49 protein-coding genes, 37 tRNA genes and 3 rRNA genes are annotated in these 57,671 nt (G+C 34.0%); 79 read left to right on the top strand and 10 right to left on the bottom strand.

Going from position 1 to position 57,671, the window contains the following annotated elements; genetic code table 11:
- Nucleotides 1-8: 8 nt before the first annotated feature.
- Entirely contained in the window at nt 9-1,250 is a 1,242-nt protein-coding gene (locus tag MHI13_RS17490) for an aminopeptidase (protein ID WP_064210685.1), read from the top strand.
- Between the two features lie 101 nt (nt 1,251-1,351).
- Entirely contained in the window at nt 1,352-1,882 is a 531-nt protein-coding gene (locus MHI13_RS17485; protein ID WP_002453596.1) for an acyl-CoA thioesterase, read from the top strand.
- 67 nt (nt 1,883-1,949) lie between these two features.
- Here MHI13_RS17485 and yfkAB read toward each other — a convergent pair whose 3' ends face one another.
- Nucleotides 1,950-3,086, bottom strand: coding sequence for a radical SAM/CxCxxxxC motif protein YfkAB (yfkAB, locus tag MHI13_RS17480; protein ID WP_165764342.1), 1,137 nt, complete (start codon nt 3,084-3,086; stop codon nt 1,950-1,952).
- 158 nt (nt 3,087-3,244) lie between these two features.
- On the opposite strand from yfkAB, the gene MHI13_RS17475 reads away from it, so the two are divergent.
- The 7 genes from MHI13_RS17475 to MHI13_RS17445 all read left to right on the top strand — a co-directional run bounded on the left by MHI13_RS17475 (nt 3,245) and on the right by MHI13_RS17445 (nt 8,870).
- Nucleotides 3,245-3,406 (top strand): SE1561 family protein, encoded by a 162-nt coding sequence (locus tag MHI13_RS17475; RefSeq protein WP_001830395.1) that lies wholly within the window; start codon nt 3,245-3,247, stop codon nt 3,404-3,406.
- 193 nt (nt 3,407-3,599) lie between these two features.
- Nucleotides 3,600-4,118 (top strand): type 1 glutamine amidotransferase domain-containing protein, encoded by a 519-nt coding sequence (locus MHI13_RS17470; RefSeq protein WP_064210684.1) that lies wholly within the window; start codon nt 3,600-3,602, stop codon nt 4,116-4,118.
- Nucleotides 4,119-4,344: 226 nt separating this feature from the next.
- Entirely contained in the window at nt 4,345-5,154 is an 810-nt protein-coding gene (gene sgtB / locus MHI13_RS17465; protein ID WP_002435910.1) for a monofunctional peptidoglycan glycosyltransferase SgtB, read from the top strand.
- Between the two features lie 170 nt (nt 5,155-5,324).
- The gene (recX, locus tag MHI13_RS17460; RefSeq protein ID WP_064210683.1) at nt 5,325-6,143 is read left to right on the top strand and encodes a recombination regulator RecX; all 819 of its coding nucleotides are present in this window, start codon (nt 5,325-5,327) and stop codon (nt 6,141-6,143) included.
- Complete coding sequence (locus MHI13_RS17455; protein ID WP_002445497.1) at nt 6,121-6,435, top strand: YfhH family protein; 315 nt, start codon at nt 6,121-6,123, stop codon at nt 6,433-6,435. Before recX ends, MHI13_RS17455 begins: the two co-directional genes overlap by 23 nt.
- Nucleotides 6,436-6,450: 15 nt before the next feature.
- Nucleotides 6,451-7,968, top strand: a complete 1,518-nt coding sequence (locus MHI13_RS17450; RefSeq protein WP_064210682.1) for an ATP-binding cassette domain-containing protein — start codon at nt 6,451-6,453, stop codon at nt 7,966-7,968.
- Nucleotides 7,969-7,976: 8 nt separating this feature from the next.
- Complete coding sequence (locus MHI13_RS17445) at nt 7,977-8,870, top strand: hypothetical protein (RefSeq protein WP_064210681.1); 894 nt, start codon at nt 7,977-7,979, stop codon at nt 8,868-8,870.
- A 92-nt stretch (nt 8,871-8,962) separates the two neighbouring features.
- On the opposite strand, the gene MHI13_RS17440 is transcribed toward MHI13_RS17445, so the two are convergent.
- Nucleotides 8,963-9,940, bottom strand: a complete 978-nt coding sequence (locus MHI13_RS17440; protein WP_064210680.1) for a metal-dependent hydrolase — start codon at nt 9,938-9,940, stop codon at nt 8,963-8,965.
- 149 nt (nt 9,941-10,089) lie between these two features.
- On the opposite strand from MHI13_RS17440, the gene mutY reads away from it, so the two are divergent.
- The 3 genes from mutY to MHI13_RS17425 all read left to right on the top strand — a co-directional run bounded on the left by mutY (nt 10,090) and on the right by MHI13_RS17425 (nt 13,794).
- Entirely contained in the window at nt 10,090-11,133 is a 1,044-nt protein-coding gene (mutY, locus tag MHI13_RS17435; RefSeq protein ID WP_064210710.1) for an A/G-specific adenine glycosylase, read from the top strand.
- A gap of 102 nt (nt 11,134-11,235) precedes the next feature.
- Nucleotides 11,236-11,778 carry a nucleoside tri-diphosphate phosphatase gene (gene ntdP, locus MHI13_RS17430; protein ID WP_002435932.1) on the top strand — a complete coding sequence of 181 codons (543 nt, stop codon included), beginning with the start codon at nt 11,236-11,238 and terminating at the stop codon, nt 11,776-11,778.
- Nucleotides 11,779-12,057: 279 nt separating this feature from the next.
- Nucleotides 12,058-13,794: an ABC transporter ATP-binding protein gene (locus MHI13_RS17425; RefSeq protein WP_002435897.1), complete on the top strand. Its 1,737-nt coding sequence runs from the start codon at nt 12,058-12,060 to the stop codon at nt 13,792-13,794.
- Between the two features lie 91 nt (nt 13,795-13,885).
- Here the strand turns inward: MHI13_RS17425 and MHI13_RS17420 are convergent, their stop codons facing one another.
- Together MHI13_RS17420 and MHI13_RS17415 are read right to left on the bottom strand one after the other, a co-directional pair.
- Entirely contained in the window at nt 13,886-14,980 is a 1,095-nt protein-coding gene (locus MHI13_RS17420; RefSeq protein WP_002435931.1) for an FUSC family protein, read from the bottom strand.
- Between the two features lie 174 nt (nt 14,981-15,154).
- Entirely contained in the window at nt 15,155-16,450 is a 1,296-nt protein-coding gene (locus MHI13_RS17415; RefSeq protein WP_064210679.1) for a glutamate-1-semialdehyde 2,1-aminomutase, read from the bottom strand.
- Nucleotides 16,451-16,530: 80 nt separating this feature from the next.
- Here MHI13_RS17415 and bcp point away from each other — a divergent pair, with 80 nt between their 5' ends.
- The 45 genes from bcp to fumC all read left to right on the top strand — a co-directional run bounded on the left by bcp (nt 16,531) and on the right by fumC (nt 35,290).
- Nucleotides 16,531-16,986, top strand: a complete 456-nt coding sequence (gene bcp / locus MHI13_RS17410; RefSeq protein WP_064210678.1) for a thioredoxin-dependent thiol peroxidase — start codon at nt 16,531-16,533, stop codon at nt 16,984-16,986.
- A gap of 5 nt (nt 16,987-16,991) precedes the next feature.
- The gene (locus tag MHI13_RS17405) at nt 16,992-17,942 is read left to right on the top strand and encodes a phosphoglycerate dehydrogenase (protein WP_064210677.1); all 951 of its coding nucleotides are present in this window, start codon (nt 16,992-16,994) and stop codon (nt 17,940-17,942) included.
- Between the two features lie 95 nt (nt 17,943-18,037).
- Entirely contained in the window at nt 18,038-18,493 is a 456-nt protein-coding gene (perR, locus tag MHI13_RS17400) for a peroxide-responsive transcriptional repressor PerR (RefSeq protein ID WP_002435887.1), read from the top strand.
- Between the two features lie 568 nt (nt 18,494-19,061).
- Nucleotides 19,062-20,612 (top strand): 16S ribosomal RNA (locus tag MHI13_RS17395).
- Between the two features lie 102 nt (nt 20,613-20,714).
- Nucleotides 20,715-20,791 (top strand) — tRNA-Ile (locus tag MHI13_RS17390).
- Between the two features lie 20 nt (nt 20,792-20,811).
- Nucleotides 20,812-20,887: transfer RNA gene (locus MHI13_RS17385), tRNA-Ala, on the top strand.
- A gap of 287 nt (nt 20,888-21,174) precedes the next feature.
- A 23S ribosomal RNA gene (locus MHI13_RS17380) occupies nt 21,175-24,096 on the top strand.
- A gap of 69 nt (nt 24,097-24,165) precedes the next feature.
- Nucleotides 24,166-24,280, top strand: a 5S ribosomal RNA gene (gene rrf / locus MHI13_RS17375).
- The 16S, 23S and 5S rRNA genes sit together here with 30 tRNA genes alongside, the layout of an rRNA operon.
- 11 nt (nt 24,281-24,291) lie before the next feature.
- Nucleotides 24,292-24,367: transfer RNA gene (locus tag MHI13_RS17370), tRNA-Val, on the top strand.
- A gap of 18 nt (nt 24,368-24,385) precedes the next feature.
- Nucleotides 24,386-24,461 (top strand) — tRNA-Thr (locus tag MHI13_RS17365).
- A 6-nt stretch (nt 24,462-24,467) separates the two neighbouring features.
- Nucleotides 24,468-24,543: transfer RNA gene (locus MHI13_RS17360), tRNA-Lys, on the top strand.
- 8 nt (nt 24,544-24,551) lie between these two features.
- Nucleotides 24,552-24,634, top strand: a tRNA-Leu gene (locus tag MHI13_RS17355).
- A 3-nt stretch (nt 24,635-24,637) separates the two neighbouring features.
- Nucleotides 24,638-24,712, top strand: a tRNA-Gly gene (locus tag MHI13_RS17350).
- 10 nt (nt 24,713-24,722) lie between these two features.
- A tRNA-Leu gene (locus tag MHI13_RS17345) sits at nt 24,723-24,811 on the top strand.
- Nucleotides 24,812-24,826: 15 nt separating this feature from the next.
- Nucleotides 24,827-24,900: transfer RNA gene (locus tag MHI13_RS17340), tRNA-Arg, on the top strand.
- Nucleotides 24,901-24,909: 9 nt separating this feature from the next.
- A tRNA-Pro gene (locus MHI13_RS17335) sits at nt 24,910-24,983 on the top strand.
- A 17-nt stretch (nt 24,984-25,000) separates the two neighbouring features.
- Nucleotides 25,001-25,076: transfer RNA gene (locus MHI13_RS17330), tRNA-Ala, on the top strand.
- Nucleotides 25,077-25,100: 24 nt separating this feature from the next.
- A tRNA-Met gene (locus MHI13_RS17325) sits at nt 25,101-25,174 on the top strand.
- 28 nt (nt 25,175-25,202) lie between these two features.
- A tRNA-Ile gene (locus MHI13_RS17320) sits at nt 25,203-25,276 on the top strand.
- A gap of 9 nt (nt 25,277-25,285) precedes the next feature.
- Nucleotides 25,286-25,375: transfer RNA gene (locus tag MHI13_RS17315), tRNA-Ser, on the top strand.
- A gap of 10 nt (nt 25,376-25,385) precedes the next feature.
- A tRNA-Asp gene (locus MHI13_RS17310) sits at nt 25,386-25,461 on the top strand.
- Between the two features lie 38 nt (nt 25,462-25,499).
- Nucleotides 25,500-25,592, top strand: a tRNA-Ser gene (locus tag MHI13_RS17305).
- Nucleotides 25,593-25,602: 10 nt separating this feature from the next.
- A tRNA-Met gene (locus MHI13_RS17300) sits at nt 25,603-25,676 on the top strand.
- Between the two features lie 13 nt (nt 25,677-25,689).
- Nucleotides 25,690-25,765 (top strand) — tRNA-Asp (locus tag MHI13_RS17295).
- Nucleotides 25,766-25,783: 18 nt separating this feature from the next.
- A tRNA-Phe gene (locus tag MHI13_RS17290) sits at nt 25,784-25,856 on the top strand.
- Between the two features lie 8 nt (nt 25,857-25,864).
- Nucleotides 25,865-25,940 (top strand) — tRNA-Thr (locus MHI13_RS17285).
- A 6-nt stretch (nt 25,941-25,946) separates the two neighbouring features.
- Nucleotides 25,947-26,030, top strand: a tRNA-Tyr gene (locus tag MHI13_RS17280).
- Nucleotides 26,031-26,037: 7 nt separating this feature from the next.
- A tRNA-Trp gene (locus tag MHI13_RS17275) sits at nt 26,038-26,111 on the top strand.
- A 2-nt stretch (nt 26,112-26,113) separates the two neighbouring features.
- Nucleotides 26,114-26,186, top strand: a tRNA-His gene (locus tag MHI13_RS17270).
- An 11-nt stretch (nt 26,187-26,197) separates the two neighbouring features.
- Nucleotides 26,198-26,269, top strand: a tRNA-Gln gene (locus MHI13_RS17265).
- Nucleotides 26,270-26,274: 5 nt separating this feature from the next.
- A tRNA-Cys gene (locus MHI13_RS17260) sits at nt 26,275-26,348 on the top strand.
- 7 nt (nt 26,349-26,355) lie between these two features.
- Nucleotides 26,356-26,430: transfer RNA gene (locus MHI13_RS17255), tRNA-Gly, on the top strand.
- Between the two features lie 14 nt (nt 26,431-26,444).
- A tRNA-Gly gene (locus MHI13_RS17250) sits at nt 26,445-26,519 on the top strand.
- Nucleotides 26,520-26,532: 13 nt separating this feature from the next.
- Nucleotides 26,533-26,607: transfer RNA gene (locus MHI13_RS17245), tRNA-Gly, on the top strand.
- Between the two features lie 16 nt (nt 26,608-26,623).
- Nucleotides 26,624-26,698, top strand: a tRNA-Gly gene (locus tag MHI13_RS17240).
- A 40-nt stretch (nt 26,699-26,738) separates the two neighbouring features.
- Nucleotides 26,739-26,821, top strand: a tRNA-Leu gene (locus MHI13_RS17235).
- Between the two features lie 247 nt (nt 26,822-27,068).
- Nucleotides 27,069-28,127, top strand: a complete 1,059-nt coding sequence (locus tag MHI13_RS17230) for a PTS transporter subunit IIC (RefSeq protein WP_002434721.1) — start codon at nt 27,069-27,071, stop codon at nt 28,125-28,127.
- Nucleotides 28,128-28,270: 143 nt separating this feature from the next.
- Nucleotides 28,271-29,728 carry an ABC transporter substrate-binding protein/permease gene (locus MHI13_RS17225; protein WP_340761666.1) on the top strand — a complete coding sequence of 486 codons (1,458 nt, stop codon included), beginning with the start codon at nt 28,271-28,273 and terminating at the stop codon, nt 29,726-29,728.
- Nucleotides 29,721-30,443 (top strand): amino acid ABC transporter ATP-binding protein, encoded by a 723-nt coding sequence (locus tag MHI13_RS17220; RefSeq protein WP_064210609.1) that lies wholly within the window; start codon nt 29,721-29,723, stop codon nt 30,441-30,443. Before MHI13_RS17225 ends, MHI13_RS17220 begins: the two co-directional genes overlap by 8 nt.
- 122 nt (nt 30,444-30,565) lie before the next feature.
- Nucleotides 30,566-31,729 carry a tRNA epoxyqueuosine(34) reductase QueG gene (gene queG, locus MHI13_RS17215; protein ID WP_103157074.1) on the top strand — a complete coding sequence of 388 codons (1,164 nt, stop codon included), beginning with the start codon at nt 30,566-30,568 and terminating at the stop codon, nt 31,727-31,729.
- Nucleotides 31,730-31,731: 2 nt separating this feature from the next.
- Nucleotides 31,732-32,202 (top strand): tRNA (uridine(34)/cytosine(34)/5-carboxymethylaminomethyluridine(34)-2'-O)-methyltransferase TrmL, encoded by a 471-nt coding sequence (gene trmL / locus MHI13_RS17210; RefSeq protein WP_047796440.1) that lies wholly within the window; start codon nt 31,732-31,734, stop codon nt 32,200-32,202.
- 179 nt (nt 32,203-32,381) lie between these two features.
- The gene (locus MHI13_RS17205) at nt 32,382-32,981 is read left to right on the top strand and encodes a 6-phosphogluconolactonase (protein ID WP_002453580.1); all 600 of its coding nucleotides are present in this window, start codon (nt 32,382-32,384) and stop codon (nt 32,979-32,981) included.
- Between the two features lie 27 nt (nt 32,982-33,008).
- Nucleotides 33,009-33,188, top strand: coding sequence for an SAS053 family DNA gyrase inhibitor (locus MHI13_RS17200; protein WP_002434789.1), 180 nt, complete (start codon nt 33,009-33,011; stop codon nt 33,186-33,188).
- A gap of 164 nt (nt 33,189-33,352) precedes the next feature.
- On the top strand, nt 33,353-33,751 hold the full coding sequence (locus MHI13_RS17195; RefSeq protein WP_002453579.1) for a hypothetical protein: 399 nt from the start codon (nt 33,353-33,355) through the stop codon (nt 33,749-33,751).
- Nucleotides 33,752-33,904: 153 nt separating this feature from the next.
- Nucleotides 33,905-35,290 (top strand): class II fumarate hydratase, encoded by a 1,386-nt coding sequence (fumC, locus tag MHI13_RS17190; RefSeq protein WP_023350047.1) that lies wholly within the window; start codon nt 33,905-33,907, stop codon nt 35,288-35,290.
- Between the two features lie 97 nt (nt 35,291-35,387).
- Here fumC and MHI13_RS17185 read toward each other — a convergent pair whose 3' ends face one another.
- On the bottom strand, nt 35,388-36,218 hold the full coding sequence (locus tag MHI13_RS17185; RefSeq protein ID WP_064210610.1) for an RluA family pseudouridine synthase: 831 nt from the start codon (nt 36,216-36,218) through the stop codon (nt 35,388-35,390).
- A 175-nt stretch (nt 36,219-36,393) separates the two neighbouring features.
- Between MHI13_RS17185 and MHI13_RS17180 the strand changes: the two genes are divergently transcribed.
- From MHI13_RS17180 to MHI13_RS17140, 9 genes are all read left to right on the top strand, one after another.
- Nucleotides 36,394-37,506, top strand: a complete 1,113-nt coding sequence (locus MHI13_RS17180) for a GAF domain-containing sensor histidine kinase (RefSeq protein ID WP_064210611.1) — start codon at nt 36,394-36,396, stop codon at nt 37,504-37,506.
- Nucleotides 37,507-37,525: 19 nt separating this feature from the next.
- Entirely contained in the window at nt 37,526-38,149 is a 624-nt protein-coding gene (locus tag MHI13_RS17175) for a response regulator (RefSeq protein ID WP_064210612.1), read from the top strand.
- Between the two features lie 248 nt (nt 38,150-38,397).
- Complete coding sequence (xdrA, locus tag MHI13_RS17170) at nt 38,398-38,862, top strand: XRE family transcriptional regulator XdrA (RefSeq protein ID WP_002434804.1); 465 nt, start codon at nt 38,398-38,400, stop codon at nt 38,860-38,862.
- 220 nt (nt 38,863-39,082) lie between these two features.
- Complete coding sequence (locus MHI13_RS17165; protein WP_064210613.1) at nt 39,083-40,213, top strand: DUF445 domain-containing protein; 1,131 nt, start codon at nt 39,083-39,085, stop codon at nt 40,211-40,213.
- A 71-nt stretch (nt 40,214-40,284) separates the two neighbouring features.
- Entirely contained in the window at nt 40,285-40,629 is a 345-nt protein-coding gene (locus MHI13_RS17160; protein ID WP_002434673.1) for a YlbF/YmcA family competence regulator, read from the top strand.
- 404 nt (nt 40,630-41,033) lie between these two features.
- Nucleotides 41,034-42,230, top strand: coding sequence for a metallophosphoesterase family protein (locus tag MHI13_RS17155; RefSeq protein WP_064210614.1), 1,197 nt, complete (start codon nt 41,034-41,036; stop codon nt 42,228-42,230).
- Complete coding sequence (locus tag MHI13_RS17150) at nt 42,220-45,159, top strand: ATP-binding protein (protein ID WP_064210615.1); 2,940 nt, start codon at nt 42,220-42,222, stop codon at nt 45,157-45,159. Before MHI13_RS17155 ends, MHI13_RS17150 begins: the two co-directional genes overlap by 11 nt.
- The gene (gene yhaM, locus MHI13_RS17145; protein ID WP_002434737.1) at nt 45,156-46,097 is read left to right on the top strand and encodes a 3'-5' exoribonuclease YhaM; all 942 of its coding nucleotides are present in this window, start codon (nt 45,156-45,158) and stop codon (nt 46,095-46,097) included. The genes MHI13_RS17150 and yhaM overlap by 4 nt, the downstream gene beginning before the upstream one ends.
- A 190-nt stretch (nt 46,098-46,287) precedes the next feature.
- Nucleotides 46,288-46,392: a type I toxin-antitoxin system Fst family toxin gene (locus MHI13_RS17140; protein ID WP_016898319.1), complete on the top strand. Its 105-nt coding sequence runs from the start codon at nt 46,288-46,290 to the stop codon at nt 46,390-46,392.
- 154 nt (nt 46,393-46,546) lie between these two features.
- Here MHI13_RS17140 and prsA read toward each other — a convergent pair whose 3' ends face one another.
- From prsA to MHI13_RS17120, 4 genes are all read right to left on the bottom strand, one after another.
- Nucleotides 46,547-47,548, bottom strand: coding sequence for a peptidylprolyl isomerase PrsA (gene prsA / locus MHI13_RS17135; protein ID WP_023350053.1), 1,002 nt, complete (start codon nt 47,546-47,548; stop codon nt 46,547-46,549).
- A gap of 200 nt (nt 47,549-47,748) precedes the next feature.
- Complete coding sequence (locus MHI13_RS17130; RefSeq protein ID WP_064210616.1) at nt 47,749-48,318, bottom strand: DUF3267 domain-containing protein; 570 nt, start codon at nt 48,316-48,318, stop codon at nt 47,749-47,751.
- A gap of 191 nt (nt 48,319-48,509) precedes the next feature.
- Nucleotides 48,510-48,881, bottom strand: coding sequence for a YtxH domain-containing protein (locus MHI13_RS17125; protein WP_002434824.1), 372 nt, complete (start codon nt 48,879-48,881; stop codon nt 48,510-48,512).
- Between the two features lie 77 nt (nt 48,882-48,958).
- A complete protein-coding gene (locus MHI13_RS17120) occupies nt 48,959-49,384 on the bottom strand; it encodes an HIT family protein (RefSeq protein WP_002434751.1) in 426 nt (141 codons plus the stop codon).
- A 132-nt stretch (nt 49,385-49,516) separates the two neighbouring features.
- Here MHI13_RS17120 and ecsA point away from each other — a divergent pair, with 132 nt between their 5' ends.
- Together ecsA and ecsB are read left to right on the top strand one after the other, a co-directional pair.
- The gene (gene ecsA / locus MHI13_RS17115) at nt 49,517-50,257 is read left to right on the top strand and encodes an ABC transporter ATP-binding protein EcsA (RefSeq protein WP_064210617.1); all 741 of its coding nucleotides are present in this window, start codon (nt 49,517-49,519) and stop codon (nt 50,255-50,257) included.
- Nucleotides 50,250-51,473: an ABC transporter permease EcsB gene (gene ecsB / locus MHI13_RS17110; protein ID WP_340761654.1), complete on the top strand. Its 1,224-nt coding sequence runs from the start codon at nt 50,250-50,252 to the stop codon at nt 51,471-51,473. The genes ecsA and ecsB overlap by 8 nt, the downstream gene beginning before the upstream one ends.
- Before the next feature lie 51 nt (nt 51,474-51,524).
- On the opposite strand, the gene traP is transcribed toward ecsB, so the two are convergent.
- On the bottom strand, nt 51,525-52,028 hold the full coding sequence (gene traP, locus MHI13_RS17105) for a signal transduction protein TRAP (protein WP_340761653.1): 504 nt from the start codon (nt 52,026-52,028) through the stop codon (nt 51,525-51,527).
- A gap of 339 nt (nt 52,029-52,367) precedes the next feature.
- On the opposite strand from traP, the gene hemE reads away from it, so the two are divergent.
- From hemE to MHI13_RS17050, 11 genes are all read left to right on the top strand, one after another.
- On the top strand, nt 52,368-53,402 hold the full coding sequence (gene hemE, locus MHI13_RS17100; protein WP_023350056.1) for a uroporphyrinogen decarboxylase: 1,035 nt from the start codon (nt 52,368-52,370) through the stop codon (nt 53,400-53,402).
- A 75-nt stretch (nt 53,403-53,477) separates the two neighbouring features.
- Nucleotides 53,478-54,401 carry a ferrochelatase gene (gene hemH / locus MHI13_RS17095; protein WP_064210620.1) on the top strand — a complete coding sequence of 308 codons (924 nt, stop codon included), beginning with the start codon at nt 53,478-53,480 and terminating at the stop codon, nt 54,399-54,401.
- A gap of 140 nt (nt 54,402-54,541) precedes the next feature.
- The gene (gene hemY / locus MHI13_RS17090) at nt 54,542-55,936 is read left to right on the top strand and encodes a protoporphyrinogen oxidase (RefSeq protein WP_064210621.1); all 1,395 of its coding nucleotides are present in this window, start codon (nt 54,542-54,544) and stop codon (nt 55,934-55,936) included.
- A gap of 148 nt (nt 55,937-56,084) precedes the next feature.
- Entirely contained in the window at nt 56,085-56,639 is a 555-nt protein-coding gene (locus MHI13_RS17085; protein WP_002434723.1) for an RBBP9/YdeN family alpha/beta hydrolase, read from the top strand.
- Nucleotides 56,640-56,953: 314 nt separating this feature from the next.
- Nucleotides 56,954-57,027: transfer RNA gene (locus MHI13_RS17080), tRNA-Met, on the top strand.
- A gap of 15 nt (nt 57,028-57,042) precedes the next feature.
- A tRNA-Asp gene (locus MHI13_RS17075) sits at nt 57,043-57,118 on the top strand.
- A gap of 10 nt (nt 57,119-57,128) precedes the next feature.
- A tRNA-Phe gene (locus tag MHI13_RS17070) sits at nt 57,129-57,201 on the top strand.
- A 13-nt stretch (nt 57,202-57,214) separates the two neighbouring features.
- A tRNA-His gene (locus MHI13_RS17065) sits at nt 57,215-57,290 on the top strand.
- Between the two features lie 17 nt (nt 57,291-57,307).
- Nucleotides 57,308-57,381 (top strand) — tRNA-Gly (locus MHI13_RS17060).
- A 9-nt stretch (nt 57,382-57,390) separates the two neighbouring features.
- Nucleotides 57,391-57,465 (top strand) — tRNA-Asn (locus MHI13_RS17055).
- A gap of 1 nt (nt 57,466) precedes the next feature.
- Nucleotides 57,467-57,538 (top strand) — tRNA-Glu (locus tag MHI13_RS17050).
- The last annotated feature ends 133 nt before the right edge of the window (nt 57,539-57,671 follow it).

Below are 57,671 nucleotides of genomic sequence, written 5' to 3'. Positions count from 1 at the left end.
GAATCATTATGGATAACTATAATGAAAAGTTAAGACAATATGCAGAATTACTTGTTAAAGTAGGGATGAATATTCAACAAAATCAACCTGTATTTATTCGTTCATCAGTTGAAGCGTTAGACTTAACGCATTTAATAGTTGAAGAGGCTTATAAAACTGGTGCCTCTGATGTTCGTGTGAAATATTCGGACTCAAAACTGAAGAGACTTAAATTTGAACATGAATCTGTAGAGTATTTTGAGAATAGTGATTTAAAACAGTATGATGTTGATGAAAGATTAGATTATGTTGAACGTGGAGCAGCTAACTTAGCACTCATCACGGAAGATCCTGACTTATTAAATGGTATCGATGGCAATAAATTAAAAGCTTTTCAAGCTCAATATTCAAAAGGGTTCAAACCATATATGGAAGCGAGTCAGAAGAATCAATTTCCATGGGTTGTGGCAGCCTTTCCTACTAAAGACTGGGCTCGCCGAGTTTACCCAGATATGGATGAAGAAAAAGCTTATGAAAAATTTATTGATGAAGTGTTTGATATTGTACGTGTAGATGGCAATGACCCAATTCAAAATTGGGACAAACATGTTAAATCTTTAAGTGTACATGCCGAAAGACTACAAAAGAAAAATTATAAGGCACTCCATTATATTTCTGAAGGTACAGACCTCACAGTCGGTTTACCGGAAGGACATTTATGGGAAGATGCAACGAGTTATGTCAACGGTGACGGCCAACCTTTTATCGCGAATATTCCTACAGAAGAAGTGTTCACAGCACCTGACAGAAATAATGTGAACGGTTATGTTACTAACAAGTTACCATTAAGTTATAATGGGAATATTATTGATGGTTTCACTTTAACGTTTAAAGATGGTGAAATTATAGATGTTAAAGCCGAAAAGGGTGAAGCGGTGCTCAAAGACTTAATTGAGACTGACGAAGGTTCTAGAAGACTTGGAGAAGTTGCATTAGTACCTGATGATTCACCAATTTCAAATCGCCGTACCATTTTTTATAACACGTTATTTGATGAAAATGCATCTTGTCATTTAGCAATTGGATCTGCATATGGTTTCAACGTCAAAGGTGGCACTGAAATGTCTACTGAAGAAAAGTTAGCCGCAGGTCTTAACGATTCAAATGTACATGAGGACTTTATGATAGGTAGTTCTGATTTAAAGATTTATGGTATCTTACATGATGGTACTAAAGAGTTAGTTTTTGAAAATGGAAATTGGGCAAAGTAAGTAACATTATTGTAGATTTTAACAAGTTTTAGATATAAAAAATAAGATATTAATTACTAGTAGTCTTTTTTCTGGTATATCAATATGGGGAGAAATTAAATATGTCTAACGAGAATAGAAAAATGAAAGCAATGTCGGAAGCGAAATGTATTAAAAATAGACAAGTGTTTCCACAAGATACCAATCATCATCATACGATGTTTGGTGGGTCATTAATGGCAAATATCGATGAAATTGCTGCCATTACTGCTATGAAACATGCTGGAGCGCAAGTCGTTACTGCTTCAACTGATTCTGTTGACTTCTTGAGACCTATCAAAACTGGAGATATTTTGTCTTATGAAGCAATGGTTTCTTATGCTGGCACAAGCTCTATGGAAATTTGTGTACAAATCATCATTGATGATGTTTTTAATAATGAGCGCCATTTAGCAGCATTAAGCTTTTTAACATTTGTTGCGCTTGATGAAGATGGTAAACCTACAGATGTTCCAGGCGTGTATCCTGAAACAGATGTAGAAAAATGGTTCCACGAAAGTGCACCACAGCGCGTAGAGAGACGCAAAGAACGTCGCACTGAAAGTAAGAAAACAATCGAATATTTATCTGAAGTCAGACATATTGAAAAATAATATTAATAAAGCCAAAAGAAGATGAACTCATCTTCTTTTGGCTTTTAGCATCTATAATGTGAATTTATTAAGAAAAAATATGACGCGCATGCATTTCTTTTTCTTTATGTTTGAAGTCGGTTTTAGGATAATACATATTTTTTACTAATACGTTAGGTCCAAGGCATTGATATTCAGGACAATGGCAATTGAGTGATTTTGCTAATTCTGAATCTAACCACTGGTCAAATACGTCTGTTAATTTATCTTTCTGTATATTTGAAATTGTACCGTTTTCATCACCGAAATCAGTAACAATTACATTACCAGTAAAAACGTTAACGTTTAATCTACTACGGCCGTCTGGATCGTTTCGCATTGTCACGTTTTTAGCATCTCTTAGTCTTTGCAATAATTTTTGATCATTTTCATCATTGATACATGGATAAATTGGTAAAGTTCCAAATAGCATCCATATATCTTCATCTCGAATATCAAGCAAGTGGTTAATAGCATCTTTCATTTCTTTTAAAGAAAGTACATTGAGTTGACTGGCAAAATCAGCAGGATACATCGGATGAACCTCATGACGGCTACATTTCATATCATTTACGATTTCATTATGAATTTTGTCTAAGTAAGGTAGCGTACTTTGATTAAGCATCGTTTCGGCAGAAACAAACATTCCTTGTTCAGATAAAGTGCGAGAGTTATCAAGCATTTGTTCATATAATTTAAGTTTAGCTTTTAATGGTGGTTGCTTCTTCATAGCCCCAAAGCCTACATCAGTAAATTCTTGAATTGTACCCCAGTTATGAGAAATATGCATGACATCGATATATTCAGCTATTTCAAGATATCTATCTTGAGGTAATGTTAAATTAGAATTCATTTGAACATAAATTCCACGATCAAATGCATATTTAAGTAAAGGTTTAACCACATTTTTAATTGATTTCTTAGAGAACATTGGCTCTCCACCAGTAATAGACATCGTTCTTAAATTTGGTATTTCATCAAGCCTACGATAAATTACATCCATTGGAAGAGGGTCTGGATCTTTAGTTTGAAGTGTATAACCAACTGCACAATGGCTACAACGCATATTACAAAGGTTAGTAGTGGTAAATTCGATGTTACTAAGTGTTAACTTTCCATGATCTATAATATCATTGTAAGCTTCCCATGGGTCGTTTTGGATAGAAATAGGTTTTTTGTTTGTCATCAACATTAATAATTACTCCTAAATATAAACTTTCCATCTACTTTGTTTATTATGTAAAAAGTACAGTAAACATTATTAAGATTATATCGCTTTTTGTCAAATTCGTGTTAGGATATGATTATCATAAAAAAATCTATACAAAGGAGCGCTTATTTTTAATGAGTGAACAACAAACTATTGATCAAATTAAGACACGTTTAAATAAATTTATTGAGGACATTGACCATGTAAACCCTGATGAAGTACGTGTAGAGGATATAGATGAGTGGATTGGTCTGTTAGATCAATTAGAAGAGAAGGTAAAACAAGTTTCAAAATAAGCCTCATATTTAATTATTGAGTTGGATTTAGCAAGTGTTTGATTATGATGAGCAATCAACACTTGCTTTTTTTACTTCATATTCAGAAGAAGAAGACTCTAAATATAAGTTAGTATCCTAATTTAATGTTTAAACTTGAGTGATCTTGTCTATATAATCACTAGAATTAATTAGAGAAAGGTGATTATTAATTATGACTAAAAAAGTAGCAATCATTCTTGCAGATGAATTTGAAGATATTGAATTAACTAGTCCAAAAGAAGCTATAGAAAATGCAGGATTTGAAACTGAAATTGTTGGAGATACTGCAAACCATGAAGTTGTAGGAAAACATGGCGAGAAAGCTACAGTACAAGTAAGTATTGCTGATGCTAAACCTGAAAATTATGATGCATTATTAATCCCTGGTGGTTTCTCACCTGACCATTTACGTGGAGATGCAGAAGGACGTTACGGCACATTTGCTAAATACTTCACTAAAAATGATGTTCCAACATTTGCAATTTGCCATGGTCCATTAGTATTAATTGATACTGATGATTTAAATGGTCGTACATTAACTGGAGTATTAAATGTACGTAAAGACTTATCTAACGCAGGTGCTCAAGTGGTTGATGAATCAGTTGTAGTTGATAACAATATTGTTACAAGTCGTACACCTGACGATTTAGATGATTTCAATAGAGAAATTGTTAAACAATTAGAAGCTTAATTCTTATTCTTATAAATATCGTATAAGATTTTATATGAGCTATCGGTAAAGTCATTCTTTATCGATAGCTTTTTTAATTATTTAAAAAAGTCTTAGAAATAGATATGCCATGTTGTTTAGAACTTGCTACACCTCGGGACTGATTTTTAACGTAAGCTATAGCTAAACCATACAACTACTGGTACACTCACTTTAAGAGGGTGAGTTTGAGAAAAGGAGTAAACGCATGAAAAGAACTGAAAAATATGCGGATTCTTATAATGAGCAACGTTCTGAATCACGTAGACCTCATTATAATACGTATTACCAACCAGTAGGTAAACCTCCGAAAAAGAAAAAAAGTAATAAGATTTTATTGAAAATACTAATTATAGTCATTGTACTCGTAGCAATATTTATGGGAGCAATGTATGTCTTATCTTCAAGAGCTAACGTGGATGATTTAAAATCAATTGAAAATAAAAGTAATTTCGTTTCTGCAGATAACATGCCTAATTATGTTAAAGGTGCCTTTATTTCAATGGAAGATGAACGTTTTTATAAACATCATGGATTTGATTTAAAAGGAACTACACGTGCATTGTTTTCAACAATTAGTGATCGTGATGTACAAGGAGGTAGCACGATTACTCAACAAGTAGTAAAAAATTATTATTATGATAATGAACGCTCTTTCACTAGAAAAATTAAAGAGTTATTTGTAGCCCACAAGGTTGAACAGCAGTATAACAAAAATGAGATTTTAAGTTTTTATGTTAATAATATTTATTATGGTGATGACCAATATACACTTGAAGGTGCTGCAAATCATTATTTTGGAACAACTGTTAATAAAAACAATCAAAGCATGCAACAGATTACTGTATTGCAAAGTGCTATATTAGCTAGTAAAGTCAATGCACCGAGTGTGTATGATGTTAATAATATGTCATCTAATTATACGAACCGTGTAAAAGCTAATTTGGAAAAAATGAAGCAACAAGATTTTATTACTGATGAGCAATATAAAGAAGCAATGTCACAATTAAGCAATTAATCTTTTATAAAGGTGTCTACTTTCATCATTCAAAAGTTGAAAGTAGACGCTTTTTTGTATTTTCAAAAGGTTTATTGTGAATGGTTATCTTATTTTTTAATTCGGAACAAATGTGCCATAATAATATTAATTGATATAGTGTCCATTTTCAGAAAAAGGTGGGATGAGATATGCCAAAGATAACGAAGCTTGAGGTTCAAAAGAAGAATAAAGAGCGATTCAATCTTTATCTCGATGGAGAGTTCGAAATGGGGATTGATATAGATACGCTTGTTAAATTCAACTTGAAGAAAGATCAAATGTTAGAGCCTCAAGATATGGAACAAATTCAAAAATATGACCACTATCGTCGTGGAGTAAATATGGCGATTCAGTATTTATCATTTAAAAAACGCACGGAAAAAGAAGTACGTCAATATTTGGAAAAAAATGATGTTTCACAAAATGCAATCGAACAGGTAATAGATTATTGTTATAGAGAAAAATTTATTGATCATGAAGATTATGCAGAAAGTTTAAAGAATACGATGATTCGAACGTCAGATAAAGGGCCTGAAATATATAAACAGAAATTATATCAATTGGGTATTGAGCCAAAGATTATCGATCATTATACGGCTTTATATGAAGAACAACAACCACTTGAAGATGTAATAAAAGTGGGGAACAAAGTCATGAAGACGAAAAAAGGTCCTATGGTTAAAGTAAAACAAAAGGTTTCACAAGCTTTAATGCAAAAAGGCTTCACGATTGAGACGATTCAAGCGACGATGAATGAATTGAATTTTTCGCAAGATGAAGAGACCTTAGATAATTTATTGCAACGTGATTTAGAGAAAGTCTATAATAAAAATTGTAGAAAATATGATGGTCAAAAATTGATGATGAAAACCATTGAAGCGCTTATGAGAAAAGGTTATAAGTATGATAAAATTAAATCAAAATTAGAAGAAAGTGGTATAACAGATGGTACAGAAGAAATTGAGTGAGATGTCTGAACAAGAATTAAGACATGAAATTCAAACATACAAAGAGAAAATGCGTAAAGCTGAAATGAATGGAATTATGAATGAATACGATGTGTACCAAAGTAAAGTCATCATTGCAGAAAGCTATCTGGTTGATCGTAATAAAGTTGAAATTGGAAAAATTTACAAATTGAACGATGGCAGCGAACAATACTTTAAAGTAGAGAGATTAAAAGGCGTCTTTGCTTGGGGCTTCAGAATAAAAAGTAGCGAACCAGAAGAAGGTCTACCATTAGCATTATTAAAAATTTAGAAGGATGTATAATCAATGGGAAGTTCAATTGTTTTAAGGTTACTAAAAGTAACGCATTATTATAGGAATAAACGAGCAAAGAAATGGTACCTACCTTTTGGTTATGGTGCAGAAGATATTAATTTAAATAATATTTCTTTACATATATATCAAGGTGAATCATTAGGAATAATTGGTGAGCCGGGTTCTTCTAAAACGCTAATAGGCAGAATCTTAAGTGGAACGGTTAAGCCTGATAAAGGTAAGGTTTCCCGAACAGAGAATCTGTTTTACGGTGATATGGAAGACCGGAAAGTAGCACACCAATCTGTACAAGAATATGTTGACGATATGGTGCAACTATTTCCCTACAAAGCGAGTAGTCATAAGGTTGAACAAATTATCCACTGGGCTCATTTAGCTGAGCAAGGTGAAAACAGTATTTCTAATCTAACAGAAGCTGAATATGCGCAATTACTTCTCAGTATCGCCCGTTCTTGTCAAAATAAAATTATTATATTGAGTCATGTACTCTCGCATTTAGATGATGTGTTTTTCAAAAGAGCGATTGAATTATCAGATGATTACATAAAGAAAAATAGTACACTCGTTTTAATAGATAACGATATTGATAAAATTAGCGAAACGACTAACTATATTACGTGGGTTTCTCACGGGCAAATTAGAAAGGAAGGCTCACTTAATCAAGTTTTACCTATTTTTAAAGAACATGAAAAAGACCGTAAAAGTTTAGATTCAAAATCGCAACAAGAAAATTTTGATTTAGATTGGAAAAAGAGTCGTACACGTATGCCTGAGATGACTTATAACTTTAAGAGAATAGAGCGCTATAATCACGCTAAACCACCAGTGTTTTTAGTGAGAATATTAACCCTGTTTGCAAGTTTCTTAATCGGACTTACGTTAATGGGCATATTGCTTTTCAATGATTTAGGAAGGGTTCATGTTTCTGAAAATTACACTCAAGCTTCAATTCAAAATCAAAATAAAGATCCATATGAAGATAAACTCACTTACGGTATTGCTTTAGATGGTTCAACCACATTGAGTGGTACACAAGATTCGACTCTACCTAAATATGGCGTGGCTACGATTACTGGTGAAAATAGTAAAAAATATAGAGTAGAAATGGATCATAAAATATATACAGTAGGCAAAAATGAATTATTCAATTTTAATCCTGCAGGTTTATATGAATCACATAGTTTTAAAACGTTAATGCCATACATTAAAACAAACTATAGTACATATTATGAATACTTCAATAGTCATTTACATCAAAAGCATAACAAAGTGACTAAAACATTGGTCCCAGAAAAAGATAATCGTTATGTAGTTTCTATTACACAACAACCACTAAATATGATTTTTGGAGACAATGATACGTTAACAGGCTTTGTAATTCCAATGGAACATAAAACTGACTTAAAGAAAAAATTTAACATTAAAAAAGATGTTTGGATTACGAAATCAGGTAGTGGCTATTTTATTGCTGATATGAAAGATGACAAATGGATATATATTGAATTGTAGGTGTGAAAATGATAGATAATATAATACTATACTTTAAAAACTTGCCACATCTTATCACTTATTGTGTTCGTAGGTTAAAGAAAATTTGGAAATGGTTTGCTGTGAGCCTTGTAATAGGGATTATCTTAGTATTAGGTTTAGAGGGCATTTTTGATATAAATCACAATACGGATATTGCTCAAGGAAGATGGTTATTTAGAGTGACATCGTTAATTGTATTTGGTCACATTATACTTTCTGTATACTTAAGTTATAAGTTTTATAGAAAAGATTATATGGTAATGAAATCATTCCATATTTCATCAGTAACGCCTACTATAGTAATTGCACTATTGGCATTTGTAGACATGTTGATTATTGGTTTAATTATTGCGTTCTTAAAGCCAATTAACTTTGAGACATCTTTATTGTCGCTAATTTATTATTTGATTATGACTAGTATCTTTATCGGTGTTATTGCTGTTACTTTTGGTTTATTGAAATTTATACTCAAACGTTTCGACACAATTTATTTTATAATGAGTGCGATTTGTTTCTTTATAGTTCCAATTTTATTCATTCCTAAAACGCACTTATCGATAGTAGATCATATTTTAATGTTAAATCCCGTTTATTATCTTGTTCATGGTAGTGCACAGTCTATTATATTCGGTGCAGTAAGTATGAATAACATTCCATATCATATTTACTTTATTCTCTTTTTAGCATTAATGTGTGTGATTAACTATGCATTAGTTCGCTATATCGCTTTTGATAAATATGATAGTTTAAATGACACTCACCTTGAAAATGATTTAACACATCTGAGTGATGATAATGGCAAGAAATTAGAACATGATGGTGTATTTAACAATAATGAAAATGCTAGTGAAGATAATGAAATGAATGGTAAAATTGAATAGCACTGTACTTAGTTATTGATATATAGTTAGATAAAGACCAAGGCACCCCTTATCATTAATTGGAGAAAGGGGTGCCTTGGTTTCTTTATATGTTATTGTGAAAATAGTTTGCGTTGTAGTTTGTCTTCGCTAAATACCCAACCGATGTAAGAGTGGTCGATTTCATTGTCGTGAGTTAAATGTGCAATTGCAACAAATGAATAACGTCCATTATTAAGGTATCTTAAATCCATTAATCGAATTTCTGTTGTACCATCTTCTAAAAGTGTGGTTTGCCAACGATAAATGGATGAAAAATTTAAAAAAGTAAATATATCTTTATTACCTTTGACCTTCCAAAGTAACGAATCAGGCGTCATAGCTTGACGTTTTACCTTATCAGTAAATTCTACATCTTTCCACCGAGCAGTTCCAACATAATCATGTTTATCGGTTTGAATTGCCACACGCCAAACATGAAATTTCATTGTCGGAGCTACAAACACTTTTACAGGATTATGAGAATTTTCAATTTGAGTTAACGCTTCTTTTTTTATTGATGATTGCATCATAAAACGTATTACATAATAAATCACTAGTATTGCTACGATAGGGAAGAATGCGAAATACGGATGTATGCCTAAAACCCAAAGTAATACACCAATACATAAAAGAGTGAAAATAATAGGGTCAAATGTACTAATGACACTTAACTGAATCCACTTATTGGTTATGGGTCTAAGTGCTTGGGTACCGTAAGAATTAAATATATCCACAAACACATGTAAAAATACTGCAAGTTGAGCCCATAGCCAAACATGTAGTGGATTAGTGTTGTTAAAAATAACGAATATTAAAAAGGTTATCAAAATTGGCCATAAAATAGTGAAAGGTATGGAATGGGTAATTCCTCTATGATGAGAAATATAGGTCGCATTATCTTTTAGTTTTAAAACAGTATCACCGTCAGGTATTAATGAACCAGCAACAAGAGTGGTTGCAGTTGCTGCAAATGAACCTGCCATGACGGGATCTTGTGTTGCTAATGCAGTGAGACCTACACCCATAACTATATGTGTGGCTGTATCCATAAATGCTCACTCTTTTCATCTTTATTTAATATATATTATAATCTAAAAGTCGCTATAACAAAATCAACTTACTTCAATTGACGAATCTTTTGAAAGTGGAGATTTATTTGAGATGCATCACAATCGAAAAAGTAGAAAGGACAAATGGCATGTATCAAGAGGAATCTTTTAAAAAGAGAATTGTGGAGTGGTTTAACAAAAATCAGCGTGAAATGCCTTGGCGAGAAACAACTAATCCATATTACATATGGCTTAGTGAAGTAATGTTGCAACAGACGCAAGTTAACACGGTTATTGACTATTATCATAGGTTTGTTAATCGATTTCCTACAATAGCAGCTTTAAGCGAAGCACATGAGGACGAAGTGCTTAAATATTGGGAAGGCCTAGGTTATTATAGTCGCGCTCGTAATTTTCATACAGCTGTTAAAGAAGTTGAATCTCAATATGGTGGAGAAGTCCCGTCTGATCCAGATCTTTTCAAAAAATTAAAAGGAGTGGGTCCTTATACACAAGCAGCAGTGATGAGTATAGCGTTTAACCAACCTTTAGCAACTGTTGATGGTAATGTTTTCCGAGTATGGTCTCGATTGAACAATGATTATCGTGATACGAAATTACAATCGACACGTAAAGCGTTTGAGGAAGAGTTAAATCCATATGTTCAAGATGATTCAGGGACATTTAATCAAGCTATGATGGAATTAGGTGCACTCATTTGTACACCGAAATCTCCTTTATGTTTATTTTGCCCAGTGCAAGATAATTGTAAGGCTTTTCATGAAGGGACGACTGAAGATCTTCCAATTAAAACTAAAAATATTAAAAAGAAAACAATTAATCAAAAAGTATTTCTTATTAGAAATAATAATGGACAATATCTACTTGAAAAACGACAAGAAAAATTGTTGAACGGAATGTGGCAATTTCCTATGAGGGAAGCAAGTGTAGCTGATAATTTATTAACTCAAGAATTAGGAGTTAAAGTCGAAACTATAGAAGAGCCCATCTTTGAAATACGTCATCAGTTTACCCATATGACTTGGAATATTAAAGTTTATAGTGTACCTACATCTATAAATCTCTCGGAGAATGAACTCCCCTCAAACATGATTTGGTTTAATTTAGATAACAGGGATAATCATACATTTCCTGTATCAATGGACAAAATATACCGTTTTATTATTGGATAAGAGCTTAATACAGCGCTTAATGTAGTACCTTTATTTATTAAGCAAGTGTATCAAAGTATGATATAATCTAAATGGCTAAAAATAATAAAGGTGGTGTGGAGTATGGTTAAAGAGTCCATACCTAAAGAAGGAGAAACGATTAAAATTCAAAGTTATAAACATGATGGCAATATACATCGTGTTTGGTCTGAAACGACAATTCTAAAAGGGACTGACCATGTGATTATAGGTGGGAATGATCATACGTTAGTAACTGAAAGTGACGGTCGCACATGGATTACAAGAGAACCAGCTATTGTCTATTTTCATTCGGAGTATTGGTTTAATGTTATTTGTATGTTTAGAGAAGATGGGATTTATTATTACTGTAATTTATCATCACCTTTCGTGTCCGATGAAGAAGCGCTAAAATATATCGATTATGATTTAGATATTAAAGTTTATCCTAATGGTAAGTATCACTTACTCGATGAAGATGAGTATGAACTACATATGAACCAAATGAACTATCCTCATGATATTGACGTTATTTTGAGAAGAAATGTCGACATCTTACAGCAATGGATTGAGCAGAAGAAAGGACCGTTCGCTCCAGATTTTATTAAAGTGTGGAAAGAGCGTTATAAAAAGATTAGAGATTATTAAGCAAAAAAGATGTAATACATGATTCTTTGCTTTATATTATTAAAAGTGTCGAATGATTATAAGAATCATGATTTAAATGTATTACAATCTTGTAGTTCAATGAGTTTAACATCTTTAAGATTTACAACATTATATTGAAGTCTCGTATTGTATTTTAATATCAGAGGTTGAAACATTATCATGACAGTGCTTATGAGTATAAAGTAAGCGAATGAAATGTATTCAACCTCTGTTCATTTTTTAAAAATAAATTGCGTTTATCACGGGGGGTAAAAGCGCATGATTAAACGATATTTAAAATTCGTCAAACCATATAGATATCGTATTATTGCAACTATTATCGTGGGTATTATTAAATTTGGTATACCTATGTTAATACCGTTATTGATTAAATACGCTATAGATGGAGTAATTAATAACCACTCACTATCAAATAGTGAAAAGTTTAGTCATCTTGCAATCGCAATTGGCATTGCTCTATTTATATTTGTAATAGTACGTCCGCCTATTGAATATATCAGACAATATTTAGCTCAATGGACAAGTAACAAAATTTTATATGATATCCGTAAACAACTATATAATCATTTACAAGCTTTAAGTGCACGTTTCTACGCAAATAACCAAGTTGGACAGGTGATTTCTCGCGTTATTAATGACGTAGAACAAACAAAAGACTTTATACTTACAGGGTTAATGAATATTTGGTTAGACTGCGTTACTATTATCATCGCTTTATCTATTATGTTCTTTTTAGATGTTAAATTAACTATTGCAGCTATTTTCATTTTCCCATTCTATATTTTAACGGTTTATTTCTTCTTCGGAAGATTGAGACAATTGACACGTGTACGTTCTCAAGCACTTGCTGAAGTTCAAGGTTTCTTGCATGAACGAGTTCAGGGTATGTCAGTGATTAAAAGTTTCGCTATAGAAGATAATGAAGCTCAAAATTTTGATCACCGTAATAGTCATTTTTTAAAGCGCGCCTTTCAACATACACGTTGGAATGCCTATTCATTTGCAGCAATAAACACTGTAACAGACTTAGGGCCAATTATTGTAATAGGCGTTGGCGCATACTTAGTTATTAATGGTGCTATTACTGTAGGTACACTTGCAGCATTTGTAGGGTACTTAGAACAATTATTTGGACCTTTAAGAAGACTTGTTTCTTCATTTACTACATTAACTCAAAGCTTTGCTTCGATGGACAGAGTTTTCCAACTTATGGATGAAGATTATGACATTAAGAATGGTATCGGTGCGCAACCTATTGAAATTAAAAAAGGGCAAATCGATTTGAAGAATGTCAGCTTTAAATATAATGATAATGAATTAGAAGTTTTGCATGATATTAATTTAACAATTAATAAGGGCGAAACTGTAGCTTTTGTTGGTATGAGTGGTGGTGGAAAATCAACTTTAATTAGTTTAATTCCACGATTTTATGACGTTACGTCAGGTGAAATTTTAGTTGATGGCAATAATGTGAAAGATTTCTTAACAGGTAGTTTAAGAAATCAAATTGGTCTCGTTCAACAAGATAATATCTTATTTTCAGACACTGTGAAAGAAAATATTTTACTAGGTAGACCTGATGCAACGGATGACGAGATAGTTGAAGCGGCCAAGATGGCAAACGCGCATGACTTTATTATGAATTTACCTGAAGGCTATGACACTGAAGTCGGAGAGCGAGGCGTGAAACTTTCTGGAGGACAAAAGCAACGTCTTTCAATTGCACGTATATTCTTAAATAATCCACCGATACTTATTTTAGATGAAGCAACCAGTGCGTTAGATTTAGAAAGTGAAGCTATTATACAAGAGGCGTTGGATGTATTAAGTAAAGATAGAACAACTTTAATTGTAGCTCACAGGCTGTCTACAATTACGCATGCAGATAAAATAGTGGTTATGGAAAATGGTCAGATTGTTGAAACAGGTACACATCAAGAGTTGATCCAGAAACAAGGTGCGTACGAACATTTATATAGTATTCAAAATTTATAAACTGTTTGAATCAATAATAATTAAATATCTTAAAAATGATAAAGCACCACCTTTACTATAGTTAATGTGAGTAAAGGTGGTGCATTTTTAGTTACAAATCAAAGTCCTCATCAGAAATGTCGATGTCTGAATCTGAATTATGATATTTAAAGAAGCTTAATCGAATTCTATCGAGATGTTCTAAGTGATATCTATATTCCTCAATAGCAGCTATAATTTGCATTACATTTGCATAAGAGTATTGCGTTTGGTAAGGATTTTGAATTAACTCTTGTTGAAATGCGTCCATTAAGTTTTTCTTTAGTGGGTTGTCTACTTCGTAATCAAGTTTTGTAACATCGTATCTCGCTTTTTTAGAAAGGCTCTTATAGATTTGTTCATGAACTGCTACTAACGAATCAAGTTCTAATTTAATTTGTAATAATAGTTGATTATTAAGTTGATGTAAGTCATTTTGGTAACGTGACATACGGTTGAGTACTTCGTAAGCCTGTCTTGTCGTTCCTACTACTTCTTTAAATAATATCTTCTTTCTATTCTGCTGATAAATATGTTTTTTAGTCAAAGGTTTCTCTTCATGATAATAATTGTAGATTTGCTCTAATTTATTGATACGTGAATTAAGTTGATCACCATCCTGCTTAATATTATGAAATTCTGAAGTATCATTAAGCACAAGTTTGAACCATACAAAAATATCTGAAGAAATATTTACAGAATTATAATAGATTTTGGTTTCAAATTTAGGAGGTAAGAAGATTAAATTGACTATTGAGGAACTTAAAACACCTATCATAACAAGAGCGAATCTGAAGAATGCTGCTACATAGAAGGAACCTGTATGTTGACCCATAATGATTAAAGCCGTCACACTTGCTAATGTAGCAACATGAGCTAGGTTAAATTTAAACAAAATCGCAATTAACAATATAACCGTTACGCCCATTATTATGAAGTTATCACTAAAAATAGTTACCATAGTAACGGCGAGTAGAGCACCTATAATATTACCAATCGCTTGTTCAGATACTGTTTTAATTGAACGATAAACGCTTGGTTGCATCGCTACGACAGCACTGACACCAGCAAGTGCCTTTAAGCCGATATTATCTGGAAGTAAAGAAGCGATAGACATAGCTAATATAATTGCTATACCAGTCTTGAAAATCCGAGCTCCTAGTCTCAAATATAACGCTCCTTTGATTTATAATTTAAATATATTAATACATACTCTCATTCATTAATGTTATACACCGAGACGCTAAATTTTTCAAGCTTATACATAAAAAGATTTGCCTATTAGCTGGTTAATCTTTTTCTAATAAAAATACCCCCACCTATAATGGTAGGGGGTTAAGTCTTAATTATTTTTCATTTGGCTAAATGAATAGTCAGCAGCTTCTATAGTTTTATCAATATCTTCTTCGGTATGCTCAGTAGTTAGGAACCATGCTTCAAATTTAGATGGTGCTAAATTGATACCTTGATTTAACATTAACTTGAAGAACTTCGCGAAAGCTTCGCCATCAGAATTTTCTACTTGTTCATAGTGAGTAATTTTTTCATCCGTGAAATATAACGTCATAGAGCCATATATTCTATTTATAGTAGCTGTAATGTTGTGTTTATCGATTAACTTAAGTAATCCATCCTCAAGACGTTTTCCTAATTTGTCTAACTTTTCATAAACACCATCTTGTTCTAAAACTTCTAGTAAAGCAATTCCTGCTCTCATTGATAATGGATTACCTGCCATTGTACCAGCTTGATATGCTGGACCTAATGGAGCGACATGTTCCATGATGTCTTGTCGACCACCATAGCCACCGATTGGTAAACCGCCACCAACTATTTTACCAAAAGCAGTTAAGTCTGGTTTTACTCCTAATAAATCTTGTGCTGCCCCATAATGGAAACGGAAAGCTGTAATAACTTCATCATAAATGACTAAAGTTCCGTTATCATGTGAGATTTTATTAACTTCTTCTAAGAATCCAGGTTGAGGCATAACCATACCAAAGTTACCTACAATGGGTTCGACGAGTACGCCTGCGATTTCATCGCCCCAATAATCAATTGCTTCTCTATATGAATCAATATCATTAAATGGTACAGTAATCACTTCTTGTGCCACACTTTGAGGCACCCCAGCAGAATCTGGAGAACCTAATTGTGAAGGGCCACTCCCTGCAGCAACTAAAACTAAATCAGAATGTCCATGATAAGATCCTGCAAATTTAATAATTTTATTTCTTTTAGTATAGGCACGTGCCACTCTAATTGTTGTCATAACAGCTTCTGTACCTGAATTAACAAAACGTATCTTTTCTAATGAAGGAATGGCATCTCTTAACTTCTTAGCAAAATCAATTTCAAGTTCAGTAGGAGTACCATATAACACTCCTTTGGCAGCTTGATCTTGAATTGCCTCTGTAATATGTGGATGCGCATGTCCGGTAATTATTGGACCATACGCCTGTAAGTAATCGATGAATTTATTACCATCTACATCATATAAATAAGCACCATGACCTTCCTTCATCATTACAGGTGCACCACCACCTACAGCTTTATATGAACGAGAAGGTGAATTAACGCCACCTAGTATATATTCATTAGAGAGTTTCTGAAGACGTTCGCTTTCAGTAAAATTCATATCTATCAACCTCTTTTAATTTAATATTTTCATTTAATATCGTATCATAAAATCAACATTATTAAGAAATGGGTGAGCATATGTTAGCCAAAGGCGAAAAGTTTCCATCATTTTCATTGGAGAATCAAGACGGAGAAGTAGTTACAAATGAGACATTAAAAGGGCGTAAGGCAATATTATATTTTTATCCTAGAGACAATACACCAACTTGCACAACTGAAGCATGCGACTTTAGAGATAACTTATCTGAATTTAATGATTTAGATGTAGATGTTTATGGAATTAGTGGAGATTCTAAAAAGAAACATCAAAACTTTATTGAAAAACATCAACTCAACTTTGACTTACTTGTAGATGAAGATTATAAACTTGCTGATGAAGTGGGGGTATATCAATTAAAAAAATCTTTTGGTAAAGAGAGTATGGGGATCGTTAGAACTACATTTGTAATCGATGAAAATGGGTATATTATTGACGTAATAGAAAAAGTTAAAGTTAAAACTCAAATAGAAGAATTAAAAAATATCTTGGAGTGAGTATATTGAAAATCGTAAGTCTAAGAAGATTAAAAGATTTAGAGGAACAGTTGATAAAACAATTTCCTGAACAGGAATTTAAATTTTATAAAAAAGCTCAATTTATTCCAACTGAAGATAGAGAATCACTAGATATTTTAATTGGTTATGATGGCGATATAGATCAAGCATTTTTAGAAGAGTGTAAAAACTTAAAATGGATTGCATGGTATGCTACTGGAGTCAATAATCTCCCACTAGATTATATTAATGATAGGGGCATTATTTTAACAAATGGCAGAGGTGTCCAAGCAAAACAACTATCAGAATTTATAATGACGTTTATATTAGATGATTATAAGAAAATGAGAACATCTTATGAAAATCAACGTGCGCATAAGTATGACTCAAAGTTAACGGGTGAGAGAGTTAACGGTAAAACACTTTTATTTTTAGGTACAGGTGCAATTGCCCAAAAGACTGCATATTTAGCTCAAGCATTTGGAATGAAAGTTATCGGTGTAAGTAAATCAGGACATATGAAAGATTACTTTGATTATACTTATACTATAGAAGAAATGGATGATGTATTAGCGGAAGGTGATGTGATAGTTAATTCACTCCCAGAAACCCAAGAAACTATACATCTACTTAAAAAACACCATTTTGAGGAAATGAAAGACGAAGCACTATTCATTAATATAGGTAGAGGTACGATTGTTAAAGAAGAACTTATTATAGAAGTTTTACGAAATCGTTTGATTAGACATGCATATTTAGATGTCTTTGAAAATGAACCTCTATCAAGTGATAACCCTCTATATAATTTAGATAATGTTACGATTACTGCACATATTACTGGTAATGATAAAAATATAAATCGTGATGTAACAGCAATATTTGAAAAGAACTTAACTCATTTTCTCAATAAGAACAAGGTAATTGAGAATGAAGTAGACCCAAATAAAGGGTATTAGTTGAAAACATCATGTACTTATTGACATTTATAATCTTCAACAGTTATATTAATATTAAGTAATAATTATTATTAACTAGAAAGATGGTGAATTCAATGAGTGCGGATTTAGAGTCAATTGAACATGAACTTGAAGAATCAATTGCGTCTTTAAGAAAAGCAGGAATACGTATTACGCCTCAAAGACAAGCAATTATACGTTATCTCATTTCTTCACATTCACATCCTACAGCGGATGAGATTTACCAAGCACTTTCACCTGATTTTCCTAATATAAGTGTTGCAACTATCTACAATAATCTAAGAGTATTTAAAGATATTGGTATAGTAAAAGAATTAACGTATGGTGACGCATCAAGTCGATTTGATTTCAATACACATAATCACTATCACGTTATTTGCGAAAAATGTGGTAAAATCGTAGACTTCCATTATCCTCAACTTGATGAGGTTGAACATTTAGCTCAACATGTTACAGATTTTGATATCACTCATCATCGAATGGAAATATACGGAGTATGTAAGGAATGTAAAGAAAACGAAAATAATTAAAAGCTTAAAAGATTAAGGTAGTAGCCTTTAAAGGTTGCTACCTTATTTTTTATGAATTAATTAGGTGCAAATTTGTAAGTTTTTCTATTTATTAGGATATCTTTGATTGAATAATGATCTTAAGAGCGAATTACACTATTAAATCTAATTATTCTTAATCAAGAAACTTATTCACAGATAAAGTAATTTTAAACTTAAAAACTCTTTGAAAGTAATTGACGTTATTGAGCTAACTTGATATTATATAAAAGTCGTCAAAAACAGATTAATTAATTGAAAACTTGAAGTAAAAAACTTTAAGATAATGTTAATAAAGTGTAATTTTGACTATTGAACTTTCTTGCGAAACATTATAAGATATTATTTGTTGAATTAATCAACTACAAACAAGAAATAAATTAATGAATTTAATTCTTGACAGTTTAAGTTGATTTCGATACAATAATGTATTGTAAGTGTTAAATGAACATTGAAAACTGAATGACAATATGTCAACGTTAATTCCAATAAACGTAACGAAACGTTACAAACTATTTAGTATTTATGAGCTAATCAAACATCATAATTTTTTATGGAGAGTTTGATCCTGGCTCAGGATGAACGCTGGCGGCGTGCCTAATACATGCAAGTCGAGCGAACAGACGAGGAGCTTGCTCCTCTGACGTTAGCGGCGGACGGGTGAGTAACACGTGGATAACCTACCTATAAGACTGGGATAACTTCGGGAAACCGGAGCTAATACCGGATAACATGTTGAACCGCATGGTTCAACAGTGAAAGACGGTCTTGCTGTCACTTATAGATGGATCCGCGCCGCATTAGCTAGTTGGTAAGGTAACGGCTTACCAAGGCAACGATGCGTAGCCGACCTGAGAGGGTGATCGGCCACACTGGAACTGAGACACGGTCCAGACTCCTACGGGAGGCAGCAGTAGGGAATCTTCCGCAATGGGCGAAAGCCTGACGGAGCAACGCCGCGTGAGTGATGAAGGTCTTCGGATCGTAAAACTCTGTTATTAGGGAAGAACAAACGTGTAAGTAACTGTGCACGTCTTGACGGTACCTAATCAGAAAGCCACGGCTAACTACGTGCCAGCAGCCGCGGTAATACGTAGGTGGCAAGCGTTATCCGGAATTATTGGGCGTAAAGCGCGCGTAGGCGGTTTTTTAAGTCTGATGTGAAAGCCCACGGCTCAACCGTGGAGGGTCATTGGAAACTGGAAAACTTGAGTGCAGAAGAGGAAAGTGGAATTCCATGTGTAGCGGTGAAATGCGCAGAGATATGGAGGAACACCAGTGGCGAAGGCGACTTTCTGGTCTGTAACTGACGCTGATGTGCGAAAGCGTGGGGATCAAACAGGATTAGATACCCTGGTAGTCCACGCCGTAAACGATGAGTGCTAAGTGTTAGGGGGTTTCCGCCCCTTAGTGCTGCAGCTAACGCATTAAGCACTCCGCCTGGGGAGTACGACCGCAAGGTTGAAACTCAAAGGAATTGACGGGGACCCGCACAAGCGGTGGAGCATGTGGTTTAATTCGAAGCAACGCGAAGAACCTTACCAAATCTTGACATCCTTTGACCCTTCTAGAGATAGAAGTTTCCCCTTCGGGGGACAAAGTGACAGGTGGTGCATGGTTGTCGTCAGCTCGTGTCGTGAGATGTTGGGTTAAGTCCCGCAACGAGCGCAACCCTTAAGCTTAGTTGCCATCATTAAGTTGGGCACTCTAAGTTGACTGCCGGTGACAAACCGGAGGAAGGTGGGGATGACGTCAAATCATCATGCCCCTTATGATTTGGGCTACACACGTGCTACAATGGACAATACAAAGGGCAGCGAAACCGCGAGGTCAAGCAAATCCCATAAAGTTGTTCTCAGTTCGGATTGTAGTCTGCAACTCGACTACATGAAGCTGGAATCGCTAGTAATCGTAGATCAGCATGCTACGGTGAATACGTTCCCGGGTCTTGTACACACCGCCCGTCACACCACGAGAGTTTGTAACACCCGAAGCCGGTGGAGTAACCATTTGGAGCTAGCCGTCGAAGGTGGGACAAATGATTGGGGTGAAGTCGTAACAAGGTAGCCGTATCGGAAGGTGCGGCTGGATCACCTCCTTTCTAAGGATATATTCGGAACATCTTCTTCGAAGATGAAAAGGAATAACGTGACATATTGTATTCAGTTTTGAATGTTTATTAACATTCATTCATTTTAATAATGGGCCTATAGCTCAGCTGGTTAGAGCGCACGCCTGATAAGCGTGAGGTCGGTGGTTCGAGTCCACTTAGGCCCACCATTTAAGTTAATATTCGTTTTGGGGGCTTAGCTCAGCTGGGAGAGCGCCTGCTTTGCACGCAGGAGGTCAGCGGTTCGATCCCGCTAGTCTCCACCATGATATATTGTACATTGAAAACTAGATAAGTAAGTAAATAGATTTTACCAAGCAAAACCGAGTGAATAGAGTTTTAAATAAGCTTGAATTCATAAAAATAATCGCTAGTGTTCGAAAGAACACTCACAAGATTAATAACAGGTTTTCAACTTTGACTTTTAAAGAAATCGTTTTTCAGATAATGAGTTGATTTAATTTTAAGCGCAGTTTACTTATGTAAATGAGCATTTAAATTAATGAAACGAAGCGATATGAAAGCGATTGACTAAAAGTATGGTGGAAACACAGATTAAGTTATTAAGGGCGCACGGTGGATGCCTTGGCACTAGAAGCCGAAGAAGGACGTTACTAACGACGATATGCTTTGGGTAGCTGTAAGTAAGCGTTGATCCAGAGATTTCCGAATGGGGGAACCCAACATGAGTTATGTCATGTTATCGACATGTGAATTCATAGCATGTCAGAAGGCAGACCCGGAGAACTGAAACATCTTAGTACCCGGAGGAAGAGAAAGAAAAATCGATTCCCTGAGTAGCGGCGAGCGAAACGGGAAGAGCCCAAACCAACAAGCTTGCTTGTTGGGGTTGTAGGACACTCTATACGGAGTTACAAAAGAACATGTTAGACGAATCATCTGGAAAGATGAATCAAAGAAGGTAATAATCCTGTAGTCGAAAACATATTCTCTCTTGAGTGGATCCTGAGTACGACGGAGCACGTGAAATTCCGTCGGAATCTAGGAGGACCATCTCCTAAGGCTAAATACTCTCTAGTGACCGATAGTGAACCAGTACCGTGAGGGAAAGGTGAAAAGTACCCCGGAAGGGGAGTGAAAGAGAACTTGAAACCGTGTGCTTACAAGTAGTCAGAGCCCGTTTATGGGTGATGGCGTGCCTTTTGTAGAATGAACCGGCGAGTTACGATCTGATGCAAGGTTAAGCAGCGAATGTGGAGCCGTAGCGAAAGCGAGTCTGAATAGGGCGTTGAGTATTTGGTCGTAGACCCGAAACCAGGTGATCTACCCTTGGTCAGGTTGAAGTTCAGGTAACACTGAATGGAGGACCGAACCGACTTACGTTGAAAAGTGAGCGGATGAACTGAGGGTAGCGGAGAAATTCCAATCGAACTTGGAGATAGCTGGTTCTCTCCGAAATAGCTTTAGGGCTAGCCTCAAGTGATGATTATTGGAGGTAGAGCACTGTTTGGACGAGGGGCCCCTCTCGGGTTACCGAATTCAGACAAACTCCGAATGCCAATTAATTTAACTTGGGAGTCAGAACATGGGTGATAAGGTCCGTGTTCGAAAGGGAAACAGCCCAGACCACCAGCTAAGGTCCCAAAATATATGTTAAGTGGAAAAGGATGTGGCGTTGCCCAGACAACTAGGATGTTGGCTTAGAAGCAGCCATCATTTAAAGAGTGCGTAATAGCTCACTAGTCGAGTGACACTGCGCCGAAAATGTACCGGGGCTAAACATATTACCGAAGCTGTGGATTGTCCTTTGGACAATGGTAGGAGAGCGTTCTAAGGGCGTTGAAGCATGATCGCAAGGACATGTGGAGCGCTTAGAAGTGAGAATGCCGGTGTGAGTAGCGAAAGACGGGTGAGAATCCCGTCCACCGATTGACTAAGGTTTCCAGAGGAAGGCTCGTCCGCTCTGGGTTAGTCGGGTCCTAAGCTGAGGCCGACAGGCGTAGGCGATGGATAACAGGTTGATATTCCTGTACCACCTAATATCGTTTTAATCGATGGGGGGACGCAGTAGGATAGGCGAAGCGTGCTGTTGGAGTGCACGTCCAAGCAGTAAGGCTGAGTGTTAGGCAAATCCGGCACTCGTTAGGCTGAGCTGTGATGGGGAGAGGAAATTGTTTCCTCGAGTCGTTGATTTCACACTGCCGAGAAAAGCCTCTAGATAGATAACAGGTGCCCGTACCGCAAACCGACACAGGTAGTCAAGATGAGAATTCTAAGGTGAGCGAGCGAACTCTCGTTAAGGAACTCGGCAAAATGACCCCGTAACTTCGGGAGAAGGGGTGCTCTTTAGGGTGCAAGCCCAGAAGAGCCGCAGTGAATAGGCCCAAGCGACTGTTTATCAAAAACACAGGTCTCTGCTAAACCGTAAGGTGATGTATAGGGGCTGACGCCTGCCCGGTGCTGGAAGGTTAAGAGGAGTGGTTAGCTTCTGCGAAGCTACGAATCGAAGCCCCAGTAAACGGCGGCCGTAACTATAACGGTCCTAAGGTAGCGAAATTCCTTGTCGGGTAAGTTCCGACCCGCACGAAAGGCGTAACGATTTGGGCACTGTCTCAACGAGAGACTCGGTGAAATCATAGTACCTGTGAAGATGCAGGTTACCCGCGACAGGACGGAAAGACCCCGTGGAGCTTTACTGTAGCCTGATATTGAAATTCGGCACAGCTTGTACAGGATAGGTAGGAGCCTTTGAAACGTGAGCGCTAGCTTACGTGGAGGCGTTGGTGGGATACTACCCTAGCTGTGTTGGCTTTCTAACCCGCACCACTTATCGTGGTGGGAGACAGTGTCAGGCGGGCAGTTTGACTGGGGCGGTCGCCTCCTAAAAGGTAACGGAGGCGCTCAAAGGTTCCCTCAGAATGGTTGGAAATCATTCATAGAGTGTAAAGGCATAAGGGAGCTTGACTGCGAGACCTACAAGTCGAGCAGGGTCGAAAGACGGACTTAGTGATCCGGTGGTTCCGCATGGAAGGGCCATCGCTCAACGGATAAAAGCTACCCCGGGGATAACAGGCTTATCTCCCCCAAGAGTTCACATCGACGGGGAGGTTTGGCACCTCGATGTCGGCTCATCGCATCCTGGGGCTGTAGTCGGTCCCAAGGGTTGGGCTGTTCGCCCATTAAAGCGGTACGCGAGCTGGGTTCAGAACGTCGTGAGACAGTTCGGTCCCTATCCGTCGTGGGCGTAGGAAATTTGAGAGGAGCTGTCCTTAGTACGAGAGGACCGGGATGGACATACCTCTGGTGTACCAGTTGTCGTGCCAACGGCATAGCTGGGTAGCTATGTATGGACGGGATAAGTGCTGAAAGCATCTAAGCATGAAGCCCCCCTCAAGATGAGATTTCCCAACTTCGGTTATAAGATCCCTCGAAGATGACGAGGTTAATAGGTTCGAGGTGGAAGCGTGGCGACACGTGGAGCTGACGAATACTAATCGATCGAAGACTTAATCAATATTAAAATGTTTTGCGACGCAAAATCATTACTTACTATCTAGTTTTGAATGTATAACACATTCATTTGTCTGGTGACAATGGCAAGGAGGTCACACCTGTTCCCATGCCGAACACAGAAGTTAAGCTCCTTAGCGCCGATGGTAGTCGGGCTTACGTCCCGCTAGAGTAGGACGTTGCCAGGCAATATATACTTGGAGAATTAGCTCAGCTGGGAGAGCATCTGCCTTACAAGCAGAGGGTCGGCGGTTCGAACCCGTCATTCTCCACCATTTATAACAATTAAATTTGCCGGCCTAGCTCAATTGGTAGAGCAACTGACTTGTAATCAGTAGGTTGGGGGTTCAAGTCCTCTGGCCGGCACCATCTATAGAGCCATTAGCTCAGTTGGTAGAGCATCTGACTTTTAATCAGAGGGTCAGAGGTTCGAATCCTCTATGGCTCACCATTAGATACGCGGGTGTGGCGGAATTGGCAGACGCACTAGACTTAGGATCTAGCGCCTTCACGGCGTGGGGGTTCGACTCCCTTCACCCGCATATGCGGAAGTAGTTCAGTGGTAGAACACCACCTTGCCAAGGTGGGGGTCGCGGGTTCGAATCCCGTCTTCCGCTCCATTATAACTGTGCCGGGGTGGCGGAACTGGCAGACGCACAGGACTTAAAATCCTGCGGTGAGAGATCACCGTACCGGTTCGATTCCGGTCCTCGGCACCATCTTTTATATTGTATGCGCCCGTAGCTCAACTGGATAGAGCGTTTGACTACGGATCAAAAGGTTATGGGTTCGACTCCTATCGGGCGCGCTTATTCTACGGGAAGTAGCTCAGCTTGGTAGAGCACTTGGTTTGGGACCAAGGGGTCGTAGGTTCGAATCCTGTCTTCCCGATAGTACATATTAATTTTGGGGGCTTAGCTCAGCTGGGAGAGCGCCTGCTTTGCACGCAGGAGGTCAGCGGTTCGATCCCGCTAGTCTCCACCATTATTAATTTACAAACTACATAACGGCGGTGTAGCTCAGCTGGCTAGAGCGTACGGTTCATACCCGTGAGGTCGGGGGTTCGATCCCCTCCACCGCCACTACTTATTAGTTGTAGAATTATATTTAGGACCTTTAGCTCAGTTGGTTAGAGCTAACGGCTCATAACCGTTCGGTCGCAGGTTCGAGTCCTGCAAGGTCCATATAATTTTGGAGGAATACCCAAGTCCGGCTGAAGGGATCGGTCTTGAAAACCGACAGGAGCTTAACGGCTCGCGGGGGTTCGAATCCCTCTTCCTCCGTTTTATAAATGGTCCCGTAGTGTAGCGGTTAACACGCCTGCCTGTCACGCAGGAGATCGCGGGTTCGATTCCCGTCGGGACCGCCATTTTTAATTAATTTAATAGCGATTTACCTATAAATAATGGAGGAATACCCAAGTCCGGCTGAAGGGATCGGTCTTGAAAACCGACAGGGCCTTAACGGGCCGCGGGGGTTCGAATCCCTCTTCCTCCGCCATTATTATTATCGCGGGATGGAGCAGTTCGGTAGCTCGTCGGGCTCATAACCCGAAGGTCGGTGGTTCAAATCCGCCTCCCGCAATATTTTCTTTATAGGTCTCGTAGTGTAGCGGTTAACACGCCTGCCTGTCACGCAGGAGATCGCGGGTTCGATTCCCGTCGAGACCGCCATTACGATATATTTATTATGGTTCAGTAGCTCAGTTGGTAGAGCAATGGATTGAAGCTCCATGTGTCGGCAGTTCGACTCTGTCCTGAACCATTTAGCACGCCGGCCTAGCTCAATTGGTAGAGCAACTGACTTGTAATCAGTAGGTTGGGGGTTCAAGTCCTCTGGCCGGCACCATCTCTTGGAGGGGTAGCGAAGTGGCTAAACGCGGCGGACTGTAAATCCGCTCCTTCGGGTTCGGCAGTTCGAATCTGCCCCCCTCCACCATCTAAATAGGGGCATAGTTCAACGGTAGAATAGAGGTCTCCAAAACCTTTGATGTGGGTTCGATTCCTACTGCCCCTGCCATGGCGGTTGTGGCGAAGTGGTTAACGCATCGGATTGTGGTTCCGACATTCGAGGGTTCGATTCCCTTCAACCGCCCTTATTATTAATGGGCTATAGCCAAGCGGTAAGGCAACGGACTTTGACTCCGTCACGCGCTGGTTCGAATCCAGCTAGCCCAGTTATTGGCGGCATAGCCAAGTGGTAAGGCAGAGGTCTGCAAAACCTTTATCACCGGTTCAAATCCGGTTGCCGCCTCCAGGATTAAGCGGGAGTAGTTCAACTTTTAGAACACATTCCTTCCCGGAATGAGATATAGGTGCAAGTCCTATCTTCCGCTCCATTAATTTATATCATGCGGGAGTAGTTCAACTCTTAGAACACGTTCCTTCCCGGAACGAGGTATAGGTGTAAGTCCTATCTTCCGCTCCATTAATTTTTATATGCGGGAGTAGTTCAACTCTTAGAACACATTCCTTCCCGGAATGAGATATAGGTGCAAATCCTATCTTCCGCTCCATATAATTTAATATTAAGCGGGAGTAGTTCAACTTTTAGAACACGTTCCTTCCCGGAACGAGGTATAGGTGTAAGTCCTATCTTCCGCTCCATAATATGCTTCCAGAGGGAAGTTTTTTATTTATCTATTGAGCCGGTGTGGCGGAATTGGCAGACGCGCGGGACTCAAAATCCCGTTCCTTTTTGGAGTGTCGGTTCGATCCCGACCACCGGTATAATTTTATATTCTTTTAGGAACTTTTAGAGTGAGAATGTTGTTAAATCAACGTTTTCACTCTTTTTTTTAATACTATAATAAATACGAATATGATTATCAGAACTTAATGTGTTAAAGAAGATATTAACCTGAAAAATAAAAAAATACTAAAACACCCTTAAATTTTTACTTTTTCTAAATTTAGTTATTGTTAATCATACTTATCTATAATACTATTAATCTAATGCAATTGTTGGAGGTACATCATGAGTCAATCTCAATTTAGTGGAAAATCATTTTTTAATAATATATTAAATGCTGTAGGGGCGGGGGTAGTTGTTGCTCTATTACCTAATGCATTATTAGGTGAATTGCTCAAGTTATTTAAAGAAGGAAATCACTTATTAGAAACTATATTCCAATTAGTAACTGTTATTCAATCATTTATGGCTTTTATAATAGGTGTGTTAGCGGCGCATCAATTTAAATTTAAAGGAGCAGGAGCTGCAATGATAGGAACTTCTGCTATATTAGGTTCTGGAGCTATACAGTTTAGTAATGGTGGCATAGCTTTAAAAGGGATAGGAGATATTATTAATGTCATTATTGTGGTCGTTATCGCTTGTGCCATTTATATGTTTCTTGAGGGTAAACTTGGTTCATTTGAAATGATTATACTACCGGTATTAGTACCCGTAGTTAGTGGAGCGATAGGATTAATGACACTCCCATATGTTCAAATCATTACTAAATCTATTGGTAGACTCATTAATGGTTTTACAGAATTAAACCCATTATTAATGTCTATCCTTATATGTGTGACATTTTCTTTATTGATGGTTACACCTATTTCTCTCGTAGCGATAGCTACTGCTATAAGTTTAACTGGTTTAGGTAGTGGTGCTGCGAATATGGGTATTGTTGCAGCATGTGTAACGTTTTTATTTGGATCACTAAGAGTCAATTCAATCGGTGTCAATTTGGTCCTATTAATTGGTGCAGCTAAAATGATGATACCTGTCTATTTGAAGAACTTAATTATTGCTATTCCCTTAACACTAAATGGGATTATTTGTGGTATAGTAGCGTATCTTTTAAATATTAAGGGGACACCATTGTCAGCTGGTTTTGGTTATACAGGTCTAGTTGGACCGATTAATGCGCTTAATCGAATGTCTGGTGATACGTCTTTCAATATTATTTTATTGATAATTGGTTATTTTGTTGTTCCATTTATTGGTGCGTTTATTATACATCATTTATGCAAAAGATTTATTCATTCATATAGCGATGAAATCTATAAATTCGAAATACCAAAAGAATAAATTATTATATGCATGAGAGCGATGTTTCATGGTAGTATCTATTGAAACATTGCTTATTTTTTTATCTTTCTTCAAAATTAAATTGCATTATTATAAGTAATTATGTATAATAATGTATATTTATTTAGGAGGGCTCATAAAGTATGTACAAAATTATTAAAATTCTTATAGTCATTACACTACTTTTAGGCTCTGCAATTACATATATAAATCCAATTGCTAGTGCTGAAGAAGATTCTAATTGGAACAAGATTAAACAACGTGGTGAACTTCGTGTTGGATTATCTGCTGATTATGCACCTTTAGAATTTGAAAAAATAAAAAATGGTAAAACTGATTATGCAGGTGTCGATATTGAGCTAGCGAAGAAAATAGCCAAAGATAATCATTTGAAGTTAAAAATTATTAATATGCAATTCGATAGTTTATTAGGGGCATTAAAAACTGGAAAAATTGATGTCATTATATCTGGTATGACTACAACACCGGAAAGAAAAAAGGAAGTAGATTTTACCGAGCCGTATATGATGACAAATAATGTAATGTTAGTTAAAAAATCAGATAAAAATAAATATAAAGATTTGAAAGATTTCACAGGTAAGAAAATTGCTGCTCAAAAAGGAACTGATCAAGAGAAAATAGCTCATAATGAAATAAAAGATAGTCAAGTATCCTCTCTAAATCGATTACCTGAGTCAATTTTAGCTCTTAAAAGTGGTAAAGTTGTAGGAACAATTGTTGAAAAACCAGTAGGAGAAGCGTATTTAAAACAAAATCCTGAATTAGAATTCGCTGATGTAAAATTTAATGAAGAAAAGAAACCTACATGTATAGCAGTTCCCAAAAATTCGCCAATTTTACTAAAGCATTTAAATCAAACTATTGATGAAGTAAACAATAAAAAACTTATTGATAAGTATATGAATCAAGCTGCTCAGGATATGCAAGATGATGGGAATTTCTTCACAAAATATGGAAGTTTCTTTATTAAAGGGATTAAAAACACTATTTTAATTTCATTAGTAGGCGTTATTTTAGGTTCTATACTAGGTGCTTTTATCGCATTATTGAAAATAAATAAATTTAAACCATTATCTTGGTTAGCAAGTATTTATATTGAATTCTTAAGAGAAACACCAATGTTAGTACAAGTATTTATTGTGTTCTTTGGTACCACAGCAGCACTTGGCTTAGATGTTTCCGCACTTATATGTGGAACAATAGCACTTATCATAAATTCATCAGCTTACATAGCAGAAATTATTAGAGCAGGTATCAATGCTGTGGACAAAGGTCAGATGGAGGCAGCAAGAAGTTTAGGTTTAAACTACATTCAAACTATGAAGTCGGTCATTATGCCTCAAGCGATTAAAAATATTTTACCAGCTTTAGGAAATGAATTTGTTACGCTTATTAAAGAATCATCGATTGTTTCAACTATTGGTGTAGGCGAAATTATGTTTAATGCTCAAGTTGTTCAAGGTATTTCATTCGATCCTTTTACACCTTTAATCGTTGCTGCAGTTCTATACTTTATTTTAACGTTTGCATTATCACGCATCATGAGTTTAGTTGAAGGGAGAATGAAAGCTAGTGATTAAAATTAAAAATTTGAACAAAAAGTTTGGAAATCATGAAGTTCTTAAAGATATTAATCTAGAAGTTTCTCAAGGAGAAGTAGTTGCTATTATAGGTCCTTCAGGTAGTGGTAAAAGTACGCTGTTACGTTGTATGAATTTACTTGAAACACCTACGAAAGGACAAGTTATTTTTGAAGGTAATGATTTAACTCATAAAAATGTTCATTTAGATGAATTACGTCAAAAAATGGGGATGGTATTTCAAAACTTCAATTTATTTCCTCATAAAAAAGTGATAGATAATATTATGTTAGCACCTAAGATGTTGCTTAAAGGGGATAAAGAGCAGTTAAAAGATACCGCTTTAGCTTTATTAGATAAGGTAGGTTTAAAGGATAAAGCAGATGCATACCCTAATCAATTATCTGGAGGACAGAAACAAAGGGTTGCCATCGCTAGGGCATTAGCTATGAAACCAGATGTTTTATTATTTGATGAGCCTACATCTGCGTTAGACCCGGAGGTTGTAGGAGATGTATTAAAAGTAATGAGAGATTTAGCTAAAGATGGAATGACGATGGTAATTGTTACGCATGAAATGAACTTTGCTAAAGAAGTTAGTGATAAAGTGATTTTTATGGCAGAAGGCGTTGTAGTGGAATCAGGTAAGCCAACAGCAATTTTTGAACATCCTCAACAAGAAAGAACTCAAAATTTCTTATCTCGTGTATTATAATAAGCTGATATTTAAATTAAGATAGAACGTAGAAATCTTTCACTATGTCATTGATTTCAGTTCTATCTTTTTTTTAGAAAAATAAAAACTCACAACGTTATCCTATTTAAACATGTGTTAAAATGACATATGTAATTTTATATGAGGGGGCAAAGCTTGTGGATTACAAGCAGTTAAAAAGAGAGATTATCGACTATGCCCATTCGATTGGCATTGATAGTATAGGTTTCACAACTGCAGATCCATTTGATGAGCTAAAACAAAAATTGGAAAGCTATCATTCAAAAGGTTTTGCATCTGGATTTGAAGAATCAGACATCGCTCTAAGAACTGAACCTAAACTAAGTTTACCAAGTGCGCGTTCCATTATCGCAATCGCTGTAGGTTACCCAAATAAATTAAAAGGTGCACCTAAAAGTGTAAGAGGTGATCGACGTGGCATGTTTGCGCGAGCTTCTTGGGGTCAAGATTATCATACAATTATGCGTAAAAGACTTGATAAATTAAGTGAATTTCTACGAGAAAAGGTACCCGATGTCGAGATACAGTCTATGGTAGACACTGGTGTACTTTCAGACAGAGCTGTAGCAGAACGCGCAGGATTAGGATTTGTTGGTAGAAATGGATTTGTTATTTCTCCAGAATTGGGGACTTGGACTTATTTAGGTGAAATGTTAGTGAGTATACCTTTCGAACCAGATGATCCTATTTTAGACAGTTGTGGAGACTGTACAATCTGCGTTGATCGTTGTCCTACGGGTGCATTAGTAGGTAATGGTCAGTTGAATAGTCAAAAATGTATAAGCTTTTTAACCCAAACAAAAGGTTATCTACAAGATGAATACCGTTATAAAATAGGAAATCGTTTATATGGTTGTGACACATGTCAACAAGTGTGTCCTAAAAATAGAGGTATTAATACTCAACATGATGATATAGTACTTGAACCGGAAATCCTAAAACCACGTTTAGTTCCTTTATTGCAAATGAGTAATAAAGAGTTTAAGAACACTTATGGTCATTTGGCTGGAGCGTGGCGAGGTAAAAAACCTATACAAAGAAACGCAATTCTAGCTTTAGCGCATTTTAACGAGGAAAGTGCCATACCAGAACTAAAAGAAGTTGCACTTAATGATCCTAGACCTATGATTAGAGGTACAGCTTATTGGGCTATAGGTCAAATTCAAGGTGAAGACGCAAAGGCTTTTATTAATGAAAATTATGAAAAAGAAATAGAGGAAGTTCAAGTAGAAATGAAAAAAGGCTTGGACATGAGGAGAGACTAAATATGACAAATCATATTGTATTATTTCAACCAGAGATACCTGCTAATACTGGAAATATAGCTAGAACATGTGCTGGTACTTTCACACATTTACATCTTATTAAACCCTTAGGTTTTAGTACAGATGATAAAATGTTAAAAAGAGCTGGGTTAGACTACTGGGAGCATGTAAATATTACATATCATGAAAGCATTGAAGAATTTTTTGATAGCACTAAAGGTAATTATTACTTGTTAACTAAATTTGGCAAACAAACTTATAGCGATTTTGATTTTTCTAATACAATAGAGAATCATTATTTTATTTTTGGAAGAGAAACAACTGGGCTTCCTGATTGGGTAAAAGAGAAATATGCTGATACCGCTTTAAGAATACCAATGAGCGATAAAATTAGATCATTAAATTTATCTAATACGGCTGCACTATTAATTTATGAAGCTTTAAGACAACAAGAATTTCCAAATCTTTCATAATTAAATTTTATTTTTAAAAATATATAAATGTCATCATTTAGTTAGAAATGTTATATTTAATCATGAAGTACTAACATTAATCTGAATTTACTTGGTTTGATAAATTGTTTAAAAGGGTATACTTGAAATTAATATCAACCATTCTATGTAAAGAGCAAACTTAGAGGAGTGTAATTAATATGGCAATGAACTTTAAAGTATTTGAAAATAGTGAAAGAGTAGCAGAATATGCTGCAGATATTATTCGTAAACAATTTAATAATAATCCAACTACAATTGCAGGTTTTCACTTAGAAAAAGATCACGCACCTGTATTAGATGAACTTAAGAAAAATGTAGATACGCATGCTGTAGATTTCAGCCAAATTAATATTTTAGATTATGACGATAATAGATCTTATTATGAAGCATTAGGTGTACCTGAAAGCCAAGTGTATTCAATTTCTTATGAACAAGATGCAATTGATTTTATTTCAGATAAAATGAAAACTAAAGAAAATAAAGGTAAATTAATCCTTCAAGTTCTTTCAATTGATGAAAGTGGCAAGTTAGATGTAAGTGTACGTCAAGGCCTTATGGAAGCTAGAGAAATTTTCTTAGTTGTTACAGGTAGTAATAAACGTGAAGTTATTGAAAAACTTTATCGTGAAAACGGCAAATCTAGTTATGAGCCAGCAGATCTTAAAGCACACCGTATGGTAAATGTTATTTTAGATAAAGAAGCGGCTGCAGGATTACCTGAGGATGTTAAAGAATACTTCACAGCACGTTATGTTTAATCAATAAACTATGTGAGGGATTTTATAATGAATAAAGAACATGAATCTAAATTGAATTATCATGAAGAAGAAAATGCTATGGTTACAGATTTAGATGATTTAAAAGAATTAGGAAAAGAAATGGAACAAATTTCAGAAGAAAATGATGAAGATAAATTAAACCAATCTCATGATGAAGATGTTCGTTCTGATCTTAATAATGAATAATAATTTATTTGACTCCAATAAGCTAGCTTTTATTAGTTTATTGGAGTTCTTTTTAAATTTATTAATTTTTAGTTTTAAATTTTCATCTACTATGACAAAGTTCCACCTCATTATGGAATTGTGATAAGATACTAAATAGTGAATAATTCAAGGAGATTCAAAATATGTTAGGAAAATATTGGCTGCATTTGATGATAGCAACCATCATTATTAGTTTAATTTCAATTAAAGCGTTTCCGCTTGCTTTAGGAGCTCTCTATTTACCCTTACTATTTAAAATTGTTCAGCTTCAATTAAACCTCTCAAAGGGTTTAATCGATGATGTGAGTGCTCAAACTTTTATTAAAAGTAATCAATCCGGCGTTGTAATCAGTGTTATTTGCTGTTTAGCCATTACAGGTATTCTTATCTATACACTTAATAGCTTTTATAATAGCTTAACTGGATTTTTAGGGTTTTTAGTTTCAATTAGTCCATTCACTATTGCGTTAAGTGTAATTTTATTTATTTTAACAGCTATAGCAATTGTACAAGCTATTAAAAGTAAATATAAAAATGCTTAATTTATTATATATTCCCTCATTACTTCTAATCACATTAGAACATAATGAGGGTTTTAATATTTGAAATGAAAACGTTTCACCTCATCGTTGCCCATACAAATTAAATAGTGCTATACTACAATTAAATAAAGATGAATAAGGGGAGAGAAATGTATGTCAGTCAGAATTGAACATGATACTTTTGGAGAAATTGAAGTACCTGGAGATAAGTTTTGGGGTGCTCAAACTGAAAGAAGTAAACGTAATTTCCCAGTTGGTAAGGAACGTATGCCAATTGAAGTAGTTTATGGATTCGCTCAATTAAAAAGGGGTGCAGCGTTAGCTAACAATGAGTTAGGAAAATTAAGTGATGAGAAAAAAGATGCAATTGTATATGCATGTGATCGTATTCTTAAAGGGGAGCTAGACGAACATTTTCCATTAGTAGTTTGGCAAACAGGAAGCGGCACTCAAAGTAATATGAACGTAAATGAAGTCGTAAGCTATGTAGCTAATGAGTATCTTAAAGAACATAATAGTGATGAAACGATTCATCCTAACGATGACGTAAATAAATCACAAAGCTCTAATGATACATTCCCAACAGCAATGCACGTTGCTTTATATCATGAAGTTGAAACAAAATTAGAACCAGCGCTTAAGAACCTGCGTAATACTTTAAAAGAAAAAGAAGATCAATATCAATCAATTATTAAAATTGGACGTACACATTTACAAGATGCAACCCCAATTAAATTAGGCCAAGAAATTAGTGGTTGGCGATATATGTTAGATAAATGTGAAGAACTTTTAAGTGAATCTAAGAAACATATCCTTAGTTTAGCTATCGGTGGCACAGCAGTGGGAACTGGAATAAATGCTCATCCAGAGTTTGGAGCTAAAGTAGCTAAATTTATTTCAGATAACACAGGGTATGCCTTTGTTTCATCTGATAATAAATTCCATGCTTTAACTGCACATGATGAAGTAGTTCAATTACATGGTACATTGAAAGCATTAGCAGGCGATTTAATGAAAATTGCAAACGATGTAAGATGGTTAGCTTCAGGTCCAAGAGCAGGTTTAGCAGAAATTTCTATTCCTGAAAATGAACCTGGTTCATCTATTATGCCTGGTAAAGTTAATCCAACACAATGTGAAATGTTAACTATGGTCGCAGTACAAGTTATGGGTAATGATACTGCAGTTGGTTTTGCAAGTTCACAAGGTAACTTCGAATTAAATGTATTCAAACCAGTTATTCTTCATAATACTTTACAATCAATTTATCTATTAGCTGACGGTATGCAAACATTTAATGATAATTGTGCAGTAGGTATTGAGCCGATTGAAGAAAATATCGACAATTACTTAAATCAATCATTAATGTTAGTTACAGCATTAAACCCACATATAGGTTACGAAAAAGCGGCTCAGATTGCTAAAAAGGCGCATAAAGAGGGATTAACTCTTAAAGAGTCAGCTATAAATAGCGGATATGTTACTGAAGAACAATTTGAAGAATGGATTAAACCAGAAGACATGGTTGATCCTCACTAATTAAATCTATGATAAAAGCGAGAGGCGTATTGAATAATACGTCTCTCGCTTATTTAATATTACATATTATTTAGCCTCTATCTGTTCTATAGTAGACTTATGCCTTTTTATCATCCAAGCTTACCGAAACCAACTCACGTGTTAATGGATGAATCAATTCAATTTTATGACTATTAAGTTCTAATTTACGCAATGTTGAATCACCATATAATGGATCACCAATTACAGGGTGACCGATTTCTGCTAAATGTACGCGTATTTGATGCGTACGACCTGTATCAAGTTTAATATCAAGTTGACATATACCTTCTTTAATCATCTCAGAATTTAAAATATGAGTGATTGCTCGTTGTCCTGTATTTGAAATTCTACGCTTATTAGGATGGAATTTGTCTTTACCAATAGGCATATCTATTGTTTGAGGTTTGATTGGTAACAATGCTTTAACGTTAGCTTTGTAAATACGAGTAATTTCATTTTCTTCTAACATTCGATCTAAGATTTTTTTCATAATTGGATTCTTAGCAACAATAAGTAAACCTACTGTTTCTTGGTCTAAACGATGAATAGGTTCGACATATTCACTGTCAACTGTGTAAATTACATGATTCATAAGTGTATTACTCTCTTTTAAATCATTTGGATGAGTTTTAACACCTTTAGGCTTCATCACTATCGCAAAGTCATCATCTTCATAATAAACCTGTGCGTAACGATAACTAGGTAAATAATTACTTTTTTCCTCTGGTGTAGGTATGAACACCGAATCACCGGTTTTAACTAAATCAGTTAATTTAGCAGATTGATTATTGATTGTTATATCTTTAGACATATTAAGTTGATGTAAGTCTTTTTTAGGGAGATTGAGATTTTGAAATATCTCTCTTAAAGATTTCTCAGTGTATTGTTCAGGTATCGTAAATTTCATAATATCCTCCTATAGTTCATTATTATCATAACACAAATTAATTACTCTCTATATCATGTTTATTTTTGAAAATGAATTTTCAAATACTTATCAATTGCGTATTTAATTACATTTTCAAAATAAAGCTAAGGCATGTATAATATAAATATTATGGATATAGTATTGGGGCGATAAAATGGAGAAGCCAACAAGACTTGCATTACTAAAAGAAATAGCTGAATTTCTTAATGAAGAAACAGAGATGTATAGCATGATGCATGGAGGACTACGTTATCTTATTAATGGTAGTAACTTCACGACTGGATGGATATTTTTTATCAATGAGGAGGGGGACCATGAACTCGTTTCCTCAGTAGACCTCCCTGGTGCATTATCCAAAAAAGATTGTCATTATATGACTAACGGATCATGTTGGTGTGTCAAATCATATAATAATAAAAAATTAACTAAAGCGTCCAATATTATAAATTGTTCAAGAATTAATTTAGCTAATCGTGCATATCAAGAAGAAACAGATGATATTACGCATCATGCAACTGTGCCATTGCGTTCTGGAGAGGAACAATTTGGACTACTTAACGTTGCTTCACCAAATAAAAAACATTATAGCGAGCAAGATTTAGAATTACTAGAATCTGTAGCATTTCAAATAGGTTCGGCGATAAAACGTATATTATTGACAGATAGAGAAAAGGAAGCGGCTAAGATTAATGAGCGCAACCGTTTAGCTCGAGATCTGCATGATTCTGTTAATCAAATGTTATTCTCGTTAAAACTTACTGCTCATGCTGCCCAAGGAATGGCATCGGATGATTTTTCTAAAAATGCATTTAAAACTATAGAAGAAACGAGTCAAAATGCTGTTAATGAAATGAGAGCATTGATTTGGCAATTAAAGCCTGTAGGACTAGAGCACGGATTAATTCACGCTTTAAATAACTATAGTGATGTATTAAATCTAAATTTAGACGTCCATGTTGATGGCTTGATCAATTTATCTAATCATGTAGAAGAAAATATTTATCGTATGATACAAGAGGCGATGAATAATGTCAGAAAGCATGCCGATACTAACGAAGTCTCATTAAATCTAACGCAAACACAGGATAATCTCATTATTGAAATTATTGATTTAGGAAAGGGATTTAACTTGCATGAAGTAAATATTAATGCTTCTAGTGGTATAAATAATCTTAAACAACGGACACATACATTGAATGGTAAATTAGATATTCAATCACAATTGAATAAAGGTACTACCATTACAATAACTATACCTTTAAAGTAATAAAAAAAGGAGAACGATTATGCATAAAGTAGTACTAGTAGATGATCATCATATCGTACGCCAAGGCTTAGAGTTTTTACTTTCCACAGTTGAAGATTTAGAAGTAGTCAAGGGTTTTTCTGATGGCAAAACATTTCTAACATATTTAGAGCAACATCATCTGCCTGATATTGTGTTGCTCGATTTAGTGATGCCAGAAATGAATGGAATTGAAATTACTGAAGTTTTAAAAAGACAATATCCTCAAGTCAAAGTTTTAGTTTTAACGAGCTATGTAGATGATGAACATGTGATATCAGCTATAGACAAAGGTGCTGATGGTTACGAAATGAAAGACGTAGAACCACAAAAATTGATTGAAACAATTCATAAAGTGTTAAATGGTGAACGTATCATTCATCCTGAAGCTAAAAGTGTGATTGAAACAGTATCTAAAAAGCCTCATTTTACTAATAAATTGTCTAAAAGAGAAGTTGAAGTTTTGAGAGAAATGGTTAAAGGCAAGACAAATAAAGAAATTGCTCAAACATTATTTGTATCTGAAAAGACTATTAAAACACATGTAAGTCACATATTTAATAAATTACAAGTTACGGATAGAACACAAGCTGCCATTTATGCTATGGAAAATAAATTAATATAATGTGCTAAACGCAATTATATAAAATAAATATACATATTTTAAATTTAATTAGTCAAAATGTCGTTAAATGTAAATATTTAACTATTTTGATAATTTTGCCTTTAATAAAATAGTTAGAAAAACGCATTTCTCTCTTTTATTTTTATTAAAAATATATTAAGATGTAATTTGTGTTTCAAGAAATGTGTATTATTGCAATTTCTTGTGTCCGGATAAAATATTTCCAATTAGAAAGGTAGATAAATAGAATGGATAGACAGAGTTTCACAGATTTAATTCAAACAAAATTTAAAATGGTACGTATTGAAGCGGGCTATACTCAAGATACAATGGCTCAAACAATCGGACTTTCTAAAAAAACATTAGTACAAATTGAAAAAGAAAGAGTCTTACCTAACTGGACGACTTGTGTCTCAATTTGCGCGTTATTTAGAGATTCAGATGTACTCAATAGCACATTTGGTTGCGACCCATTAGAAATCGTTCAAACTATTTCTAGAAATCATTGTGCTTACCCTAATCATGCTACTACAAGTGATATTTATTGGAATACAATCGAAACGCGTAATGGATTTATTTTACAAAGTAATAAAGTAAGTAACATTTACCGAGTATTAAATGCAGATAAGCAACCAATCTTCGGTACTTCTAAAATGAGAGAGGCTGAAACTTACTTTAATAGAAATGCTAAAGAAGAATTACTACATGTATAATTAAAAGTGATAGTAGAATCTTATAATGATTTAATCACTTATTTCAGATGTATTGTCTTAATTAAACAAAATTATTTTTCTACTTAACGATGAAATTCATTTTTGATTTTCATCGTTTTATTTTTAGTAATTTGTATTTATAAGTTTTAAAAGAATGAAGTTAGGTTAATTGATGTTATAATCTAACCACAATTTCAAATTTAAATAGGGAGTTAACAATATGCACGCTTTTTTAGTGATTGCTTTTATGATGATTATAGGGGCTATAATAGGTGGTATAACAAATGTTATAGCGATACGTATGTTATTTCATCCATTTAAACCATATTATATATTTAAAATGAGAATTCCATTCACTCCAGGTTTAATTCCAAAAAGACGTGGAGAAATAGCTGAGAAAATAGGTCAAGTTATCGAAGATCATTTAATTACTGAAGAAATGATTCGTCATAAGTTAAATCAACCACAATCTCAAGAAGCGATTCAAGACTTAGTTCTTACTCAAATACAAAAGCTTAAATCTCAAGATGCAACAATTGAAAATTTTGCTCATGCATTGGACATTAATGTAACTGATTTATTAAATAATAAGGTAAAAACAACTTTGAATGACAAACTTTCAGCCTTTTATCAACAACATAAGCAAGAGGCATTAACAGCATGTTTGCCAGAGCAATTGTTTGTTTTAGCAGATGATAAAGTAGAAGAATTAGCTGATTTATTATGCGAGAGAGCTAGAAAATATTTGAATTCTGACAAAGGTTCACACGATATATATGAAATGTTAGATACCTTCTTTCAGGAAAAAGGAAAAATTGTAGGTCTTCTACAAATGTTCATGACTAAAGAAAGCATTGCAGAACGTATTCAACACGAACTTATTCGATTGACTCAACATCCGAAAGCACGTGTAATTATTAATAAAATCATTCGCAATGAATATGAGACACTTAAGAATAAGCATTTAGAAGAATTAGTTAGTGATGAGCAATTTGAATCTATTTCTAAATCCACGACAGATCTTTTAATCTCATATATTGATCTTAATGGTAAAGCTCGTTTACCAATATATGAACTTGCACCTCAGTTTATTCACTTCCTTGAAAATGAAGCAGCTACTAAAATTACTCAAGTCATTGTTCATAATATTTCACGACATCTTACCAATATAATGAAAAAGATTAATTTGCGACAACTAGTAGAAGATCAAATTAATACATTTGACTTAGATTACATTGAAAAGTTAATTATAGAAATTGCTAATAAAGAATTAAAATTGATTATGTCACTAGGATTTTTACTTGGAGGAATTATTGGTTTCTTCCAAGGTGTAATTGCAATCTTTGTCTAAAGGTGACATATATGTTAAAGTTATTTGTGAGTGGTTAAAACACAAATTAATTCAAAGGAGTGCAAACAACTATGGCAGTAAATTTATACGATTATGCAAATCAATTAGAACAAGCTTTAAGAGACAGTGAAGAATATAAAGCTATTAAAGATGCATTTGCTAAAGTTAAAGAAAACGAAGAATCAAAAAAATTATTCGACGAATTCCGTGAAACTCAAATTAGTTTCCAACAAAAACAAATGCAAGGTGAAGAAATTCCTGAAGAGGATTTACAAAAAGCTCAAGAACAAGCTCAAGCTATCGAAAAAGATGAAAATATCTCTGAATTAATGAATGCTGAGCAAAAAATGAGCCAAGTATTCCAAGAAATTAACCAAATCATCGTAAAACCATTAGATGAAATTTACGCTGACTAATTTCAATACTTTTCTATAAAAGTGAGAAATCATTTTAAATTTTGAATGTCTACAAAGTTACAGACTTTGTAGACATTTTTTATACATTTGTACCTTAGAATACTCTCGTTTACAAATTTATAAACGAGTTCAAAGGTGATACTTTAAAATTTGTATTAACGTCATAGTTTTGAGTAGGTATAAAATTAAAATGAATGTCTTGGTTTGTCGTCGACTGGACTCAAAGTGTTATGGTAAAATAATTTAATATAAAGTAAAGTTATTTTTCATGATACATAGCTTATTAATATATAGTCATTAGTCTGTCTTAATATCAATATTTATAATTTTTATCAACAAATGAAGTATATTCAAATTGCATTATTTCTTTTAACTTTACGGCTTTTATAAGGAGAATTAAACTTATGGTTAAATTTATACACTGTGCTGATTTACACTTAGACAGTCCCTTCAAATCTAAAAGTCATTTAAGCCCTAAAATATTTGAAGATGTACAAAAAAGTGCCTATGAAAGTTTTAAAAATATAGTAGATTTGGCATTAAAAAAAGAAGTAGATTTCATTATCATTGCTGGGGATTTATTCGATAATGAGAATAGAACATTACGTGCGGAAGTCTTTTTAAAAGAACAGTTTGAAAGATTACGTAAAGAACAAGTATTTGTATATGTATGTCATGGTAATCATGATCCTCTATCTTCAAAAATATCTTCAAATTGGCCAAACAACGTTTCAGTTTTTTCAAATCAAGTAGAAACGTATCAAGCGATCACTAAAGATGGGGAAACAATTTTTATACATGGCTTTAGTTATCAAAATGATACAAGTTATGAAAATAAAATTGATGCTTATCCATCAAGCCAAGGTCAAAAAGGGATACATATTGGTGTTTTACATGGCACGTATAGTAAATCCTCAGTCAAAGACCGTTATACAGAATTTAGGTTAGAAGACTTAAATAGTCGATTATACCACTATTGGGCGTTAGGTCATATACATGAACGTGAACAACTCAGTGATATGCCAGTAATTAACTATCCCGGTAATATTCAAGGTAGACATTTTAATGAATTAGGTGAAAAAGGTTGTTTATTAATTGAAGGAGATCATCTTAATTTAACAACACAATTTTATCCTACTCAATTTATTAAATTTGAGGAAGCAACCATTGATGCTAATCATACGTCTAAACAAGAGCTATACGAAGATATACAGTCTTTCAAAGATAAAGTAAGACCTGAAGGTAAAGCTTTCTATAGATTAAATGTACGCGTAAATAGTGAAGATTTTATTGCACCACAAGACTTGGTTCAAGTTAAAGAGATGATTACAGAGTACGAAGAAAATGAAAATCAGTTTGTGTTTATAGAAGATTTAAATATTAAATATGTTCAAAATGATGAATCACCTCTTGTAAATGAGTTCTCCACTGATTTGTTGGAAGACACATCGGTCTTTGATTCTGCAATGACGGATTTATACTTAAATCCTCGTGCATCTAAATTCTTAGATGATTATACAGAATTTGATAAAACCGAATTAATTAATCATGCTGAAAGTCTTTTAAAAGATGATATGAGAGGTGAACAAAATGATAATTAAATCACTAGAAATTTATGGATACGGTCAATTTGTTCAACGTAAGATAGACTTTAATAAAGGTTTTACTGAAATTTTTGGTGAAAATGAAGCAGGAAAATCAACGATTCAAGCATTTATACATTCAATTTTATTCGGTTTTCCTACTAAAAAATCTAGAGAACCTCGTTTGGAACCTAGGTTAGGAAATCAATATGGTGGTAAATTAGCTTTAATATTTAACGATGGTACTGAAGCTGAAGTTGAGAGAATTAAAGGTAGCGCTCAAGGTGATGTCAAAGTTTACCTCTCAGATGGTTCTACACGCGACGAGTCGTGGCTAAATAAGAAACTCAATTACATTACAAAGAAAACGTATCAAGGTATATTCTCTTTCAACGTTTTAGGGTTACAAGATATTCACCGGAATTTAGATGAAAAACAATTACAAGATTACTTATTACAAGCAGGTGCTTTAGGTTCAACTGAATTCACTAGCATGAGAGATACCATAGGACAAAAGAAAGAAGAATTGTATAAAAAGTCTGGTAAAAATCCAATTATTAACCAACAAATCGAACAACTCAAGCACCTTGAAAGCCAGATACGTGAAGAAGAAAGTAAATTAGACACATATCATCGCTTAGTAGATGAGAGAGATAAATCTTCTCGCAGATTAGAACATTTAAAACAAAATTTAAATCAGTTATCCAAGATGCATGAAGCTAAACAAAAAGAGGTTGCACTGCATGATCAAACGCAAGAATGGAAAGGATTAGAACAAGTTCTAAATATCGAACCTCTAAAATTTCCTGAAAAAGGTATAGACCGTTATGAGACTGCTAAGTCGTTTCAACAATCACTTGAAAAGGATATTGGTCTTAAAGAAGAACGTTTAGCTCAACTTAATCAAGAAGCTAAAAATATCTTTCCAGTAGAAACTAAAGATATAGATGCAATTAATTCCTTATATCAACAAGAAAATGAAATTAAACAAAAAGAATATGAGTTGCGTTCAGTTGAAAAAGATATCTCTGATAAACAAAGAGAACAAGAAAGTTTACAAAACACTATTGGGTGGAATGAACCACATCATGAAGTAGATAGTTCTGAAGCTATGAAAAGTCATGTAAGTGAGCAAATTCGTGGTAAGCAAGAACAAAATGCTTATATTTTACAACTAGAACGCGGTCTTGAAGATAATAAAATTGAACGTAATTCTAATAGTAATGAACTTGATCAACTAGAGAAAGAATTAGTTCCTGAGGAAACTTTTGAAAAGAAAAAGGAATATTCACAGCAGGTATTAGAATTACACGAAAAAGAAAACTTATATGAAAAATTAAAAGAATCATTTGAAGAAGAACAAATTCGTAAAAATCAACGTCAAAAATTACTTAGACTTGCATTTATTGCTTTAGCTATCATAGGTGCGGCATTAACTGTATTTTCATTTGTAACGACTAACATGATTTTTGGTATTGTCTTTGCGATTCTAACCGTCATCTTTATCGTAGGTATCTTCTTAGCAAAAACTAAAGATGTTGATTATGGTGTAGCAATGAACCAAGAAATTAATGACTTGGAAAGTCAACTTGAACATTTAGAAAGCAATTACAATTTAGATTTTGATTTAGATCATCAACATCGCATTCGTGAGCAATGGCAAAATGCTATTAAAGCAAAAGAAATGTTAGATGAAAAGAATGCATATTTAAATAAATCAATGGATGAGGCGCAAAATCGTTTACATTCATTATCAGATAATATTAACAACGTGAAGAAAGAATTATATTTATCTCCTAAGATATCTGATGAACTTATCGTTGAAAGTATTACCTCAATGAGTAATATTAAGTCTCATGATAATTACGTCAAAGAGTTGAATCATGAGCGTAGTCAACTTATGGATGAAATTAATCAATTTTATAAACACGCTAAAGACGTAACGAGTCCACATTTTAGTCATTTTAATACAATGTCGTTCTTCCACGATGTTAATCAATGGCTAAAAAATGCTAAAGACAACAACGATAATTGGCATAAGAATCAAGAAGAAACACAGTTATTAACAAATGAGCTCAAGCATCTTAAATCACGCTTAAGTGAAAATAAAAATATCATCAAAGAGCTATTTGATTTCGTCAATGTTGAAGATGAGGAAAGTTATTATTCACATCATCAAGATTACGAAACGTATCATAGTAACTTAAATAGATTTAATGATTTAACTCAATACTTAGAGAACCAAAATTACTCATATGAAATGAGTTCTAAATTAAGTGAAAAAACAACCGCTCAATTAGACGAAGAAGATGATACATTAGCGAGACAAGTAGATCAATATAACGATCAATATTTAAATATGCAAGCTGAAGTCAGTGATTTAACTGCTCAAATTAATCATATGGAAACAGATTCGACACTTGCACAATTAAGACATGAATATTACAGTTTAAAAAATAGACTAAATGATATCGCTAAAGATTGGGCAAGCTTAAGTTATCTTCAAAATTTAGTAGAAGAACATATTAAGCAAATCAAAGATAAGCGTTTACCACAAGTTATCCAAGAAGCTGTATCTATATTCAAGTATCTTACAAATGGTGCATATACAATGATTAATTATACTGAGGATGATTCAATTCATGTCAAACATGATAATGGACAAGTTTTCGAACCTGTTGAACTAAGTCAATCTACAAAAGAATTATTGTATGTTGCTCTTAGAATTAGTTTAATTAAAGTATTAAAACCATACTATCCATTCCCAATTATTGTGGATGACGCATTTGTTCATTTTGACAAACATAGAAAAGAAAGAACGTTAAATTATTTAAGAGAATTATCTCAAAATTATCAAGTGCTTTACTTTACATGCACTAAAGATAATATTATCCCTTCAAAGGAAATGATTATTCTTAATAAACTAGAGGAAGGCGGGAAAAAATGAGAAATGTAGAAAATTTAAATCCCGGCGATTCAGTTGATCACTTTTTCTTAATTCATCGTGCAACTCAGGGTGTCACTGCTCAAGGTAAAGATTACATGACACTTTACCTCCAAGATAAAAGTGGTGATATAGAAGCGAAATTATGGACTGCAACGAAAGAGGATATGCAGAACCTTAAACCTGAAGAAATTGTTCATGTTAAAGGCGATGTGATTAATTATCGTGGTCGTAAACAGATGAAAGTTAATCAAGTGCGTTTAGCTAAACCTGAAGACAATTTATCAACTAAAGATTTTGTTGATGGAGCACCTATGACGCCTGATGAAATTAAAGAAGCGCTTTCGCATTTTATGTTAGATATTGAAAACGCAAATTTACAACGTATAACGCGTCATTTAATAAAGAAATATCAAGACCGTTTCTTTACGTATCCAGCAGCAAGTTCACATCATCATAATTTTGCAAGCGGTCTAAGCTATCACGTTTTAACTATGTTACGTATTGCTAAGTCAATCTGTGATATTTATCCGCTATTAAATAGAAGCTTATTATATAGTGCGATTATTTTACATGACTTAGGAAAGGTCAGAGAGTTAAGTGGACCAGTTGCAACGACTTATACTGTCGAAGGTAATTTGCTAGGCCATATTTCAATTGCTAGTGATGAAGTAGCTGAATCGGCTAAAGAATTAGGTATTGAAGGTGAAGAAGTGATGTTATTAAGACATATGATCTTAGCACACCACGGTAAAATGGAATTCGGGTCACCTAAACTACCTCATTTGAAAGAAGCTGAAATTTTATTCTTTATTGATAATATTGATGCAAAAATGAACATGTTTGAGAAAGCATTTAAGAAAACGGATAAAGGTCAATTTACTGAACGCATTTTTGGTTTAGAAAATCGCCAATTCTATAATCCAACAAGTTTAGATTAAATATTTTTAGTGCAAAGCTATCTTTGTAAAGTTGCTACAGAGTCGGGATTGATTCAAGTGGTGTTATGTTACAACGGGCTTTGCACTTTTTTATATTCAAATTTAATTAGCTAAAGTTCAGTGTTATAATAAATAGGTCGCCTATCTTCTCTTCTCAGGCGTCAATATGACAAGGGAAGGAGGTGCATATATGTTATTTGATATCTTTGTACACATCATGACCACGGCAACCAGTGGTTGTATCGTTGCTTTATTCGCGCATTGGCTACGCACTCGCAACGATAAACGTAAATAGGCGACAACTAAAATAAGCCACACCAAAAAATCCCCTCACTACTGCCATAGTGAGGGGATTTGGTGCATATATGCTTGATATCCTTGTTAATTATATTATAACACTTTATAGATAAAATGCAAAACTTATATCAATCACACCAATGGGTTATTGATTATGACCCACTACTTGTTAAACCTGCAGAGCCTGAACCAGAGGCACCACCTTGTGAAGATTGCTGTTGCTGCTGTTGTTGTTTAATTTTATCTGGATCTAAAATTGAATTTTCAACAGCTTTTTTAATATCTCTATCTTTGTAATCTACTTTATAATCATCTAATAAATCTTTATAAGCATCTGTTAACAATTTAGGTTTTTTCTGTACTTTTTGTTCAATAATTTTTTCTTTAAGGTTAGATTTTTCTTTATTAAAGTCATTTTCTTTATCAGCTTTAATGATATGATAACCATAATCAGTTTTAACTACTTTAGAAACTTGACCTTCTTTTAATTTAAATAGCGCTTTTTCGAAGCTATCTACCATTTGACCTTTAATTACATAACCTAATGAACCATCTTTCTTAGCTGAAGAACTATCCATAGATTCTTTTTTAGCGATTTCGCCAAATTTACTAGGATTTTTCTCTACTTCTTTTTGGATTTTTTCAGCTTTTTCTTTTGCTTTTTTATCTGAAAGACCTTCTTTATCACTAGATTTAGATTTTACTTTTATTAAAATATGAGAAGCTTTTTTAGAATTATCTTTAATATCTTTATCAGAGACTTTCACTTTATCTAGTAATAATTGTTTTTGATAAGCAGATAGTTTTTTCTGTTCTTTATAATCATCTAATGACATACCTTGCTGTTTAAGCATGCTTTCAAATTGATCTTTACCGCCATATTGTTTTTCTTCTTTCTTAATATCTTCATCAACGTCTTTAGTATCGACTTTATCTTTGTATTTATCAGCTAAAATTTTATTTAAAACAATGTTAAATGAAGTATTAGCAATTTGTTCATTTCCGATTTTCTTCATCACGTCAGCGACTTTTACATCTCCTGCTTTAGAAGAAATCAATGTATTATCTTTAGATTCTGTTGCATTTGAGCCACAAGCACCAAGTAACAGCGCGCTAGCGGTCACGGGAACAATAATTTTATTCATCAATTTCATAAGTTGATAGCTCCTTTATGTATTAATCAACGTAAATATAACATATTATTTAGAGACTACCAATTAGAAACCCCCGTCCTAAGACTATAGTATGACTAGGATGGGGGAGTTGATTAAATATTATATATTTTAATTTTGCATATTTTATTAATATTTATGAAAACTAAATACAATTACGCAAAAGATGGTAATACTCATAACTAGAGCGATGTTCTAGTTGATTTAGGATTATTCACTTTGTTTAAAATATGTAGACCAGATTGATGTTCTTCTACATAGTGACCATCATTTGAGAAAAGTAAGATTTTCAAATATAAAATATCCATCATAGAGAAGCCAATATTTAATGATAATAAAAACATAAAATAATGACCATATTGAGGTAGATGAATACTTAACAAAACAAAAATGCCAGTTAATAATAATATAGGTAAAATTAAATTTACACAAAAATATACTTTATGAACAGGCGTATTAACATACGTATTAAAATATGGGAGCCATTTCTTTTTAACTAATTTATGGACTCTAAAAGATTTATAAAATGGCAAAAAGAAAACAAGGTGCATGATTTTATGAATGGGATACATTAAAATTATAAATATTAATAAAATGATAAAATGTCGATCTGATAAAGGAGTATCAGAGAAATAGTACATAATTTCATAGCTTACTAAAAAGGTAATAATAGTTGCTACTATACTCATGAAAGCAATTCTTTGAATTCCAAATCTTGCGTGTATATCAATTTGTCGAGTGCATAAATACATAATGTAAGCCTCATCTCTGTGTTAATGTTCGATACGTATTATCTACGTGTTCACAGGAATAGTCAAGGGGCAGTTTACTTTACAAAAAAGAAGTTGATAAAGTCATTAATTATGCTAGTGTTAAAATGTCTAAAAGAAATTATGATTAAGTAAAATAAAAAAGCTATGGCATGATGCCATAGCTAATGAAATTACTTATCTTTAGAGAATGCGTTACTTATATCTTCTCCACGGTTTTGTAAATTTTCAATATGAGTTTGGAGCTTTTCGATATTAGGGTTAATATCAGATTTAAAGTTACCAATTAACTCTTTAAACTCATCTCCAATTGAACTACCATATTCAACACTTTCATTCTTAATTTGAGAACCATAATTAAGAATATCATTAAATGTTTGTTTCATAGTTTCAATTTCTCGTTCAAGTTCAGATTGTGCTCCTGTAGGTTGGCTCGCATCAATTGTATTATGTTTGACACTATGGTCGTCACGATTTCTTAATGCTACTGCAAATCCTGCTGCAGCACCTACACCTAAGCCAAATAATATTCTTGTGACTTTCATTTTTTATTCTCCTCACTTTATATGTCGGATATTTGTATTATTTTTATCATACCCAGTATAACAAGGAATATGCACGATTAATCAAATTGTGCTTGAATTTGTTCAGCAATTTCTTTTTTAGCGTCGTCATTAATTGTATCTTCATGCGTTTCCCACTTATATCCAAAGCCATCGATATCATTTTCATATCTTGGGATAAGATGGAAGTGAAGATGAAATACAGACTGATCTGCAAACTCTCCATTATTTTGAATGATATTTAATCCATCTGGGTTAAAAGCGGCTTTAATAGCATTGGCTACCTTAGGTAAAGCTACTCCAATATGTTTCATTGTTTCTTCATCAGTCTCAAAAATATTAGCCGAAACTTTCTTAGGAACTAATAATGTGTGACCTTTCGTCACTTGTGAAATATCAAGAAAGGCATAAACGTAGTCATTTTCATAAATTTTAAAGCTTGGAATTTCTCCAGAAATAATTTTACTGAAAATAGTTTCTGACATAACAATGACACTCCTCTTTATCATTTGTTAGTCATTATTATAGCATTACTCAATTTAAAACAACATGATAGCAATGATTATTTTAGGTTAAAACATTATTTTTTGGTACAATAGTTTGCATGGAGGTGCCTTATGACAGTAAAAGTTGAACATCTTACAGGCGGATATGGAAAACGTCCTGTAATCAAAGATATAAATTTTGAATTAAAAAAAGGCGAAATTGTTGGTTTAATTGGTCTTAACGGTGCAGGAAAAAGTACAACAATTAAACATATGTTAGGACTTCTTAATCCAATGGAAGGTTCATTATCCATTTCTGATACAAATATTAATGATGACATTGAAGTATATAGAAGAAAATTATCATATATTCCAGAAGCACCAGTGATTTATGAAGAACTTACATTAGAAGAGCATATAGAGATGACTGCTATGGCCTATCAACTAAGTAGGGAAGAGGCAATGCGTCGTGCTGAGCCACTTTTAAAAGTATTTCGTTTAGAAAATGAATTAAAAGTCTTTCCAAGTCATTTCTCAAAAGGAATGAAACAAAAGGTCATGATCATTTGCGCTTTCATCGTTGATCCAGAATTGTATATCATCGATGAGCCATTCTTAGGTCTCGATCCTTTGGGAATACAATCAATGCTTGATTTAATGGTTGAAAAGAAAAACGAAAATCGAACTGTCTTAATGAGTACACATATACTTACTACAGCGGAACGTTACTGTGATAGATTTATTATTTTAGATCAAGGGAAAGTTGTTGCGTTTGGTAACTTAGATGAACTACGTGAACAAACAGGTCTGTATGATAGAACCTTAGATGATATTTATATACATGTTACACAAGGTGGCAATGCTAATGAATAATCAATCATTATCTCTGTTTAATCGGAGATATAAAGCGATTCGTAAAGAAAAAAGTTACTATAACAAATTCATTTTTAATGGTCATTTCACGGTGTTTTTACTTATATTGTTAGGTGCATTTATTTTTGGATATGGTGAATGGCTACAACATATACCACAACATATTGATTATGCACTATTTGCAAGTATTGCTGTAGCATTAGTTTCATTATTTCCAATTCGAACACTTTTAAAAGACGCAGATAAAATTTTTCTATTACCATTTGAAAAGCATTTGAAAGATTATATGCAAGTAAGTTTAATATATAGTTATAGTTCAAGAATTTTTTTACAAGTCATACTTCTTATTATACTATTTCCTTTATTTTATAAATTAAATGATAACCATTTTGCATTTTATATTGTATTTGCTATAAGTGCTATCATTTTTCCTTATTTAGGATTACTTGTTAAATGGCAGTGGTTAAAACTAAATCTTTTAAGTTGGACAATTAATTTATTATTATTTGTACTATTTGGTATAACATTTTATTTAATTTTAAGATTTCATAATTACTTTGCTATTATATTTATTTTCATCGTAGGGGTATTGTTATTGATTTTAAAAATGAATAGCAAAAAGCAATTATTTCCTTGGGAGAGAATGATAGCGATTGAGCAACAAAAACATACGAATTATTATAAATTTGTAAATATGTTTACTGATGTGAAACATTTAAGAGAGTCAGCAGTACGTAGAAGTTATTTAGATTTCATATTACCCACACCAAAAGGTAACAAGTTTAATGAAAATCGTATGTACTTATTCTTATTTGTAAGAAGCTTTGTAAGAGGACGAGACGCGTTTAGTATCATTCTTCGATTAGTGATTATAGCACTCGTTTTAATGTTATGGTTATCAAATCCAATCGTATCTCTGATTATAGGAAGCTTATTTATGTATATTACATTATTACAAATGGCTCAGTTCTATACTCAACAAGCATATGGTTTATGGCCACAAGTATGGCCAGTCCCTGATACGAAAGTAATCAAAGGATATGAACAATTTTTATACCGATTAATGATCGGTGTTGGTATTATCTTTACAATAGTATTTGTTATAAAACATCCTACATTGTTCTTCTTTGCTTTACTTTTCTTTATTGTAGGGTGGTTAACAATAAGAAGTACCATTAAAAAGTTAAAATATCAGGAAACTTTATTAAGAGACTAAAAAAAGTTCTTAGCGTTCAATACAATACGCTAAGAACTTTTTATTTTGATATTAGTTTTCATCAATTGGATACAAGTATCTTTCAAAATAACTTGAATGTTGACCACTTGCTCCAAAGAATTGACTTAAAGCTACTTTAGAAAAATTATCATTAAATAATTCTGAAGCCTTGAAATCTTCATAGGTAGTGCGATTTGCGAAGCCAAAGTATATTTTATAAGTATTACCTTCTAAAGGTTTTAATAATCGATAACTTTTGAATCCAGCGAATGAATCAAAAGGTGCCCCTAAGTGCAATAATTTTTTCTCTAGTTGATTACTATGATCCTCTGAAGAGGGAATGAACAAAGCACAGTAGAAATGGTTTTCGTTAAATTCTCCAACTTGGTAGAGTACATTGTAAGAACTAGGATGTTTTAAAACTGACTTATCTTCAGTTTCTTCTAAAATGACTGATGTATCAGAAGCAGAAAACTGAAATAGGTCATGATCTGGATTATTCAATTTAATTTGATTTAAGAATCCATATGTCCCATAAGATGTATATAAATTCATGATACAAACCTCCCTTGTTTTGTCTTATTATACGATTATAAAATTCCTTTTGCTACTGCAAAAGTTCAGATTTTCTAATTAAAAGTAATAGAATTCATCCTAAATTTACAAATTTAACTAAAAATAAAATTAAATATATAATTTAACGTTATTAGAATATCTAGGAATTACTTACCCGTTTTTTAATAAAAATAAAGTATATTTTTAAAGTTTATAAAGCTAGGTTTTATAAATAAAAGTACTATGTCTTTTTTATGACATTTAAGCATAATAAAATACGAAATTGTATACAATATGCTATTATAGATAAGAATGATTTTAATGTAGGAGGACGCTAGGGTGCATAGTAAAAACGATACGATATTAAAGACAATAAAAGGTGAATCAACGTCACACACTCCAGTTTGGTTTATGAGACAAGCAGGACGTTCTCAACCTGAGTATCGCAAACTTAAAGAAAAATATTCACTTTTTGAAATTACGCATCAACCAGAATTATGTGCGTATGTTACGCATTTACCAGTAGATAATTACAATACTGATGCGGCTGTTCTTTATAAGGATATTATGACACCTTTAAAACCCATAGGTGTAGATGTAGAAATTAAATCTGGTATTGGACCAGTGATTTCAAACCCTATTAAGTCAGTACAAGATGTTGAAAAATTATCTCAGATAGATCCTAAAAGAGATGTGCCTTATGTTTTAGAAACAATCAAATTGCTTACAGAGGAAAAATTAAATGTACCGTTGATTGGTTTTACAGGTGCGCCGTTCACATTAGCTTCTTATATGATTGAGGGAGGTCCTTCTAAAAATTATAATTTTACTAAAGCCATGATGTATGGAGACGAACCTACATGGTTTGCACTAATGGACCATCTTGTAGATGTGTCAATCACATATGTAGTCGCTCAAATTGAGGCTGGTGCTGAATTAATACAAATCTTTGATTCTTGGGTAGGAGCACTAAACGTCCAAGACTATAACTATTATATCAAGCCAGCTATGAAGAAATTAGTGAGTGGTATCAAAGCTCATTATGATGTACCTGTGATACTTTTCGGGGTAGGCGCAAGTCATTTAATTAATGAATGGAATGATTTACCTATTGATGTTTTAGGTCTAGATTGGAGAACATCTATTAATCAGGCTGATCAAATGGGGGTAAACAAGACACTACAAGGTAATCTCGACCCTTCATTATTATTAGCACCATGGGATGTTATCGAATCACGACTAAAAGATATTCTTGATCAAGGAACGGCGCGTGGCAAGCATATATTTAACTTAGGTCACGGTGTATTTCCAGAAGTTAAACCTGAAACATTAAGAAAAGTGAGTGAATTCGTTCATAACTATACTCAAAAATAGTTCTTTCGAAGATTTGGTGTCTCTCCAAACCTTATTAAAGTAACGATAACTATCAATTAAAGGAAGGTTTTATCAATGAGTAAAACAATTGGATTATTAGTGATGGCGTACGGTACACCATACAAAGAGAGTGATATCGAGCCTTATTATACTGATATTAGACACGGTAAAAGACCAACTGAAGAAGAACTACAAGATTTAAAACAACGCTATGAATTTATCGGAGGGTTATCACCTTTAGCAGGAACAACAGATCGACAAGCTGAGGCATTAACTAAAGCTTTAAATGAATCGTATGACAATGTTGAATTTAAATTATATTTAGGATTAAAACATATCTCTCCTTATATTGAAGAAGCCGTAGAAAAAATGCATAAAGATGGCATTGATGAAGCTGTAACAGTTGTGCTCGCGCCACACTATTCAAGTTTTTCAGTAGGTTCTTATGATAATCGCGCACAAGAAGAAGCAGATAAATATGGCATTAAATTGACTCATATTAAACATTATTATCACCAACCAAAATTTATTAAATATTGGACAGATAAAATTAATGAAACGTTAAATCAAATTCCTGAAGAAGAGCACGATGAAACAGTTTTAATCGTTTCAGCACATAGTTTACCTAAAGGTCTGATTGAGCGTAATAATGATCCATATCCTAAAGAATTGCATGAAACAGCTCAAATTCTTAAACAAGACTCCAATATTGTTCATGTAGCAGAAGGTTGGCAATCTGAAGGAAACACCGGTACACCTTGGTTAGGACCTGATGTTCAAGATCTTACGCGAGAATTATATCAAGAACATCATTTCAAAAACTTTATTTATACACCAGTAGGATTTGTTTGTGAGCATTTAGAAGTGCTCTATGACAATGACTACGAATGTAAAGTAGTATGTGATGAAATTGGCGCTAAATACTATCGTCCTGAAATGCCTAATACAAACCCGCTATTTATAGGAGCAATTGTTGACGAAATTAAAGCTCATTTTTAAAATTAAGTTAAAGCATTAATAAAGTGATGACAGAATTCCTCCAGTATAACGGGGGAATTCATTTTTGAGAGAAATAAATTAAAAAATTTGATACATTTTCATGATAGATTCAGGTGGAATTGAAAGGAAGCGTGAAAAAGTTGAGTAAAAAAATTGCGATTATCGGCGCAGGTATTACTGGTTTATCGAGTGCGTATTTTATAAAAAAACAAGATCCAACTATAGAAGTAACGATATTTGAAGCCTCTAATCGTCCCGGAGGTAAAATTCAAACATATCGACATGAAGGGTATACTATTGAGTTAGGTCCAGAATCCTATCTAGGACGTAAAACTATCATGACAGATATGGCTAAAGATATTGGTCTAGAAAATGATTTAATTACTAATACTACGGGTCAATCGTATATATACGCTAAAAATAAATTATTTCCTATACCAGGCGGCTCTATTATGGGCATTCCAACAGATATAAAGCCATTTATTAAAACGAAGCTTATTTCTCCAATTGGTAAATTAAGAGCTGGAATGGACTTGTTTAAGAAACCGATTCAAATCGAGGATGATATTTCTGTCGGCGACTTTTTCAGAAAAAGACTAGGTGATGAAGTATTAGAAAATCTCATTGAACCTTTAATGGGTGGCATATATGGTACTAATATTGATGAATTAAGTTTAATGAGTACATTTCCAAACTTTAAAGAAAAAGAAGAACAATTTGGCAGTTTGATTAAAGGAATGAAAGATGAGAAAGAACAACGTATTAAACATCGTCAACTATACCCAGGGGCACCTAAAGGACAATTTAAACAGTTTAGACATGGTTTAAGTTCATTTATTGAAGCATTGGCAGAAAATGTTCAGAATAAGGGAGTAAATATTCGTTATAATACTCAAGTACGTGACATTAAAGTTTCTCAGAAAGACTATGAAATTTTACTCGAAGATAGTAGTGAAACATTTGATGGGGTACTTGTTACTACACCACAACAAGTATTTATGAAATGGTTTAGCCATGATCCTGCCTTTGATTACTTTAATAAGATGGACTCGACTACTGTTGCAACAGTGGTTATGGCTTTTGATGAAAAGAATATAGAGAATACGTATGATGGTACTGGATTCGTTATAGCTAGAACGAGTCAAACAGATATTACAGCTTGTACTTGGACTTCGAAAAAATGGCCGTTTACTACACCTGAAGGTAAAGTATTAATTAGAGCTTATGTAGGTAAACCAGGCGACACTGTAGTAGATGACCATACTGATGATGAAATTGTATCAATTGTTCGTAAAGATTTAAGGAAAATGATGACATTCAAGGGTGATCCTGACTTTACGATAGTGAATCGTTTGCCTAAAAGTATGCCTCAATATCACGTAGGGCATATAAAAAATATCAAGGTAATTCAACAACATATTAAGAATACTTATCCTAGATTAAGAATTACTGGAGCACCTTTTGAAGCGGTAGGTTTACCTGATTGTATTCAGCAAGGAAAAAATGCTGTTGAAGAAATTTTAGAAGAAATTTAGATGTTGTAAAACACTTTAATGAGAATGGGATGATTTAAATCTAAGAAGTGGTGAGATAGATAAATCATTTGAATATCATTTCTTTTTAAAGTGTTTTTATTTTAAAATAAGAATTAAATGAATCTATCGTTGAAAGAGGTGTTGAAAAATGACTGACGTGATTATCATCCATTCAAAATATGGGAATGCCACAAATCATTGGTATGAGTGGTTAAAGCATAATTTAACTTTAGAAGGTTATCATGTGACGTTGTTTAATTTAGAGGCAGATGATCATGCAAAAATTGATGAATGGGTAAGACAAATGAAAGAACAAATTGAAATTCGTAAATATGATACTTATTTTGTAACCCATGGTTTTGGTACGATAGCTGCACTAAAATATATTGAGGGGACTCATCATCATATTGAAGGATTGTTTAGTATTGCAGGTTTCAAAGAAGATGCCCATGATATTGATGAGAATGTCAACTTAGAGGGCATATCAATAGATTATGAAAAAGTTAAATCTCAAGTCGATCATTTTTACGGACTTACATCTAAAGATGATAAATATGTTTCTTATAAAGAGACTAAAAGGTTGATGGATACGTTGGAAGGTAAGATTCGAATAGTCGATGAAGGTGGACACTTTTTAGAGGATGAAGGTTTTAAAACATTTACTTCTTTACAATCTAGAATGCAAGGTTACATGACTAAGTGAGTTTACATACTAAAAAAGGTAGAGCACAAGTTGTCTAATAGGTGATTATCAAGGTATCTCATATATCTTTTAGTAAAGAATAATATAAAAAGATATATGAGGTTAATTTTTACACAATTTAATTCCAAAACAATATTGACGAAATGTATTGGAGTTTATATACTAATAAAGTACTTAATTAAAGCGTCATTCATTTCAATTATTGCAAATAGGTTTGAAGTTGAAATGAACAAAATGTTAATTTTCTTTAAAAAAGTATTGACATTGTAAAGAAGAAAATGGTAAGATTATAAGGTAGTCAAAAATAATATTAGCGCGGGATGGAGCAGTTCGGTAGCTCGTCGGGCTCATAACCCGAAGGTCGGTGGTTCAAATCCGCCTCCCGCAATACATAATTTTAATAGGTCTCGTAGTGTAGCGGTTAACACGCCTGCCTGTCACGCAGGAGATCGCGGGTTCGATTCCCGTCGAGACCGCCATTACTATTATGGTTCAGTAGCTCAGTTGGTAGAGCAATGGATTGAAGCTCCATGTGTCGGCAGTTCGACTCTGTCCTGAACCATTCGCTATTTTTGGCGGTTGTGGCGAAGTGGTTAACGCATCGGATTGTGGTTCCGACATTCGAGGGTTCGATTCCCTTCAACCGCCCCATAATCGTATTATACTACGCGGGTGTAGTTTAATGGCAAAACCTCAGCCTTCCAAGCTGATGTTGTGGGTTCGATTCCCATCACCCGCTCCATTTTATTAATCCACAGTAGCTCAGTGGTAGAGCTATCGGCTGTTAACCGATCGGTCGTAGGTTCGAATCCTACCTGTGGAGCCATGGCTCCTTGGTCAAGCGGTTAAGACACCGCCCTTTCACGGCGGTAACACGGGTTCGAGTCCCGTAGGAGTCATACAAACAGAAGTGAAATATCGCTTCTGTTTTTTTATATCTTAAATAAAATTCAATAGTGGAGAGTTGTCCGAGTTGGCCGAAGGAGCACGCCTGGAAAGTGTGTAGGCGTCACAAGCGTCTCGAGGGTTCGA

The organism is Staphylococcus sp. FSL K6-0223 (assembly GCF_038008285.1).
Note: the sequence above shows the minus strand (reverse complement) of the source record. Positions and strands in the feature narration are given on the sequence as shown.

Excerpts from the sequence above, each read along its gene's own strand:
- MHI13_RS17490 (WP_064210685.1), top strand. The coding sequence starts at position 9 with ATGGATAACTATAATGAAAAGTTAAGACAATATGCAGAATTACTTGTT.
- MHI13_RS17485 (WP_002453596.1), top strand. The coding sequence starts at position 1,352 with ATGTCTAACGAGAATAGAAAAATGAAAGCAATGTCGGAAGCGAAATGT.
- yfkAB (WP_165764342.1), bottom strand. The coding sequence starts at position 3,086 with ATGACAAACAAAAAACCTATTTCTATCCAAAACGACCCATGGGAAGCT.
- MHI13_RS17475 (WP_001830395.1), top strand. The coding sequence starts at position 3,245 with ATGAGTGAACAACAAACTATTGATCAAATTAAGACACGTTTAAATAAA.
- MHI13_RS17470 (WP_064210684.1), top strand. The coding sequence starts at position 3,600 with ATGACTAAAAAAGTAGCAATCATTCTTGCAGATGAATTTGAAGATATT.
- sgtB (WP_002435910.1), top strand. The coding sequence starts at position 4,345 with ATGAAAAGAACTGAAAAATATGCGGATTCTTATAATGAGCAACGTTCT.
- recX (WP_064210683.1), top strand. The coding sequence starts at position 5,325 with ATGCCAAAGATAACGAAGCTTGAGGTTCAAAAGAAGAATAAAGAGCGA.
- MHI13_RS17455 (WP_002445497.1), top strand. The coding sequence starts at position 6,121 with ATGGTACAGAAGAAATTGAGTGAGATGTCTGAACAAGAATTAAGACAT.
- MHI13_RS17450 (WP_064210682.1), top strand. The coding sequence starts at position 6,451 with ATGGGAAGTTCAATTGTTTTAAGGTTACTAAAAGTAACGCATTATTAT.
- MHI13_RS17445 (WP_064210681.1), top strand. The coding sequence starts at position 7,977 with ATGATAGATAATATAATACTATACTTTAAAAACTTGCCACATCTTATC.
- MHI13_RS17440 (WP_064210680.1), bottom strand. The coding sequence starts at position 9,940 with ATGGATACAGCCACACATATAGTTATGGGTGTAGGTCTCACTGCATTA.
- mutY (WP_064210710.1), top strand. The coding sequence starts at position 10,090 with ATGTATCAAGAGGAATCTTTTAAAAAGAGAATTGTGGAGTGGTTTAAC.
- ntdP (WP_002435932.1), top strand. The coding sequence starts at position 11,236 with ATGGTTAAAGAGTCCATACCTAAAGAAGGAGAAACGATTAAAATTCAA.
- MHI13_RS17425 (WP_002435897.1), top strand. The coding sequence starts at position 12,058 with ATGATTAAACGATATTTAAAATTCGTCAAACCATATAGATATCGTATT.
- MHI13_RS17415 (WP_064210679.1), bottom strand. The coding sequence starts at position 16,450 with ATGAATTTTACTGAAAGCGAACGTCTTCAGAAACTCTCTAATGAATAT.
- bcp (WP_064210678.1), top strand. The coding sequence starts at position 16,531 with ATGTTAGCCAAAGGCGAAAAGTTTCCATCATTTTCATTGGAGAATCAA.
- perR (WP_002435887.1), top strand. The coding sequence starts at position 18,038 with ATGAGTGCGGATTTAGAGTCAATTGAACATGAACTTGAAGAATCAATT.
- MHI13_RS17230 (WP_002434721.1), top strand. The coding sequence starts at position 27,069 with ATGAGTCAATCTCAATTTAGTGGAAAATCATTTTTTAATAATATATTA.
- MHI13_RS17225 (WP_340761666.1), top strand. The coding sequence starts at position 28,271 with ATGTACAAAATTATTAAAATTCTTATAGTCATTACACTACTTTTAGGC.
- queG (WP_103157074.1), top strand. The coding sequence starts at position 30,566 with ATGACATATGTAATTTTATATGAGGGGGCAAAGCTTGTGGATTACAAG.
- trmL (WP_047796440.1), top strand. The coding sequence starts at position 31,732 with ATGACAAATCATATTGTATTATTTCAACCAGAGATACCTGCTAATACT.
- MHI13_RS17205 (WP_002453580.1), top strand. The coding sequence starts at position 32,382 with ATGGCAATGAACTTTAAAGTATTTGAAAATAGTGAAAGAGTAGCAGAA.
- MHI13_RS17200 (WP_002434789.1), top strand. The coding sequence starts at position 33,009 with ATGAATAAAGAACATGAATCTAAATTGAATTATCATGAAGAAGAAAAT.
- MHI13_RS17195 (WP_002453579.1), top strand. The coding sequence starts at position 33,353 with ATGTTAGGAAAATATTGGCTGCATTTGATGATAGCAACCATCATTATT.
- fumC (WP_023350047.1), top strand. The coding sequence starts at position 33,905 with ATGTCAGTCAGAATTGAACATGATACTTTTGGAGAAATTGAAGTACCT.
- MHI13_RS17185 (WP_064210610.1), bottom strand. The coding sequence starts at position 36,218 with ATGAAATTTACGATACCTGAACAATACACTGAGAAATCTTTAAGAGAG.
- MHI13_RS17180 (WP_064210611.1), top strand. The coding sequence starts at position 36,394 with ATGGAGAAGCCAACAAGACTTGCATTACTAAAAGAAATAGCTGAATTT.
- MHI13_RS17175 (WP_064210612.1), top strand. The coding sequence starts at position 37,526 with ATGCATAAAGTAGTACTAGTAGATGATCATCATATCGTACGCCAAGGC.
- xdrA (WP_002434804.1), top strand. The coding sequence starts at position 38,398 with ATGGATAGACAGAGTTTCACAGATTTAATTCAAACAAAATTTAAAATG.
- MHI13_RS17165 (WP_064210613.1), top strand. The coding sequence starts at position 39,083 with ATGCACGCTTTTTTAGTGATTGCTTTTATGATGATTATAGGGGCTATA.
- MHI13_RS17160 (WP_002434673.1), top strand. The coding sequence starts at position 40,285 with ATGGCAGTAAATTTATACGATTATGCAAATCAATTAGAACAAGCTTTA.
- MHI13_RS17155 (WP_064210614.1), top strand. The coding sequence starts at position 41,034 with ATGGTTAAATTTATACACTGTGCTGATTTACACTTAGACAGTCCCTTC.
- MHI13_RS17150 (WP_064210615.1), top strand. The coding sequence starts at position 42,220 with ATGATAATTAAATCACTAGAAATTTATGGATACGGTCAATTTGTTCAA.
- yhaM (WP_002434737.1), top strand. The coding sequence starts at position 45,156 with ATGAGAAATGTAGAAAATTTAAATCCCGGCGATTCAGTTGATCACTTT.
- MHI13_RS17140 (WP_016898319.1), top strand. The coding sequence starts at position 46,288 with ATGTTATTTGATATCTTTGTACACATCATGACCACGGCAACCAGTGGT.
- prsA (WP_023350053.1), bottom strand. The coding sequence starts at position 47,548 with ATGAAATTGATGAATAAAATTATTGTTCCCGTGACCGCTAGCGCGCTG.
- MHI13_RS17130 (WP_064210616.1), bottom strand. The coding sequence starts at position 48,318 with ATGTATTTATGCACTCGACAAATTGATATACACGCAAGATTTGGAATT.
- MHI13_RS17125 (WP_002434824.1), bottom strand. The coding sequence starts at position 48,881 with ATGAAAGTCACAAGAATATTATTTGGCTTAGGTGTAGGTGCTGCAGCA.
- MHI13_RS17120 (WP_002434751.1), bottom strand. The coding sequence starts at position 49,384 with ATGTCAGAAACTATTTTCAGTAAAATTATTTCTGGAGAAATTCCAAGC.
- ecsA (WP_064210617.1), top strand. The coding sequence starts at position 49,517 with ATGACAGTAAAAGTTGAACATCTTACAGGCGGATATGGAAAACGTCCT.
- ecsB (WP_340761654.1), top strand. The coding sequence starts at position 50,250 with ATGAATAATCAATCATTATCTCTGTTTAATCGGAGATATAAAGCGATT.
- traP (WP_340761653.1), bottom strand. The coding sequence starts at position 52,028 with ATGAATTTATATACATCTTATGGGACATATGGATTCTTAAATCAAATT.
- hemH (WP_064210620.1), top strand. The coding sequence starts at position 53,478 with ATGAGTAAAACAATTGGATTATTAGTGATGGCGTACGGTACACCATAC.
- MHI13_RS17085 (WP_002434723.1), top strand. The coding sequence starts at position 56,085 with ATGACTGACGTGATTATCATCCATTCAAAATATGGGAATGCCACAAAT.